The organism is Caldovatus aquaticus (assembly GCF_019458025.1).
Lineage (GTDB): Bacteria > Pseudomonadota > Alphaproteobacteria > Acetobacterales > Acetobacteraceae > Caldovatus > Caldovatus aquaticus.
Map to the genome: position 1 here is coordinate 1 of NZ_JAHZUY010000021.1, position 48,718 is coordinate 48,718.

At 77.0% G+C, this 48,718-nt stretch carries 40 protein-coding genes, 1 tRNA gene and 3 pseudogenes; 15 read left to right on the top strand and 29 right to left on the bottom strand.

Annotated features, from left to right (window positions below; translation table 11 throughout):
• The 3 genes from K1J50_RS09600 to K1J50_RS09610 form a co-directional block, all read right to left on the bottom strand.
• Window positions 1-1,323 (bottom strand): AAA family ATPase (locus K1J50_RS09600; RefSeq protein WP_408869368.1); only part of this gene is annotated, 1,323 nt, incomplete at its 3' end.
• Complete coding sequence (locus K1J50_RS09605; protein ID WP_220117497.1) at window positions 1,320-1,988, bottom strand: DsbA family protein; 669 nt, start codon at window positions 1,986-1,988, stop codon at window positions 1,320-1,322. The genes K1J50_RS09600 and K1J50_RS09605, both read right to left, overlap by 4 nt.
• Complete coding sequence (locus tag K1J50_RS09610; RefSeq protein ID WP_220117498.1) at window positions 1,985-2,590, bottom strand: DUF721 domain-containing protein; 606 nt, start codon at window positions 2,588-2,590, stop codon at window positions 1,985-1,987. Before K1J50_RS09610 ends, K1J50_RS09605 begins: the two co-directional genes overlap by 4 nt.
• A gap of 17 nt (window positions 2,591-2,607) precedes the next feature.
• Here K1J50_RS09610 and K1J50_RS09615 point away from each other — a divergent pair, with 17 nt between their 5' ends.
• Entirely contained in the window at window positions 2,608-3,717 is a 1,110-nt protein-coding gene (locus K1J50_RS09615) for an A/G-specific adenine glycosylase (RefSeq protein WP_220117499.1), read from the top strand.
• Between the two features lie 445 nt (window positions 3,718-4,162).
• Complete coding sequence (locus K1J50_RS09620) at window positions 4,163-6,439, top strand: MASE1 domain-containing protein (protein WP_220117500.1); 2,277 nt, start codon at window positions 4,163-4,165, stop codon at window positions 6,437-6,439.
• 482 nt (window positions 6,440-6,921) lie between these two features.
• Here the strand turns inward: K1J50_RS09620 and K1J50_RS09625 are convergent, their stop codons facing one another.
• Window positions 6,922-8,031 (bottom strand): site-specific DNA-methyltransferase, encoded by a 1,110-nt coding sequence (locus K1J50_RS09625; protein WP_304502908.1) that lies wholly within the window; start codon window positions 8,029-8,031, stop codon window positions 6,922-6,924.
• 38 nt (window positions 8,032-8,069) lie between these two features.
• Window positions 8,070-8,756, bottom strand: coding sequence for a ribonuclease HII (locus tag K1J50_RS09630; RefSeq protein ID WP_220117501.1), 687 nt, complete (start codon window positions 8,754-8,756; stop codon window positions 8,070-8,072).
• A gap of 107 nt (window positions 8,757-8,863) precedes the next feature.
• On the opposite strand from K1J50_RS09630, the gene K1J50_RS09635 reads away from it, so the two are divergent.
• A complete protein-coding gene (locus K1J50_RS09635; protein ID WP_220117502.1) occupies window positions 8,864-9,751 on the top strand; it encodes a LysR family transcriptional regulator in 888 nt (295 codons plus the stop codon).
• Between the two features lie 116 nt (window positions 9,752-9,867).
• The gene (locus K1J50_RS09640) at window positions 9,868-10,992 is read left to right on the top strand and encodes an NAD(P)H-dependent flavin oxidoreductase (protein ID WP_220117503.1); all 1,125 of its coding nucleotides are present in this window, start codon (window positions 9,868-9,870) and stop codon (window positions 10,990-10,992) included.
• A 148-nt stretch (window positions 10,993-11,140) separates the two neighbouring features.
• Here the strand turns inward: K1J50_RS09640 and K1J50_RS09645 are convergent, their stop codons facing one another.
• Window positions 11,141-12,313 carry a PA0069 family radical SAM protein gene (locus tag K1J50_RS09645; protein WP_220117504.1) on the bottom strand — a complete coding sequence of 391 codons (1,173 nt, stop codon included), beginning with the start codon at window positions 12,311-12,313 and terminating at the stop codon, window positions 11,141-11,143.
• Between the two features lie 632 nt (window positions 12,314-12,945).
• On the opposite strand from K1J50_RS09645, the gene K1J50_RS09650 reads away from it, so the two are divergent.
• From K1J50_RS09650 to K1J50_RS09665, 4 genes are all read left to right on the top strand, one after another.
• On the top strand, window positions 12,946-13,602 hold the full coding sequence (locus tag K1J50_RS09650) for a TIGR04283 family arsenosugar biosynthesis glycosyltransferase (RefSeq protein WP_369413566.1): 657 nt from the start codon (window positions 12,946-12,948) through the stop codon (window positions 13,600-13,602).
• A gap of 140 nt (window positions 13,603-13,742) precedes the next feature.
• Window positions 13,743-14,348, top strand: a complete 606-nt coding sequence (locus tag K1J50_RS09655) for a TIGR04282 family arsenosugar biosynthesis glycosyltransferase (protein ID WP_220117505.1) — start codon at window positions 13,743-13,745, stop codon at window positions 14,346-14,348.
• A gap of 360 nt (window positions 14,349-14,708) precedes the next feature.
• Window positions 14,709-15,482 (top strand): hypothetical protein, encoded by a 774-nt coding sequence (locus K1J50_RS09660; RefSeq protein ID WP_220117506.1) that lies wholly within the window; start codon window positions 14,709-14,711, stop codon window positions 15,480-15,482.
• 32 nt (window positions 15,483-15,514) lie between these two features.
• Window positions 15,515-16,510, top strand: a complete 996-nt coding sequence (locus K1J50_RS09665; RefSeq protein WP_369413567.1) for a tripartite tricarboxylate transporter substrate binding protein — start codon at window positions 15,515-15,517, stop codon at window positions 16,508-16,510.
• A gap of 52 nt (window positions 16,511-16,562) precedes the next feature.
• Here K1J50_RS09665 and moaB read toward each other — a convergent pair whose 3' ends face one another.
• Complete coding sequence (gene moaB, locus K1J50_RS19105; RefSeq protein ID WP_255575147.1) at window positions 16,563-17,102, bottom strand: molybdenum cofactor biosynthesis protein B; 540 nt, start codon at window positions 17,100-17,102, stop codon at window positions 16,563-16,565.
• A 282-nt stretch (window positions 17,103-17,384) separates the two neighbouring features.
• Window positions 17,385-18,263 (bottom strand): annotated as a pseudogene (locus K1J50_RS19110) (tyrosine-type recombinase/integrase); the annotation flags it as partial.
• A gap of 729 nt (window positions 18,264-18,992) precedes the next feature.
• On the opposite strand from K1J50_RS19110, the gene ilvD reads away from it, so the two are divergent.
• Entirely contained in the window at window positions 18,993-20,849 is a 1,857-nt protein-coding gene (ilvD, locus tag K1J50_RS09675; RefSeq protein ID WP_220117508.1) for a dihydroxy-acid dehydratase, read from the top strand.
• Between the two features lie 31 nt (window positions 20,850-20,880).
• Here ilvD and cuyA read toward each other — a convergent pair whose 3' ends face one another.
• From cuyA to K1J50_RS09770, 19 genes are all read right to left on the bottom strand, one after another.
• On the bottom strand, window positions 20,881-21,897 hold the full coding sequence (gene cuyA / locus K1J50_RS09680; RefSeq protein ID WP_220117509.1) for a D-cysteate sulfo-lyase: 1,017 nt from the start codon (window positions 21,895-21,897) through the stop codon (window positions 20,881-20,883).
• 233 nt (window positions 21,898-22,130) lie between these two features.
• Window positions 22,131-22,496, bottom strand: a complete 366-nt coding sequence (locus tag K1J50_RS09685) for a VanZ family protein (RefSeq protein ID WP_220117510.1) — start codon at window positions 22,494-22,496, stop codon at window positions 22,131-22,133.
• Window positions 22,497-22,797: 301 nt separating this feature from the next.
• Window positions 22,798-22,874: transfer RNA gene (locus K1J50_RS09690), tRNA-Arg, on the bottom strand.
• 91 nt (window positions 22,875-22,965) lie between these two features.
• The gene (gene leuB, locus K1J50_RS09695; RefSeq protein ID WP_220117511.1) at window positions 22,966-24,078 is read right to left on the bottom strand and encodes a 3-isopropylmalate dehydrogenase; all 1,113 of its coding nucleotides are present in this window, start codon (window positions 24,076-24,078) and stop codon (window positions 22,966-22,968) included.
• A gap of 32 nt (window positions 24,079-24,110) precedes the next feature.
• Window positions 24,111-24,722 (bottom strand): 3-isopropylmalate dehydratase small subunit, encoded by a 612-nt coding sequence (gene leuD / locus K1J50_RS09700; protein WP_220117512.1) that lies wholly within the window; start codon window positions 24,720-24,722, stop codon window positions 24,111-24,113.
• Window positions 24,722-26,152 carry a 3-isopropylmalate dehydratase large subunit gene (gene leuC / locus K1J50_RS09705; protein WP_220117513.1) on the bottom strand — a complete coding sequence of 477 codons (1,431 nt, stop codon included), beginning with the start codon at window positions 26,150-26,152 and terminating at the stop codon, window positions 24,722-24,724. Before leuC ends, leuD begins: the two co-directional genes overlap by 1 nt.
• Window positions 26,153-26,172: 20 nt before the next feature.
• The gene (gene rplS / locus K1J50_RS09710) at window positions 26,173-26,595 is read right to left on the bottom strand and encodes a 50S ribosomal protein L19 (protein ID WP_220117514.1); all 423 of its coding nucleotides are present in this window, start codon (window positions 26,593-26,595) and stop codon (window positions 26,173-26,175) included.
• The gene (trmD, locus tag K1J50_RS09715; RefSeq protein ID WP_220117515.1) at window positions 26,592-27,371 is read right to left on the bottom strand and encodes a tRNA (guanosine(37)-N1)-methyltransferase TrmD; all 780 of its coding nucleotides are present in this window, start codon (window positions 27,369-27,371) and stop codon (window positions 26,592-26,594) included. The genes rplS and trmD overlap by 4 nt, the downstream gene beginning before the upstream one ends.
• Window positions 27,368-27,901 carry a ribosome maturation factor RimM gene (gene rimM / locus K1J50_RS09720; RefSeq protein ID WP_220117516.1) on the bottom strand — a complete coding sequence of 178 codons (534 nt, stop codon included), beginning with the start codon at window positions 27,899-27,901 and terminating at the stop codon, window positions 27,368-27,370. The genes trmD and rimM overlap by 4 nt, the downstream gene beginning before the upstream one ends.
• A 28-nt stretch (window positions 27,902-27,929) precedes the next feature.
• On the bottom strand, window positions 27,930-28,274 hold the full coding sequence (gene rpsP, locus K1J50_RS09725) for a 30S ribosomal protein S16 (RefSeq protein ID WP_220117517.1): 345 nt from the start codon (window positions 28,272-28,274) through the stop codon (window positions 27,930-27,932).
• A 45-nt stretch (window positions 28,275-28,319) separates the two neighbouring features.
• The gene (ffh, locus tag K1J50_RS09730) at window positions 28,320-29,705 is read right to left on the bottom strand and encodes a signal recognition particle protein (protein ID WP_220117518.1); all 1,386 of its coding nucleotides are present in this window, start codon (window positions 29,703-29,705) and stop codon (window positions 28,320-28,322) included.
• Window positions 29,706-30,009: 304 nt separating this feature from the next.
• Window positions 30,010-30,522, bottom strand: a complete 513-nt coding sequence (infC, locus tag K1J50_RS09735; protein WP_220117519.1) for a translation initiation factor IF-3 — start codon at window positions 30,520-30,522, stop codon at window positions 30,010-30,012.
• Window positions 30,523-30,598: 76 nt separating this feature from the next.
• Window positions 30,599-32,542: a threonine--tRNA ligase gene (gene thrS, locus K1J50_RS09740; protein ID WP_220117520.1), complete on the bottom strand. Its 1,944-nt coding sequence runs from the start codon at window positions 32,540-32,542 to the stop codon at window positions 30,599-30,601.
• A gap of 100 nt (window positions 32,543-32,642) precedes the next feature.
• Window positions 32,643-33,638, bottom strand: coding sequence for a glycosyltransferase family 9 protein (locus tag K1J50_RS09745; protein ID WP_220117521.1), 996 nt, complete (start codon window positions 33,636-33,638; stop codon window positions 32,643-32,645).
• Window positions 33,635-34,789: a glycosyltransferase family 4 protein gene (locus K1J50_RS09750; RefSeq protein WP_220117522.1), complete on the bottom strand. Its 1,155-nt coding sequence runs from the start codon at window positions 34,787-34,789 to the stop codon at window positions 33,635-33,637. The genes K1J50_RS09745 and K1J50_RS09750 overlap by 4 nt, the downstream gene beginning before the upstream one ends.
• A gap of 487 nt (window positions 34,790-35,276) precedes the next feature.
• Window positions 35,277-36,332 (bottom strand): Fe(3+) ABC transporter substrate-binding protein, encoded by a 1,056-nt coding sequence (locus tag K1J50_RS09755; RefSeq protein ID WP_220117523.1) that lies wholly within the window; start codon window positions 36,330-36,332, stop codon window positions 35,277-35,279.
• 1,089 nt (window positions 36,333-37,421) lie between these two features.
• A complete protein-coding gene (locus K1J50_RS09760) occupies window positions 37,422-38,204 on the bottom strand; it encodes an HpcH/HpaI aldolase family protein (RefSeq protein ID WP_220117524.1) in 783 nt (260 codons plus the stop codon).
• 59 nt (window positions 38,205-38,263) lie between these two features.
• Complete coding sequence (locus K1J50_RS09765) at window positions 38,264-39,889, bottom strand: cisplatin damage response ATP-dependent DNA ligase (protein WP_220117525.1); 1,626 nt, start codon at window positions 39,887-39,889, stop codon at window positions 38,264-38,266.
• Window positions 39,886-40,932, bottom strand: a complete 1,047-nt coding sequence (locus tag K1J50_RS09770) for a ligase-associated DNA damage response exonuclease (RefSeq protein ID WP_220117526.1) — start codon at window positions 40,930-40,932, stop codon at window positions 39,886-39,888. The genes K1J50_RS09765 and K1J50_RS09770 overlap by 4 nt, the downstream gene beginning before the upstream one ends.
• A gap of 66 nt (window positions 40,933-40,998) precedes the next feature.
• Between K1J50_RS09770 and K1J50_RS09775 the strand changes: the two genes are divergently transcribed.
• Window positions 40,999-43,551 carry a ligase-associated DNA damage response DEXH box helicase gene (locus K1J50_RS09775; protein WP_220117527.1) on the top strand — a complete coding sequence of 851 codons (2,553 nt, stop codon included), beginning with the start codon at window positions 40,999-41,001 and terminating at the stop codon, window positions 43,549-43,551.
• 133 nt (window positions 43,552-43,684) lie between these two features.
• Window positions 43,685-44,392: a ligase-associated DNA damage response endonuclease PdeM gene (pdeM, locus tag K1J50_RS09780; RefSeq protein ID WP_220117528.1), complete on the top strand. Its 708-nt coding sequence runs from the start codon at window positions 43,685-43,687 to the stop codon at window positions 44,390-44,392.
• Here the strand turns inward: pdeM and K1J50_RS19115 are convergent.
• Together K1J50_RS19115 and K1J50_RS19585 are read right to left on the bottom strand one after the other, a co-directional pair.
• Entirely contained in the window at window positions 44,370-44,657 is a 288-nt protein-coding gene (locus tag K1J50_RS19115; protein WP_255575142.1) for a fasciclin domain-containing protein, read from the bottom strand. The two genes, pdeM and K1J50_RS19115, sit on opposite strands and share 23 nt — an antisense overlap.
• 14 nt (window positions 44,658-44,671) lie before the next feature.
• Window positions 44,672-45,124 (bottom strand): annotated as a pseudogene (locus tag K1J50_RS19585) (fasciclin domain-containing protein); the annotation flags it as partial.
• Window positions 45,125-45,147: 23 nt separating this feature from the next.
• Between K1J50_RS19585 and K1J50_RS09790 the strand changes: the two are divergent.
• The 4 genes and pseudogenes from K1J50_RS09790 to K1J50_RS09805 form a co-directional block, all read left to right on the top strand.
• Window positions 45,148-46,620 (top strand): cryptochrome/photolyase family protein, encoded by a 1,473-nt coding sequence (locus tag K1J50_RS09790; protein ID WP_220117530.1) that lies wholly within the window; start codon window positions 45,148-45,150, stop codon window positions 46,618-46,620.
• Window positions 46,617-47,339 carry a metallophosphoesterase gene (locus K1J50_RS09795; RefSeq protein WP_220117531.1) on the top strand — a complete coding sequence of 241 codons (723 nt, stop codon included), beginning with the start codon at window positions 46,617-46,619 and terminating at the stop codon, window positions 47,337-47,339. The genes K1J50_RS09790 and K1J50_RS09795 overlap by 4 nt, the downstream gene beginning before the upstream one ends.
• A 762-nt stretch (window positions 47,340-48,101) precedes the next feature.
• Window positions 48,102-48,266 (top strand): transposase, encoded by a 165-nt coding sequence (locus K1J50_RS09800; RefSeq protein ID WP_220116048.1) that lies wholly within the window; start codon window positions 48,102-48,104, stop codon window positions 48,264-48,266.
• A 126-nt stretch (window positions 48,267-48,392) separates the two neighbouring features.
• A pseudogene (locus tag K1J50_RS09805) lies at window positions 48,393-48,718 on the top strand (hypothetical protein); the annotation flags it as partial.

Below are 48,718 nucleotides of genomic sequence, written 5' to 3' on the forward strand. Positions count from 1 at the left end.
CAGCTCCGCGCGCACGCGATCGGCGCGCGCCGCCGCCTCGGCCGCCTCCTCGGTGGCGCGGTTCGCCGCGCCTTCGGCCTCGCGCGCCGCCGCCGCGGCCGCGGCGAGCGCCGCCTCGGCGGCGGCGAGGCGGGCGGGCAGCGTGCCCTCGATCGCGGCGAGGGCGCGGTCCTCGTCGGCGAGCCGCGCCTCGGCCGCCGCCGCGTCGCCCGCGAGCCGCTCGGCATGGGCGAGATCGCGCCCGATCTGGGCGAGGCGCGCCGCCGCCGCCTCCAGCGCGGCGCGCGCGCGGCGCTCCTCCTGCTCCAGCCCTTCCGCCTCGACGCGGCGGCGCTCCAGGGCGGTGCGCGCCTCCGCCTCGGCGGCGCGCGGCCCCGGCAGGTCGCGCTCCGCCGCGAAGGCGCGCAGCGCCGCCGCTTCCGCTTCGGCCTCGGCGCGCCGCGTCTCCGCCCGCGCCGCGGCGAAGGCGGCGCGCGCCGCCGCGAGCGCCGCCATCGCCCGGGCGCGCAGCAGCGCCAGCCACTCCGCCTCCGCCTGCCGCACCAGGCCGGAGAGGTTGCGGTAGCGGCTCGCCTGGCGCGCCTGCTTCGCCAGCGACTGGCGCTGCGCCTCGAGCTGGCCGAGCAGGTCCTCGGCCCGCGTCAGGTTGGCCTCGGCCTGGCGCAGCTTCAGCTCGGCCTCGTGGCGGCGGGCGCGCAGGCCGGCGATGCCCGCCGCCTCCTCCAGCACCTGGCGCCGCTCCTCGGGCCGCGCGCCGATCAGCGCCGCGACCCGCCCCTGGCTCACCATGCCCGAGGCGCGCGCGCCGGAGCCGAGGTCCATGAACATGGTCTGCACGTCGCGCGCGCGCAGCTCGCGCCCGTTGACGCGGAAGCTCGTCCCCTCGCCGCGGGCGATGCGGCGCGTGATCTCGAGCTCCGGCGCGTCGTGATGCGGCGGGGGGGCGAGGCCCGCGGCCTCCTCGAGCGTCAGCGTCACCTCGGCGATGTTGCGCCCGGGCCGGGTCGCGGTGCCGGCGAAGATGACGTCGTCCATCTCGCCCCCGCGCAGCGCGCGCGCGGAGGTCTCCCCCATCGCCCAGCGCAGCGCCTCGACGACGTTGGACTTGCCGCAGCCGTTCGGGCCGACGATGCCGGTCAGGCCGGGCAGGACCTCGAGCGTGGTCGGCTCGGCGAAGCTCTTGAAGCCGGCGATGCGCAGCCGCGTCAGCACCGCGCGGCGCGCCGCGGCGCGCTGCTCGGCGCTGCGCTCGGGCGAGCCGGCCGGCAGGATCTCCGCCCCCTCGCCGGGCGCGGCGGGCGGAAGGTCCGCCTCCCCGGTCACGATGCCTGGCGGGCCTGCGCCAGCAGCTGGGCGAAGCGCTCGAAGCCGATGTTGCCCGACTGGCGGACCTTGCCGGCCTCGCCGAAGACGAAGGTCGGCGTCGCGCTCACCTGGTGGTCCCGCTCGCCGCGCAGGCGGCTCTCGAGCACGGCGCGCTGCAGGGTCTCGTCGCGGGCCGCGGCCTCGACCTGCTCGCGCGTCATGCCGGCGACGGCCGCGATCTTGGCGATCTCGGCCAGGTGGTCCGCGCCGCGGGCGTAGGCCCAGCGGTCCTGGGCGGCGAACAGCGCCGAGAGGAAGCCCTCGTAGCGGTCGGGCGGCAGGGCGCGGGCCACGCAATGCGCGGCGAGCGCGAGCTGGTCGAGCGGGAAGTCGCGGAACACCAGCCGCATCTGCCCGGTCTCGATCAGCTCCTTCCGCACCCGGGGATAGGTCTCGCGGTGGAAGGCGCCGCAATGGCTGCAGGTGAGCGAGAAGTACTCGATCACCGTCACCGGCGCGTCCGGGCGCCCGACCGAGCGTTCGGCGAGCCGCGGGTCGGCACCGGCGGGCTGCGGCGGCGTTCCGCCCGCGCCCTGGGCGCGCGCCGGCGCGAGAGGGTCGGCGGCGGCAACGGCGCCGAGACCGGCGCCGGCCAGGAGAAGCGTGCGTCGAAGCAGTGTCATGGGGCCTCCCCGGGGACGGCCGGGTCCTCGGAATCGCCGTCCCGCCTGTCCTCGCCACCCCGATAGACCCCTCGTGCCAGCTTTTCCAGCGCCGCCCGCAGCGCCTCGGAGGGGACGCGCGCGAGCGACTGCCTCACCGGCCCCGGCAGCGCCGCCGCGGCGGCGCCCGGCGCGGGGCCGCCCCCGGCGGCGGCGCGGCGGGGCGCGTCCGGCGCGAGCGGCGGCGCGGCCTGGACGAAGCGCAGCCGCTGCACCACCATCCGGCCGCAATGGGCGTTGATCCGGGCGACGAGCTGCGGCGCGAGGTGCGCGAGTTCCAGTGCCACCGGCCCGGCGCAGGCAAGCGTCAGCGTGCCCTGGACGAGCCGGCGCGGCGCGGTGACGGCGGCCAGCGCGGGCCCCACCACCGCCGGCCAGTCCGCCATGATCTGCGCCGCCGCCGGGCTGCGGCGCCGGAAGGCGGGGCGCGTCAGCCGCGGCAGGATGGCGCCGAGCGGACGCGGACCGCCCACGGAGCAGCGCGCCTCGTCCTCCGCCCCGCCGCCGGCGCGGCGGTCGGAGAGGCCGTCGCCGCCCGTCGCCCCGTCGCTTCCTGACGCCATCGCCCCCGCCGCCCGCCGTGACCCCGTCCGCCGCCGCGCTGCTCCGCTGGTACGACCGGCACCGCCGCGACCTTCCCTGGCGCATCCCGCCGGGCCAGGGCGCCGGCGCCCCCGATCCGTACCGCATCTGGCTGTCCGAGGTCATGCTCCAGCAGACCACGGCGGCGGCGGTCGCGCCACGGTTCCGCCGCTTTCTCGAGCGGTTCCCCAGCCTCGAGGCGCTGGCGGCGGCGCCCGAATCGGCGGTGCTGGAGGAGTGGGCCGGCCTCGGCTACTACGCCCGCGCCCGCAACCTGCACGCCTGCGCCCGGCGGGTCGCCGCGGCCGGCGGCTTCCCGCGCGACCCGGCCGGCCTGCGCGCCCTGCCCGGCATCGGCGCCTACACCGCGGCCGCGGTCGCCGCGATCGCCTTCGGCGCGCCGGTGGTCCCGGTGGACGCCAACGTCGAGCGGGTGATGGCGCGGCTGTTCGCGGTGGCGGCGCCGCTGCCGGGGGCGCGGCCGCGGCTTGCCGCGCTCGCCCAGGGCCTGCTGGCGCAAGCCGCGGCCCGCGCCCGGCCGGGGGATTTCGCCCAGGCGCTGTTCGACCTCGGCGCCACGGTCTGCACCCCGCGCCGGCCGGCCTGCGGCGCCTGCCCCTGGCGCGAGGGGTGCGCGGCCGCGGCCCGCGGCGAGGCGGAGGCCCTGCCGCGGCGGGCCGAGAGGCGGGCGCGGCCGCACCGCCACGGCGCGCATTTCCTGCTCGGCGATCCGGCGAGCGGGCGCATCCTGCTGCGGCGCCGGCCGCCCGGAGGCCCGCTCGGCGGCATGCTCGAACTGCCCGGCACCCCCTGGCGCGACGCGCCCTGGAGCCGCGACGAGGCGCTGGCGCACGCGCCCCTCCCCGGCCTGCCCTGGCGCCTGCTGCCCGGCAGCGTGCGGCACGGCTTCACCCATTTCACGCTCGAACTGGCGCTCTATGCCGCCACGCTCCCCGCCGGGGCCGGGACGGAGGCGGGCTGGGACTGGCGGTCGCCGGCGGCCGCGGCGGCGGTGGTGCCGACCGCGATGCGCCGCCTGCTCGCCCTCGCCGCCAGGGGCGCCGCGCTTCCGTCGCAGGCGGCCCCGCAGCGACCCGACGCGGCGTGACCTGCTCCCCCGTCCGCCTGGGCAGCACGGGAGGCGGCCCCGCGGCGGATCGCGCCCGCGCGCCGTCCAGGAATGTCCCGGCGGACCGCCGGCGGCCGGGCCCTCCGGGGCGCCGCGGGGGCACGGGGCGCCGCGCGAGCCGGGCGGAGGCCCGCCCGGCCCGGTGCCTCGTTCGCCGGCAGCGTCAATTTCGCCAACGCGGTCCGGCGCAATTCCGGGTTAGTATCGTTTCCGGGCCGCCGTCCGGCATGCCGCCGCCGACCAGGGGTCCGGCGCCCCCGGCCGACCGGCAGCGCCGCGGCGGACCGACCAGGGTCGCGAGACCGGCAGGCGACAGGTGGAAGGGGCGGGGGCCGCCTTTGGCGGCGAAGCGGAGCGCTGGCAGGCGGATGATGGCGAGGCGGATCGGAACCGGGGCAGCGACGACGAGGGCGCCGGCGGCACGATGCTGACCAGGCCCTCGATCTCCCGCCCGTTCGGCCCGGCCCCGGCGGGGGTGCGTCTGGTAAGGTCCCAACCCCTCGCCGCGACGGCGCCGCCGGCGTCCGGCGCGCCGCGCCGCGACGGCGCCGGCAGCGCGGACCGGCGCGGCACGGCGCCGCCCTGGCCGCACGCGATCGCGGTGCCGGCGCTCGTCCTGCTGGCGCTGTTCCTGCTCGGGTATCTCGCCGGGGTGCTCGCCGACCACGACGCCGCGCGCGGACCGGCGCGGGTCGCCACCTTCTGGCCCGCGGCGGGGCTCTACCTCGCCGCCCTGCTGATCGCTGCGGACCGGCGCCTGTGGCCGCCGGTCATCGCCGCCGCGGCGGCGGCCAACCTGGCCGCCGACGTGCTGCTGCTGGGCCGGGGCGTCCCGGCGACCCTGGGGCTGATCGGCGCCAACGCGCTCGAGGGGGTGCTGGGCGCCATGCTGGTCCAGCACCTCCGCCGCTCGCGCCAGCCGCCGCGCCTCGACCGGCTCGGCGACCTGCTCGCCGTGCTCGCGGCGGCGCTGGCGGCGCCGGCCGTGGGCGCGACCCTCGGCGCGGTGGCGACCGCCGATGTGCTGCCCGGCGCCGCGCTCGACACCTGGAAGGTGTGGTGGGCGTCGGACGCGGTGGGCATCGCGGTCGGCACCCCGGTGATGCTCGGCCTCGCCGCGTGGGGCGACCAGCCGATGCCCGGGCCGGCGGCGCTGCGCCGGCGCGCGGCCGAGGCCGCGGCGGCGCTCGCCCTGGTGGCGCTGATGTCGGCGCTGGTGTTCTGGGACTCCACCGTGCGGGCGCCGGTGTCCTTCCTCGCCCTGCCGCCGCTGCTCTGGCCGGCGCTGCGCTTCGGGCCGGGGGTGGTGGCGCTCGCGGTCGCCGTGCTCACCGCCGTGGCGGTCGCCGGCACCAGCGCGGGCTATGGCCCCTTCGCCAACGAATTCCTGCCCTTCGCGGCGCAGACCGTCCTCCTGCAGATCTTCCTCGTGGTCGCCGCCGGCACCGCGCACGCGCTCGGCGCCGCGGTCGCGGAGCGGCGCGCCGCGATGCGGCGCCTGGCGCAGCTCAATGCCGAGCTCGAGCGGCGGGTGGCGGCGCGTACCGCCGAGCTGGAGGCGGCGAATGCGCGGCTCGCGGAGGGCGAGGCGCGGCTGCGGCTCGCCCTCGAGGGTGCCGGCCTCGGCACCTGGCAGCGCGAGATCGGCGCCGGCGGCGGCGCGAGCTGGGATGCGCGCGCAGCCGAGATCTACGGCGGGCCGCCCGGCAGGGGCGGCGCGGAGGACGGCGAGGCGGGGCTGCGCGCGCGCATCCACCCGGAGGACCTGCCGAAGCGGGACGCCGCCCTGGCCGCCGCCCTCGCCGGCGCCGCGGAGGGCTTCGCCGTCGAGTATCGGGTGCGGCGCGCGAGCCCCGGCGGCGACTGGGCCTGGGTGGCGGACTACGGCGCCGTCGTGGCGCGCGACCCGGAGAGCGGAGCGCCGCTGCGCCTCGCCGGCGTGGTGCAGGACGTGAGCGAGCGCAAGGCGGCCGAGGAGCGCCAGGCGCTGCTCGCGCGCGAGGTGGACCACCGGGCCAAGAACGTGCTCGCGGTGACCAAGGCGCTGCTGCGCCTGTCGCGCCGCGACGATCCGGCGCGCTTCGCGGAGACGGTGGAGGGCCGGATCGACGCGCTGGCGCGCGCGCACAACCTGCTCGCGCAGAACCGCTGGTCGGGGGCCGAGCTGCAGACCCTCGCCGGCGAGGAGCTGGCCGCCTACGCCGGGCGGGCGGCGTTCTCCGGACCACCGGTGCGCCTCGCCCCGGACGCGGCGCAGCCGGTGGCGATGGTGCTGCACGAGCTGGCCACCAACGCGGCCAAGCATGGCGCGCTTTCGGCCGCCGGCGGGCGGGTGGAGGTGAGCTGGACGCCGCTGCCGCCGGAGGCGGGCGGCGGGCTGCGCCTCGTCTGGGCGGAGACGGGCGGTCCCGCGATCCGGCGGGAGACGGCAGCGGCGGCGCCGGTCCCGGCGCGGCCGGGCGGCCTGCCCGCGCCGGCCGCGCGCGGCGGCGGCGTCGGCGCGCGGCTGATCGAGCAGACGGTGCGGCACCAGCTCGGCGGGACGGTCGCGATGGAATGGCTCCCGGCGGGCCTGCGGTGCACGGTGGTCATTCCGGCCCGGCGGCTGCTGCCGAACGCCGCCGCCCCGTCGGCTCCCGCCGCAACCGGGAGCGCCCCTGCCATTCTCTCGCTCCCTGCGGCGGCGCGGCGGCCGGACTGAGGGGGCCGCACGCCGGCGGAGCGGTTGCGGAGGCGAGGCGGGAACCCTGCCCTCTCGCGGCGACGACCCGATGGCCGGCGCGGCCCGCCGCAGGGCGGCCGGACCCTCATGCCGCCGGCCGCAGCGTCGCCGCAGTCTTTCGCGCCGGAGGAGAAAACGGGCGGCGGAGACGGGCCAGCCGCTCCGCCGCCTGCGGCGCCACGCCCCCGCCCCGGACGTCGCCGCCCGGTCGGAGCCGAAATCCGCCGCGAGTTGCACCCAAATCCCAAATACGGAACGCGGCGTGGTCAACCCGGCTGGGCACAGCGCCACGAACGAAAGATAGGATATGCGCCACGAACCGCGCTGTCAGCAAGAGATCGAAGCGTTCCGCGTCAGGAATCGCCGATTCAACCTCGCCTTGCCGAACCGCGGAATCCTCACGACAACGTGATCACTGGGCGGCCGGTCCTGCGCCGCCGCGATTGTTTCTTGGCCGAAATTCAACCGCTGCGCACCGCGGCGCCGGCGTCCTGCGCCATCAGCTCGCCGCGCAGCTCGTCGAGCAGGCGCAGGCGGCCGTCCGGCGCGAGCCAGTGCCAGAACAGCCAGCCGTTGCAGGAGGGCGCCTCCTGCACCGCCGCGCCGACCTGGTGGATCGAGCCCTGGGCGCGGCCGCAGCGGATCGAGCCGTCGGCGCCCACCTCGGCGACGAAGCGGCGGTGGCGGTCGCAGAGCCGCGAGCCGGGCGGCACCAGGCCGCGCTCGACCAGCGCGCCGAACGGGATGCGCGGCTGCTCGCGCTTCGCGGGCAGCGTCAGCGCCGCGCTCTCGGGCAGCGGCTCGACCGCGGCGATGCGCGCCTCGGCCGCCGCCGCATAGCGCGGATCGCGCTCGATGCCGATGAAGCGCCGGCCGAGCCGCCGCGCGACCGCCGCCGTGGTGCCGGAGCCGAGGAAGGGATCGAGCACCACCTCCCCCGGCGCGGTGCAGGCGAGGATCACGCGGTGCAGCAGCGCCTCCGGCTTCTGCGTCGGATGCAGCTTGGCGCCCCGCGCGTCGCGCAGCCGCTCGGCGCCGGTGCAGAGCGGGATGAACCAGTCCGAGCGCATCTGCACGTCGTCGTTGAGCGCCTTCATGGCGGCGTAGTTGAAGCGGTAGCGCGACTCCCGCCCGCGCGCCGCCCAGATCAGCGTCTCGTGCGCGTTGGTGAAGCGCCGGCCGCGGAAGTTCGGCATCGGGTTCGCCTTGCGCCAGATCACGTCGTTCAGGATCCAGAAGCCGAGGTCCTGGAGCGCGGTGCCGAGGCGGAAGATGTTGTGGTAGGCGCCGATCACCCAGATCGTGCCGTCCTTGCGCAGCACGCGGCGCGCCTCCGCGAGCCAGGCGCGGCTGAAGGCGTCGTAGGCGGCGAAGTCGGCGAAGCGGTCCCACTCCTCGTCCACGCCGTCCACGAGCGAGTCGTCGGGCCGGCGCAGCTCGCCGCGGAGCTGCAGGTTGTAGGGCGGATCGGCGAAGATCGCGTGCACCGAGGCCGGCGGCAGCCGGCGCATCAGCTCCACGCAGTCGCCGACCAGGATCCGGTCGAGCGGCAGGTCGAGGCCGGTGCCCAAGGGAGAGCGGTCCTTCCAGGCGGGAGAGCGCTAAGTTCTTAGAATCGCTTGCGCGACTCGGCCGTGTCAACCGCCGCGTGCGGCGGGTCGAGCGCGAGTCGCGCCTGGTCCACCGGCGCGAAGCCGGGGCGGTGGTGCGGCGTCGGGCCGAGCCGCGCCAGCGCCGCGAGATGCGCCGGCGTCGGATAGCCGGCATGGCGGGCGAAGCCGTAGCCCGGCCAGCGCGCATCGAGCCGCCGCATGGCGTGGTCGCGCAGCACCTTGGCCACGATCGAGGCGGCGGCGATGGAGAGGCTGCGCGCATCGCCGCCGACGACGCAGCGCACCGCGCAGCGCGCGCCGGCGGGCAGCGGCGGCGGCCGGTCGCCGTCCACCAGCGCGAGGTCGGGCAGGCCGCCGGGCAGCCGGGCGAGCGCCCGCGCCATGGCGAGATGGGTGGCGCGCAGGATGTTGAGCCGCGCGATCTCGGCCACCGAGGCGGCGCCGATGCCGATCTCGGCCCGCCCTGCGGCCGCGGCCTCGCGCAGCGCGGCGAAGGCGGCCTCGCGCGCGGCCGCCGACAGCCGCTTGCTGTCGTCGAGCAGCGCGGCGAGGCCGCGCGGCGGGCGCCGCGCGAACACCACCGCCGCGGCGAGCACCGGGCCGGCCAGCGGCCCGCGCCCCGCCTCGTCCACCCCGGCGACGCGCACGGCCCCGGCCGCCGCTTCGAGGCTGAAATCCGGCATGGCGCCCAGCCATAGCCCGGCCCGGCGCGATTCGCATCCGCGCGGACGAGGAGGTGCCGGCGCGCGGGCATCGCGCCCGGGCCGCGTCCTGGCGTATCCTCGCGCCCATGGACGCCTCCGCACTCCGCATCTTCGAGGCGGTCGCGCGGCTCGGCGGGATGAGCCGGGCGGCGGCCGAGCTCAACACGGTCCAGTCGAACGTCACCGCCCGCATCCGGCAGCTCGAGGCGCGGCTCGGCGTCGCGCTGTTCGAGCGCCACGCCCGCGGCGTCTCCCTGACCCCGGCCGGGCGGCGCCTGCTGCCCTACGCGGCGCGGCTCGTGCGCCTGCTCGAGGAGGCCTGCCGCGCCGCGCGCGACGACGGCACGCCGCGCGGCCCGCTGCGGGTCGGCGCGCTGGAGACGACGGCCGGGCTGCGGCTGCCGCCCGTGCTCGCCGCCTTCGCCGCCGCGCACCCGGCGGTGGACCTCTCGCTCCGCACCGGCACGACCTGCGAACTGGTGGAGGAGGTGCTCGCCGGGCGGCTGGAGGGCGCCTTCGTCTGCGGCCCGGTGGACCATCCCGACCTGGCGAAGGAGACGGTGTTCGAGGAGGAGCTCGCCGTGCTCACCGCGCCCGGCGTCGCCTCCCTGGACGCGCTGGTGCGGCGCGGCGAGGTGCGCATCGTCGTGCTGCGCGCCGGATGCTCCTACCGCCAGCGGCTGGAGACGATCCTGGCGCGGCGCGGCGTCCCCCGCCCGCGGCTGCTCGAGTTCGGCACGCTGGAGGCGATCCTGGGCTGCGTCGCGGCCGGGCTCGGCGTGACGCTGCTGCCGCGCGCGCTGATCGGCCCCGTCTGGCGCGAGGAGAACCGGGTCGCGGTCCACGCCCTCCCGCCCGCCGAGGCGCGGGTCGAGACGGTGTTCATCCGGCGCCACGACGGCCACCTCTCGAGCGCGCTCGCCGCCTTCCTCGCCTGCGCCCGGCCGCCGGCGACGGCGCAGGCCGCGGCCTGAGCCGGGCGCGCCGCCCGGCAATCATCGCGAACGCAGATCGCACCGATCTGGACAAATCGTTTTTCGCGATAGGATGGCAGGGCTAGCCTGCGGTCCCCAGCCGCCGAGGCGATGCCATGACGGACCCGTCGAGGACCCTCCCCTCCCGCCCCGCCCGGACGAAGACCGCCGCCTCCGCGCGCGCCCGCGCCGCCGCGTTCTGCGCGCGGTTCGGCCTGCGCGTGCCGATCCTCCAGGCGCCGATGGCCGGCGCCTGTCCGCCGGCGCTCGCCGCGGCGGTGGCGAATGCCGGCGGCATGGGCGGGATGGGCGCGCTGATGATGACGCCCGAGGCGATCCTCGCCTGGGCGCGCGATTTCCGCGCGCGGAGCAACGGCAGCGTCCAGATGAACCTCTGGATCCCGGACCCGCCGCCCCGGCGCGACGCCGCGCGCGAGGCGGCGGTGGCCGACTTCCTCGCGCGCTTCGGCCCGCGCCCGGCGCCGCCCGGCGAGGGTCCGCTGCTGCCCGAGTTCGACGCCCAGTGCGCGGCGATGCTCGCGGCGCAGCCGGCGGTGCTCTCCTCGATCATGGGCGTGTTCCCGGAGCGCGTCGTCGCGGCGATGAAGGCGCGCGGGATCGCCTGGTTCGCCTGCGCGACCACGCTGGCCGAGGCGCGCGCCGCCGTGGCGGCCGGCGCGGACGCGATCGTGGCCCAGGGCGCCGAGGCCGGCGGGCATCGCGGCGCCTTCGAGGCCGCCGCGGCCGAGGCGCAGCTCACCGGCCTCTTCGCCCTGGTGCCGCGCCTTGCCGACGCGCTGGACGTGCCGGTGATCGCCGCGGGCGGGATCGCCGACGCGCGCGGCGTGGCGGCGGCGCTGACGCTCGGCGCCAGCGCAGTGCAGATCGGCACGGGCTTCCTGCGCTGCCCCGAGGCCGGGATCCACCCCGCCTGGGCCGAGGCGCTCGGCCGCGCGGAGCCCGAGGGAACGATGCTGACGCGCGCCTTCAGCGGCCGGCTCGGCCGCGCCCTCGCCACCGGCTACGTGCGGGCGGCGGCCGCCCCGGACGCGCCGCCGCCCGCGCCCTACCCCGTGCAGCGCGTGCTGACGACGCCGATGCGCGAGGCGGCGCAGGCGGCGGGCGAGCTGGATCGCATGCAGGCCTGGGCCGGCCAGGCGGCGGCGCTGGCCCGCGCGGAGCCGGCGGCGGAGCTGGTGCGCCGGTTGTGGGAGGAGGCGCAGGCGCTGCTGCCGGCCTGACGGGGCGCGGATCGCGCCGCTCCGGCGCGCCCGGCCGAGCTGCCCGATCCGCCCTCCGCCGGGGCCGCTTCCGCCCGGCTGCGCGCGGCGACGGCTCCGGCGCGTCGTCGCTCGGGCGGATTCGCGCTCCCGGTCGCCCGCGATCCGATCAGAGCAGGGCCAGCTGCCCCTCCGGCACCGCCGCGGACCTGTTGGCGGATCCCGGGGCGAGCGGCGCCTTGTCGTCGGGCACCCGGAACCGCGTGCAGTCGAGCCCCGGCCCGCGTTCCCCCCGGTCGAGGCCGAACCGCTTCAGCGCGACGCGGAAGCGCTGCGCGATCATCGCTGCATAGGCGCCGGTCCCGGTCTGGCGGAGCCGGAAGCGGCCGTCGTAGAGCGCGCCGCCGCGCGTCTCGCGCACCAGCGCCAGCACGCGCGCGGCGCGGTCGGGGAAGTGCGCGTGCAGCCACTCCTCGAAGAGCTGCCCGATCTCGTGCGGCAGGCGCAGCAGCACGTAGCCCGCGCCGAGCGCGCCGTGCGCCGCGCACGCCTCCAGCACCCGCTCGATCTCGGCGTCGTTGAGGCCGGGGATGATCGGCGCCATCAGCGCGCCGGCCGGCACCCCGGCGCGGCGCAGCTCGGCGAGCGCGGCGAGACGCCGCGCCGGCGCCGCCGCGCGCGGCTCCATCCGCCGCGCCAGCGCATTGTCGAGCGTCGTCACCGAGAGGCAGACATGCACCAGGTCGCGCGCCGCCAGGCGCTGCAGGAGGTCGAGGTCGCGCAGCACGCCGGCCGACTTGGTGACGATCGTCACCGGATGGCCGAAGCGCTCCAGCACCTCGAGCACGCCGCGCGTGATCCGCAGCGTGCGCTCGACCGGCTGGTAGGGATCGGTGTTGGCGCCGAGCGCGACCGGCCGCGGCACGTAGCCGGGCCGCCGCAGCTCCTTCTCGAGCAGCGCCGGCAGCTCGGGCTTGAACACGAGGCGGGTCTCGAAGTCGAGGCCCGGCGAATAGCCGAGATAGGCGTGCGAGGGCCGCGCGTAGCAGTAGATGCAGCCGTGCTCGCAGCCGCGGTAGGGGTTGAGCGAGCGGTCGAAGCCGATGTCCGGGCTGTCGTTCCAGGCCATGGCCGAGCGCGTCCGGTCGCGGATCAGCGTCGTCGGCAGCGGGGGAAGGTCGGCGAGCTCGGCGGCGAGCGTGCCCCAGCCGTCGTCGAAAGGCTCGGCGAGGGTGCGCTCGAAGCGGGGGGAGAGGGCGTTGGTCAGGGCGCCGCGGCCCTTGCGGGCGAGCGGGGGCGTCCCGGCGGCGGGACGCGACGGGGCGGCGGAGCCGTCGGGCATGGCGCGCGTTCCTCTTCCGTTCCGTGTCAGCCTGCCAGACCGGACTCGCCGACGTCAAGAACAGAATAAGAACTGCGCGGCGCGCCGGCCGGCCTCTTGCCACGGCGCGGCCCGGAATTTTCAATCGTGGCGTGCCGCACCGGCAGGGCCGGCCCGTGGAGGATGGGATTGCCGAACCCCGGAAGCCGATACGAGGCCCGCAGCCGCTCCCTGCGGGGTCGTGGCCCGCGCCGGGTCGTGCCGGGCAGGCTCCCCCCTGCCGCGGCGACAGGCGCCGCGGGGCGGGACGACGGCCGTTCCGGCGGCGCCGCGCGGGCGCCGGCCGGCGTGCGGGGGGCGCGGCCGTGCGGCGGCGCCCCCGGCGCGCGACCGGCACGCCGCGCCGCCCGCCAGGCAGGAACGACGGCGGCCGGGATTCCGCCCTCGCCGGGCGCCGGCGCCGCGCCGCCCACGGCCCGCCTGGCGCGCGGGCACGGCGCCCGGCGGGCTGTTCCGGGGCGGCGCCGGCGGCGGCCGGCCGGCAGCGTCCCGGCAGGGAACGCAAGGGCCGCGCCGTCCCGCCGCGCGGCGGGCGCGAGTCGCGGAGGCCAGCCGGGAGAGGAGCCCCGGCCAGCGGCGCCCTGAGCGTGGTCGTGCCGACCCTGAACGCCGCCGGCACGCTGCCGGCGACGCTCGCGGCGCTCGGCGGCGCGGCGCAGGAGGTCGTCGTCGCCGATGGCGGCAGCAGCGACGGAACGCCGACGGTCGCGGCCGCGCTCGGCGCGCGCGTCCTCGCCGCGCCGCGCGGGCGCGGCGCGCAGCTCGCGGCCGGGGCGCAGGTGGCGCGCGGCGACTGGCTGCTGTTCCTGCACGCCGACACGGTGCTCGCCCCGGGCTGGGCGCGCGCGGCGGCGGGCTTCGCGGCCGATCCCGCGAATGCCGGGCGCGCCGCGTATTTCCGCTTCGCCCTCGACGATCCCGCGCCCCAGGCGCGCCGGCTCGAGCGCCTGGTCGCCTGGCGCTGTCGGTGGCTCGCCCTCCCCTATGGCGACCAGGGGCTGCTGATCGCGCGCCGCCTCTACGAGTCGCTCGGCGGCTTCCGGCCCGAGCTGCCGCTGATGGAGGACGTGGACCTGGTTCGCCGCCTCGGCCGGCGGCGGCTGGTGGCGCTCGACGTGCCGGCGGTGACCTCGGCGGCGCGCTGGCGGGCGCAGGGGTGGAAGCGCCGCTCGGCGCGCAACCTCGCCTGCCTCGCCCTGTGGTGCCTCGGCGTGCCGGCGCGCCGCCTCGCTCCGCTCTACGGGCGATGAGGCGCCCGGCGACGGGCGCACACCGGAGCGCGGCCGGGAGCGCGGCCACGGTCCCGCCGGCTCCCGGCCGGGACGCGTCGCTCCGCGCCGCCGGCGCGGGAGGGGCGCCGGGGCCGGCGGGCGGCCGCGATCGCCGCCCGGTGCTGATCGTCTTCGCCCGCGCCCCCCGGCTCGGCGCGGTGAAGCGGCGGCTGGCACGCGGCGTCGGCGCGCTCGCGGCGCTGCGCTTCCATCGCGCCATGCTCGCGGCGACGCTGCGCCGGCTCGGCCGCGACCGGCGCTGGCGCTGCCTGGTGGCGCTCACCCCGGACGGCGCGGCGCGGCGCTGGGGGCCGCTCGCGCCAGGGCTCGCGCGGCGCCGCGAGCCGCCGCGCGTGCCGCAGGGCGGCGGCGACCTCGGCGCGCGGATGGCGCGGGCGATGCGGCCGCACCGGCCGCGCGTGGCGCTGGTCGGCTGCGACATCCCGGGCCTCGCGGCGGCCGACGTGGCGGCCGCCTTCCGCGCCCTCGCCGGCGGCGCCGGCGCGGTGTTCGGTCCGGCCGAGGACGGCGGCTACTGGCTGGTCGGCCTCGGCGCGCGGCGTCCGGCCCATCCCTTCGCCCGCGTGCGCTGGTCGGGGCCGAACGCGCTCGCCGACACGCTCGCGAATTGCGGGGGGCGGCGCGTCGTGCTGCTGCGCCGGCTGCGCGACGTGGACACCGCCGAGGCGCTGCGCGCCCTGCAGACCGCCGGCGGCCGCCCGTGACGCCGCCGCGCCGTCCCGTCCACCCGCTCGCGGCGGCGATGCCGCCGCGGCCCTGCCGCGCCCTGCCGCGCCGCACCGGTCCCCCCCCTCGGCGGCCGCCCGCGCGGCGCCGCCGGCGGACCGTCCGGCCGCGACCGCGCCCGGCCTCGCCCGCCGCATCGCCCCGGTCCGGCCGGGCGGCGCGGCGGGCCATCCGCGGCGCCGCCGCCGGCGCCCGCCCGATCGCGGTCTTCGCCGGACGGGCCGGCCCGGAGCGCCCTGCGCGCGCCGCCGCGATGCGGTCGCGCTGACGCGACTTGCCGGAGCGCCGCGCGGCGCCGACTCTGCCGTCCGGCGCAGCGCGAGGAAGGAGACGGACGGGTGCGGACTTCCCCCGAGCGCACGCGGCGGCCCGCGACAGGCCCGGCAGCCGCGACGCTGCTCCCCCTGCTGCTCGCCACGGCGTGCACAGGCGCCCCGGAGACGCAGCCGGATCCGGGGCCGGGGGACGGGCAGCTCGCCACCGCCGCCATGGCGCTGCGCCTGCCGGCCGAGCTCCTCGGCCTGCGCCGGGGCGCCGTCGAGAGCGTCGTCCTGCCGCGGCTCGGCTCCGGCCTCGCCGTCCGCTACGCGCCGGACGAAGGCGGCGCGCTGGCCTCGGTCGTGCTCGTCGCGCGCGACGAGGCGGCGGACGTCGCCGGCGAGGATCCGCGCGCGCCCGCGGCCACGGCCGAGTTCGAGCGCATGCTGGCTGCGGAGATGATCGGCCTCCCCGATGCCGGACCGCCGCGCCGCCCGGCGGAGCCGGAGGAGCAATTCCTCGTCGCGCTGCGCGGCCAGCCCCTGGTGCGCTGCGCCACCCTGACCGAGGCGGCGGCGGACGGGCGCCGGCTGAACGGGCTGCGCTGCCTCGGCGTGGCGCGGACGCGCTTCGTGCGGGTGTTCCTGACCGCCACGCCCGGCGCGATGGAGCTGCGCCGGGCCGCCGGCTTCGCGGCTCTCGTCACCGCGCTGCTGCAGGACGGCGCCGCCCAGGCGGGCGGCGGGCCGCCGGAGGAGGGCGGTGCCGCGCCGCCGGCGCCGCGCCTTCCCTTCGGCCTCGAGGAACGCCCGCCGCCATTGCCCGGGGGCCGCGGCCCGGTCTATCGCCTCTGAGCCAGGAGCGAATCCGCGGAGGGCGCCCGACCGTGACCCTGCGAACCCCCCTGCCGAGGCGGCGCCTCGCCGCCGCCGGCCTTCTCGGCGGCGCCGCCGGCGCGGCCGCGGCGCCGGCCGCGCCCGCCGCGCGCTATCCGGAGCGCCCGGTGCGCCTGATCGTGCCCTGGGCGCCCGGGGGCTCGACCGACATCCTCGCCCGCGTGGTCGCCGAGCGCCTCGGCCCTGCCCTCGGCCAGCCGGTGGTGGTGGAGAACCGGTCCGGCGCCTCGGGCAACCTCGGCTCGGACATCGTCGCCAAGGCGGCGCCGGACGGCCACACGATCCTGTTCGGCTCGATGAGCACGCACGCCATGAACCCGGCGCTGATGCCGAACATGCCCTTCGACGGCGTCGAGGACTTCACGCCGGTAGCGCTGCTCGCCTACGTGCTCAACACGATGGTCGTGCATCCCGCGGTGCCGGCACGCACCGTCGCCGAGTTCGTCGCCCACGCGAAGGCGAACCCGGAGCGGATCGCCTACGCCTCGGCCGGGCCGGGCTCGACCAACCACCTCTGCGCGGCGCTGTTCGAGCGCATGGCCGGGGTGCGCATGCTGCACGTGCCCTATCGCGGCGGCGCGCCGGCAGTGCTCGACACGGTGGCGGGCCAGGCGCAGCTCCTCTTCAGCGCCGGCACGCAGACCCTGCCGCATGTGCGCGCGGAGCGGCTGCGGCTGCTCGCGGTGACCGAGGGACGGCGCTCCGCCCTGCTGCCGGAGGTGCCGACGGTCGGCGAGACGCTGCCCGGCTACGAGATGGCGGTGTGGTACGGCTGCTTCGGCCCGCGCGGCATGGACCCGGCGCTCGTCGCGCGGCTCAACGCCGAGATCAACCGCGTCCTCGCCCTGCCCGAGGTGACGCGGCGCATGGCCGAGATCGGCGTCGAGGTGCAGAACGAGCCGCCCGAGGCGCTGGGGGCGCTGCTGCGCCGGGACGCGGCGAAGTGGGGCGGCCTGATCCGCGAACTCGGCATCCGCGCGGAGTGAGCGGGGCGCCGCGCGGGCGGGCCGTGCCCGGGCGCGCGCCCCGCGCCCCCGCTCAGCCCGCCTTCAGGTGCTCCCTGAGCCGCGGCATCAGCTCCACCAGGTTGCAGGGCCGGTGCCGCGAATCGAGCTGGAACACCAGGATGTCGTCCCAGGCGTCCTTGCACGCGCCGGTGCTGCCGGGCAGCGCGAACAGGTAGGTCCCGCCGGCGACGCCGCCGAGCGCGCGCGACTGGATCGTGCTGGTGCCGATCTTGCGGTAGCTCAGCATCCGGAACAGCTCGCCGAAGCCCTCGATCTCCTTCTCGAGCACGCGCCGGAACGCCTCGGGCGTGACGTCGCGCCCGGTGATGCCGGTGCCGCCCGTGGTGATGCCGCAGTCCACCTTCGGGTCGGCGATCCAGCGGCGCAGCACCGCCTCGATCGCGTCCGCCTCGTCCCTGACGATCTCGCGCGAGACGCAGCGGTGGCCGGCGGCCTCGATCCGCTCCTGCAGCGCCTGGCCGGAGCGGTCGGTGCTCATGTCGCGGGTGTCGCTCACCGTCAGCACGGCGATGTTGACGGGGAGGAAGGGCAGGCTCTCGTCGATGGGCATGTCTGCGGCGTCTCCCGCGCGGCGCGCTGCGGGCGGCGGCCGGGCCCGGCCCCGCCCCGGCGCTGATCTAGGGCGGATGCGGCGCGGGCGCCATCCTGCGGCGCGACCCCGGACCGGGCGCCGCCGCTGCGGCGCGAGGCCATCGCGGCGCATGGCGAAGCCGCTCGGCAGGGCGGGCGCGTCGGCGCTGCGGGTGGCCTCGGTTGCCTCGGCGTCCGCCGTCTCGAGCGCGGCGGGGAAGGCGTCCGGCCCCGCCGCCAGCGGGCGCACCGCTTCCAGCACCGCGAGCGCCGCCGTGGACAACGGCACCCGATGCGCCCGTCCGGCCTTCATCCGCGCCGCCGGCACGGTCCACACCCGCGCCGCAAGGTCCACCTCGCGCCAGGTCATGCCGCGCACCTCGCCGGTGCGCGCGGCCGTCAGGATCGCGAAGCGCAGCGCCAGCGCCGCCACCCCCTCGCGTTCGGCCAGCGCCGCCAGGAAGGCCGGCATCTGCGGCCAGGGCAGCGCCGGATGGTGGCGCACCGGCTGCACCTTGCGCGGCGGCGGCAACAGCGCATCGAGATGCCCCTTCCAGCGCGCCGGGTTCGGCCCCGCGCGCCAACCCTTCACCGTCGCCGCATCCAGCACCGCCTCGATGCGCTGGCGCAGCCGCGAGGCCGTCTCCGGCGCCCGCTGCCACAAGGGGCGCAGCACCCGCAGCACCGCCTCGGTATCCACCTCGGCCACCGCGAGGTCGCCGAGCACGGGATAGGCGTAGGCGGCGAGCGTCGCCTGCCATTGCGCGGCGTGCTTGGCGTTGCGCCAGCCCGGGCGCTTCGCCGCGATCAGCGCCTCGGCGGCGGCGCGGAAGGTCTGCCGCGCCGGCGCCTCGGCCTCGGCCCGCGCCCGCCGCTCGGCCGCGCGCGCGGCCAGCGGATCGCGCCCGGCCATCCGCGCCGCCTGCGCCCGTGCCCGCGCCTCGGCGAGCGGCACCCCGGGGAAGGTCCCAAGCCCCATGTCGCGCCGCCGCCCGTCCGGGGCGCGGTAGCGCAGCACCCATTGCGCCCGGCCCGGGCCGCGCACCCAGAGATGCAGCCCGTCCCCGACCGAGAAGCGGCACGGCGCGCCGCGCTGGAACACCGCCCGCACCTCGGTTGCCGTCGCCTGCCGTCGCCGCATCGCGCCCTCCGCTCCGCCAGGTGGGATCGGGACCAACCCCGGCTTGCGCCTGGCGCCCGCCCCGCTGCGGTGGGATCGCCCGCCGCGCCCTTCTCCGCCGCAGGGGGGATCAGCGCCCCCTCACCCGGGCCGATCCCACCATTGATCCCACCATAGGCGTTGCGCTGGCGTGACACAACGGGCGACAACATGCGCCAGGGATCGCCGGGAAAGCCTTGGAAAAGGCCGGGTTCGCCCGGTCGGCCGGAAACGTCCCGCACCCGCCCGAGACGTCCTCTTGGCGGACACCCTCTCCGCCACTCCCCTGCCTCCCCGTTCGGGCCGCACGGGGCGCGGAAGGGCGCCGTCGCGGACTCGCCCGTGAGACGACGATCGCGGGAGCGGCGATCGCAGCGGCGCATCCCCGCCGCGCCGCGCCTGCGGCCGGCGCTCGCGGCCCCGGCCGGGCAGGGCGAGCGTGCGTGCAACAGGGCGCGCGCCGGCGGCAGACGCCACCCTAGGGCGGATCGCGGCGGGCAGGAAACAGCCGGGGCGCGCGCCTGTTCGCCGCACCGTCAGCCGGAGCCGTCGCCGCGCAGCGCCGAGCGGAAACGGCTCCTACGGGTTTGCCCGGGTGGCCTTGTCGCAGCCGGGCGGCTAGCATCCGCCGCCCTGCCCCCGGCCGGGCGCCCTCGGGCACGGCGCGCCCGGCACCGGCCCGGCCTCAGACCTCCGTTCCAGGGATCCCCCATGCCCAGCTACCGCTCGCGCACCACCACCCACGGCCGCAACATGGCGGGCGCCCGCGGCCTCTGGCGCGCCACCGGCATGAAGGACGCCGACTTCGGCAAGCCGATCATCGCCGTGGTCAACAGCTTCACCCAGTTCGTCCCCGGCCACGTCCACCTCCGCGACCTCGGCCGGCTGGTCGCGCGCGAGATCGAGGCCGCGGGCGGCGTGGCCAGGGAGTTCAACACGATCGCCGTGGACGACGGCATCGCCATGGGCCACGACGGCATGCTCTACAGCCTGCCCTCGCGCGAGCTGATCGCCGACAGCGTGGAGTACATGGTCAACGCGCACTGCGCCGACGCCATGGTCTGCATCTCCAACTGCGACAAGATCACGCCGGGGATGCTGATGGCCGCCCTCCGCCTCAACATCCCGGCGATCTTCGTCTCCGGCGGGCCGATGGAGGCCGGCAAGGTGGTGCACCGCGGGCAGCGGCGCGCGGTGGACCTGATCGACGCCATGGTCGCCGCCGCCGACGCCACGGTGACGGACGCCGAGGTGCAGGCGATCGAGCGCGCGGCCTGCCCGACCTGCGGGTCCTGCTCCGGCATGTTCACCGCCAACTCGATGAACTGCCTGACCGAGGCGCTGGGCCTCGCGCTGCCCGGCAACGGCACCCTGGTCGCCACCCACGCCGACCGCCGCCGGCTGTTCGTCGAGGCCGGGCGCCGCATCGTCGAGATCACCCGCGCCTACTACGAGACCGACGACGCCTCCGTGCTGCCGCGCAGCATCGCCACCTTCGCCGCGTTCGAGAATGCGATGACGCTCGACATCGCCATGGGCGGCTCGACCAACACCGTGCTGCACCTGCTGGCCGCCGCGCACGAGGCCGGCGTGGACTTCACCATGCGCGACATCGACCGCCTGTCGCGCCGGGTGCCGGTGCTGTGCAAGGTGGCGCCCTCGGTCGCCGACGTGCACGTCGAGGACGTGCACCGCGCCGGCGGCATCATGGGCATCCTGGGCGAGCTCGACCGCGCCGGGCTGCTCGACACCTCGGTCGGCCGGGTGGACGCCCCGACCCTGGCCGAGGCGCTCGAGCGCTGGGACGTTCGGCGCACCGCGGACGAGGCGGTGCGCGTCTTCTACCGCGCCGCGCCGGGCGGCGTGCCGACCACCGAGGCGTTCAGCCAGAGCGCGCGCTGGGACGCGCTCGACCTCGACCGCGCGCGCGGCGCGATCCGCGACGTGGCGCACGCCTTCTCGGCCGACGGCGGGCTCGCCGTGCTCTACGGCAACCTCGCCGAGGACGGCTGCATCGTGAAGACCGCGGGGGTGGACGAGAGCATCCTCCGCTTCGCCGGCCCGGCGCGGATCTTCGAGAGCCAGGAGGCGGCGGTGGCGGGCATCCTCGGCGGCGCGGTCCGGCCCGGCGACGTGGTGATCGTGCGCTACGAGGGACCGCGCGGCGGGCCGGGGATGCAGGAGATGCTCTATCCGACCAGCTATCTGAAGTCGAAGGGCCTCGGGAAGCTCTGCGCCCTGGTGACGGACGGGCGCTTCTCCGGCGGCTCCTCGGGGCTCTCGATCGGCCACGTCTCGCCCGAGGCGGCGGAGGGCGGGCTGATCGGACTGGTCGAGGACGGCGACCGGATCGAGATCGACATCCCCGCCCGGCGCATCCACCTCGCGGTGCCGGAGGCGGAAATCGCCCGCCGCCGCGCGGCGATGGAGGCCAGGGGGGAGGCCGCCTGGCAGCCGGCCGCGCCGCGCCCGCGCCAGGTCTCGGCGGCGCTGCGCGCCTACGCGGCGATGGCCACCAGCGCGGCGCGCGGCGCGGTGCGCGACGTCGCGGCGCTGCGCCGGCGCTGACCGCACCGGCACGGCGGGCCGCGCGGGCGGCCTACGGCGAATCGGCGGGCAGGCCGAAGGCGTCCGGATAGCCGAAGAGGCCCACCGCGCCGCCGGTGTGGAGAAAGACCACGTTCTCCTCCGGCCGGAAGTAGCCCTTGCCGATCAGGTCGATCAGGCCGGCCATCGCCTTCCCCGTATAGACGGGGTCGAGGAGGATGCCCTCCTTCTCCGCCACCAGCTTCACGGCTTCCACCATGGCCTCGGTCGGGATGCCGTAGCCCTGGCCGACATAGTCGCAATTCGCCCGGACATGCTCGGCGCGCACCGTGCCGGCGGGCAGGCCGAGATGCTCGGCGGTGCGCTGCGCCAGCGCCAGCACGTTGGCCTCCTGCCGCTCGCGCGGCGCGCGTACGCCGATGCCGAGCACGGGGATGCCGCTGTTCAGCGCGACCAGGCCCGCGACCAGCCCGGCCTGGGTGCCGGCGCTGCCGGTGGCGTGGACCACGTGGTCGATCCGCAGGTCCATGGCGGCGGCCTGGGCCACGAGTTCGAGCGCCGCGCCGACATAGCCGAGGGCGCCGACGGGGTTGGAGCCGCCGCCGGGGATGACGTAGGGGCGCCTGCCGGCCCTGCGCAGCTCCTCGGCCAGCGCCTCCATCTCCGCCTGCATGTCCGCACCACCCGGGCGGCGCGAGACGACGGCGCCGTGCAGCTTGTCCAGCAGGACATTGCCGGAGCGGGTGTAGGCGGGATCGGTGTAGCCGGTCCGGTCCTCGAGCAGGATGTGGCAGGCGAAGCCCAGCTTCGCCGCGGCGGCCGCGGTCTGGCGGGCGTGGTTGGACTGGGTGGCGCCCTGGGTGATGACCGTGTCGGCGCCCTGCGCGCGCGCCTCGGCCATCAGGTATTCCAGCTTGCGGGTCTTATTGCCGCCGGTGGACAGCCCCGTGCAGTCGTCCCGCTTGATCCAGAGCCTGGGGCCGCCGAGGTGCTTCGAAAGGGTCTCCAGGGGCTCCAGCGGCGTCGGGAGGTGGCCCAGGCGGATGCGGGGAAAGCGCGCGAGATTCATCGTCCGTGATCTTCCGTGACCTTGCGGGGACAGCGGGCGGTGGTTGCCATGGTGCGCTCGAACCGGCCGGAGCGGAAGCCGTCCACGATCGCAAGCGAAGTCCCGGGCGCGGCGCGGCGGTCCGACGGCGGGCTGCGGCGCCGTGCGCTGTCGCTTTTCGGCAGCCCCGCCCGGGCCGGCAGCGCGCCGCGGCCCTGGCGCGGGCGCCGGCGGCACCTGGGCCCGGCTGCCGCCTATCCCGCCCCCGGCGCCTGCCGCCTTGCCCGGACGGCCGGCCACAGCGCGGCGGCCAGGCATGCCGCCCCGACGCCGGCGAGGCTGCCCGCGGCGCCGGCCAGCCAGTCGGCAAGGGCGGGATGCCGGCCGGGCGAAAGGCCCTGCAGGAGCTCCAGCACCGCCGCGTAGGCGACCAGGGCGATGGCGATCCGCACCGGCCCGCGGTAGGCGAGGCCGAGGAGCAGGGCCGTGCCGGCATAGGCCGTCGCGTGCTCGATGTCCCCTCCGGCGCCGGTGCGGACCATCTCCTCGGCCGGCAGCAGGGACAGCAGCGCCAGGAGCGCGACACAGGCCCATCCGGCGGCACGGATCGCGTGCCTCACCGCCTCCGCTCCTTCCCGCTCCTTCCCGCCCGCGCGCGGTTTCGCTCCGGCGCTCGCCGCCCCGCGCGCCGAGCGACGCTGGCATGCCGGCCGCCGCCTGCCCAGAATTATCGCGACAGGGTCCCGTCGCGGCGCGCGCGGTCCGGGCGAAGGGGCGGGGCGTGACCGCGGCCGATTCCCGGAACAGGACGCCGCCGCCGCGCCTGCCGCGAACGGCCTGCCCGGCGCGGCGCCGCGGCACTCCGCGCCCTTCCGCGGCTGCGGAGCGCGAACGCCCTCGTTCGACTGCGGCTGCGGAAACTGGCGCGCCCGAGAGGATTCGAACCCCTAACCCTCAGATCCGTAGTCTGATGCTCTATCCAGTTGAGCTACGGGCGCCCCGCGGCCGGCATCGCTGCCGGCGTCGAGCGGGCGGGGAGATAGCGGAGCCGACCGCGCTCCGCAACCCCCGTCGCCGTCCGCGGCCGCCTCAGGCGGCAAGCTTGTCGAGCTCGCGCACCACCGCCTCGCCCATCACCGAGGTGCCGACGCGCGCCATCCCCGGTTGCATGATGTCGGCGGTGCGCAGGCCCCCGGCGAGCACCCGCTCCACCGCGCGCTCGATCAGCCGGGCCTCCTCCTCCATGCCGAACGACCAGCGCAGCAGCATCGCGAAGGAGAGGATCTGCGCGCAGGGGTTGGCGATGCCCTTGCCGGCGATGTCGGGCGCCGAGCCGTGCACCGGCTCGTAGAGCGCATGGCGCCGGCCCGAGGAATCCGGTGCGCCGAGGGTCGCCGAGGGCAGCATGCCGAGCGAGCCGGTCAGCGCCGCGGCGAGGTCGGAGAGCAGGTCGCCGAACAGGTTGGAGGCGACGATCACGTCGAACTGCTTCGGCCGCGAGGCGATCTGCATCGCGCAGTTGTCGGCGTACATGTGGGTCAGCTCGACGTCGGGGAACTCGCTCCGCCCGACCTCGCCGACCACGGCGCGCCAGAGGCGGCCCGACTGCATCACGTTCGCCTTGTCCACCGAGCAGAGCCGGCCGCGCCGCTTGCGCGCCAGCTCGAAGGCGACGCGGGCGACGCGGGCGATCTCGTCCTCGGTGTAGACCTCGGTGTCCACGCCGCGCCGCCGGCCGTCGGGCAGGGTCTCGATGCCGCGCGGCTCGCCGAAGTAGATGCCGCCCGTGCTCTCGCGCACGATCATGAGGTCGAGGCCCTGGACCAGCTCCTTCTTGAGCGAGGAGGCGTCGGCGAGCGCGTCGAGCACGATCGCCGGGCGCAGGTTGGCGAACAGGCCGAGCTCCTTGCGCAGCCGGAGGATGCCGAGCTCGGGGCGCTTCTCGAACGGCAGCCCGTCCCATTTCGGTCCGCCGACGCTGCCGAACAGCACGGCGTCGGCGGCCTTGGCCCTGGTGATCGTGGCCTCCGAGATCGGCGCGCCCTCGATGTCGATCGCGGCGCCGCCGACCAGGCCCTCCTCCAGGTCGAAGCTGACCTTGCGGCGGCGGTCGAGCCAGTCGATGACGCGCAGCACCTCGCGCATCACCTCGGGCCCGATGCCGTCGCCGGGCAGGACCAGGAGCTTCTTGTTGGCGGCCATCGCGCTCCCCTCGGGACGTTCGCTGGTTCGGGTCAGGCGTAGAGCCAGGGCTGCTGCGCGCGCTGGCGCGCCTCGAAGGCGTCGATCGCCGCCGCGTGCTGCAGCGTCTGGCCGATGTCGTCGAGGCCGTTGAGCAGCAGGTGGCGGCGCAGCGGGTCCACCTCGAACGGGATCTCCTCGCCGTTCGGCCGCACCACCACCTGGCGCTCGAGGTCCACGGTGAGGCGGGCGTTGCCGCCCATCCGCGCGTCCTCCATCAGCTTCTCGCACACCTCGCGCGGCAGCCGCACCGGCAGGATGCCGTTCTTGAAGCAGTTGTTGTGGAAGATGTCGGCGAAGGAGGGCGCGATGACGCAGCGGATGCCGAAGTCGAGCAGCGCCCAGGGCGCGTGCTCGCGGCTCGAGCCGCAACCGAAATTCTCGAAGGCGATCAGGATCTCGGCCCGCCGGTAGGGCTCCTGGTTGAGGACGAAGTCGGGGTTCTCCGACCCGTCCTCGCGGTAGCGGAAATTGGCGAACAGGTGCCGCCCGAAGCCCTGGCGCGTGATCGCCTTGAGGAAGCGGGCCGGGATGATCTGGTCGGTGTCCACGTTCGCCCGCGGCAGCGGCGCGGCGATCCCCGTGAGCTTGGTGAAGGGCTGCATCAGAGCGCCTCCCTCGGCTGGTAGTCGCGCACGTCCACGAAGCGCCCGGCGATCGCCGCCGCCGCCGCCATCGCCGGCGAGACGAGATGGGTCCGCCCGCCCGGCCCCTGCCGCCCCTCGAAGTTGCGGTTCGAGGTCGAGGCGCAGCGCTGCCCCGGCTTCAGCTTGTCCGGGTTCATGCCGAGGCACATCGAGCAGCCGGGCTCGCGCCACTCGAAGCCGGCCTCGCGCAGGATGCGGTCGAGCCCCTCGGCCTCCGCCTGCTTCTTCACCAGGCCGGAGCCGGGGACGACCATCGCCCGCACGCCCTCGGCCACCTTGCGGCCCCTGGCGATGGCGGCGGCGGCGCGGATGTCCTCGATGCGGCTGTTGGTGCAGGAGCCGATGAAGACCACGTCCACCTTGAGGTCGGTAAGCCGCTGCCCCGGGGTCAGGCCCATGTAGTCCAGCATGCGGCGCATCTGCGCGCGCTTCGCCTCGTCCGGCTCGTCCTCCGGGTCCGGCACCGTGCCGGTGATCGGCACCACCGCCTCCGGGTTGGTGCCCCAGGTGATCTGCGGCGCGATCTCGTGCGCGGCGAGGCGCACCTCCTTGTCGAACCGCGCGCCGGGGTCGGAGGGGAGGGTGCGCCACCAGGCGAGGGCGCGCTCGAGCTGCTCGCCCTTCGGGCCGAAGGGCGTGCGCCGGATGTATTCGAAGGTGGTCTCGTCCGGGGCGATCATGCCGGCGCGGGCGCCGGCCTCGATGGACATGTTGCACACCGTCATGCGCCCGGCCATGTCGAGGGCGCGGATGGCGTCGCCCGCGTACTCGATCACGTGCCCGGTCCCGCCCGCGGTGCCGATCCGGCCGATGATGGCGAGGATGATGTCCTTCGCCGTGCAGCCGAAGGCGAGGTTGCCCTCGACCAGAACGCGCATGTTCCTGGCCGGCTTCTGCAGCAGCGTCTGGGTCGCCAGCACGTGCTCGACCTCGCTCGTACCGATGCCGAAGGCGAGCGCGCCGAGGGCGCCGTGCGTCGAGGTGTGGCTGTCGCCGCAGACGATGGTCATGCCGGGCAGCGAGCGGCCGAGCTCGGGGCCGATGACGTGGACGATGCCCTGGCGCTCGTCGAGCAGCGGGATGTAGGGGACGCCGAATTCGCGCACGTTGCGCTCCAGCGTCTCGACCTGCAGCCGGCTCTCGGGGTCGGTGATGCCGGTGCGGCGCGACTCGTCGGTGGCGATGTTGTGGTCCACCACCGCGAGCGTCGCCTCGGGGCGGCGCACCTTGCGCCCCGCCGCGCGCAGGCCGTCGAAGGCCTGCGGCGTCGTCACCTCGTGCGTGAGGTGGAGGTCGATGTAGAGCAGCGCCGTGCCGTCCGGCAGCGTCTCGACGACGTGCGCGTCCCAGATCTTGTCGAACAGCGTGCGCGGCTTCCGCTCCGACATCGCACCCACCCCTCGCCCGCTCAGTCCTGCTGCCCGGAGGGCTGCTCGCCCGCCGCGGCGGCGCCCTTGGCGGCGAGCGCGGCGCCGCCCAGGCGCTCCTGGATGCGGGCCGACTTGCCGGTGCGTCCGCGCAGGTAGTAGAGCTTCGCGCGCCGCACGCGGCCGCGCCGCACCACCTGGATCTCGGCGATGTTCGGGCTGTAGAGCGGGAAGACGCGCTCCACCCCCTCGCCGTAGCTGATCTTGCGCACGGTGAAGTTGCTGTTCAGGCCGCGGTTGGAGCGGGCGATCACCACGCCCTCGTAGGCCTGGGTGCGGGTGCGCTCGCCCTCGATCACCTTCACCATCACGCGCACCGTGTCGCCGGGGCCGAACTCGGGCACCGGGCGGGCGGCGGCGAGGCGGGCCATCTGCTCCGCCTCGAATTGCTGCAGCAGGTTCATCGCTCGTGGTCCTTCCTCGCGTCTCGTTTAGGCGGCTCCGCCCGCCCGTGGCAATCGGGCGCGGCGGTCGCGCCGCCGCCCGCCGCGCGCTTCGCCCACAGGTCGGGGCGCCGCTCGCGGGTGATCCGTTCCGCCTCCGCCCGCCGCCAGCGCGCGACCTCGGCGTGGTGGCCGGAGAGCAGCACCTCCGGCACGCGCCGGCCCTGCCATTCCGCCGGGCGGGTGTAGTGCGGGTATTCGAGCAGGCCCGCGGCGTGGCTCTCCTCCTCGGCGCTCGCCGCCTCGCCCATCACCCCCGGCAGCAGGCGCACGCAGGCATCGAGCAGCGCCAGCGCCGCCGGCTCGCCGCCGGAGAGCACGTAGTCGCCGATCGAGACCTCGCGCATGCCGCGCGCCTCGATCACGCGCTGGTCCACGCCCTCGTAGCGGCCGCAGAGCAGGATGCAGCCCGGGCCGGCGGCGAGCTCGCGCACCATCGCCTGGTCGAGCAGCGCCCCGCGCGGCGTCAGGTAGATCAGCGGCCGCGCCGGGTCGCCGCCCGCCAGCGCCGCCGCGACCGCCGCGTCCACCACGTCCGGGCGCAGCACCATCCCCGCGCCGCCGCCGAAGGGCGCGTCGTCCACGCTGCGGTGGCGGTCGGTGGCGAAGGCGCGGATGTCGATCGCCTCCAGCCGCCAGCGCCCCTCGCGCAGCGCCCTGCCGGCGAGCGAGAAGCCGAGCGGGCCCGGGAACATCTCCGGGAACAGGGTGAGGACGGAGGCGTGCCAGGCCGTCATGCCGCGTCCTCCCGCGCCGCCTCCGGCCGCACCTCGATCTCGGCCGGCGGCGCGACGACGATCCGCCCGGCGGCGAGGTCCACCACCGGCACCGCCGCCCTGGTGAAGGGCACCAGCCGCTCCCGCCCGTCCGGCCCGCCCGCGATCACCAGGAAGGGACCGGCGCCGTAATCCTCCACCGCGCGCACGCGCCCGAGCGGCTCGCCCGCCTCCGTCACGGCGGGGAGGCCGACCAGATCGGCGAGGTAGAACTCCTCCGGGTCCTCCGGCGGCGGCAGGCGGTCGCGCTCGACATAGAGGCGGGTGCCGGTGAGGCGCGCCGCCGCGTCGCGGTCGGCGACCCCCTCGATCTGCGCCAGCCCCTCGCCCTTCAGGGTGAGCACGAAGCGCCGCGTCCCGGTCTCGTCGGTGAGCGGGCCGTAGGCGGCGATGGCGGCGGGGTCGGCGGTGAAGCTGCGCAGCCGCACCAGGCCGCGCACGCCGTGCGGCCGGCCGATCTCGCCCACCAGGATGCGCCGCCCGCCCGCCATCGCCCGTGGCCCGTCCGCCGCGGCGTCCTCAGCCGGCCGCGGCCGCCGCCTTCGCCGCCGCCCGCTCCTGCGCCTTCTTCTTCGGCAGGGAGCGCTTCGGCTGCGGGCGGATCTCCGGCATCGGCGCGAGGCCGGCCTTGCCGAGGAACTTCGCGACGCGCTCCGTCGGCTGCGCGCCCTGGCTCTTCCAGTGCAGGATGCGCTCGGCGAAGAGGCGCACGCGCTCCGGATGGTCCGAGGGCAGCATCGGGTTGTAGGTGCCGACCTTCTCGACGAAGCGGCCGTCGCGCGGCGCGCGGCTGTCGGCCACCACGATGTGGTAGTAGGGGCGCTTCTTCGCGCCGGCGCGGGCGAGGCGGATCTTGAGGCCCATCGGTTTCCTCGGTGCTCCTGGTCCTGTCGCTGGGAAGGGTCGTGCTCAGTAGGGTCGCTGGCGGCCGCCGCCGGGGAGCAGCGCGGCGAGCCCCCCGCGCATCAGCCCCTTCGGGCCGAGCCTGCTCATGCGCTTCATCATCGCCGACATCTCGTCGAACTGCTTGAGCAGCCGGTTCACCTCCTGCACGGAGGTGCCGGAGCCGGCGGCGATGCGGCGCTTGCGGCTGGCCTTGATGATCTCCGGCCGGCGCCGCTCCTGCGGCGTCATCGAGCTGATGATCGCGGCCTGGCGCTTGAGGACGGTCTGGTCGAGATTGGCCTGCTCGATCTGCTCCTTGAAGCGGCCGAGGCCGGGCAGCATGCCGAGGATGCCGGAGAGCGAGCCCATCTTGCCGATCTGCTTGAGCTGGGCGGCGTAGTCCTCGAGGTCGAACTGGCCCTTCTGCATCCTGGCCGCGAGCTTCTCGGCCTGGTCGCGGTCGATGGTCTCGGCGGCCTTCTCGACCAGCGAGACGATGTCGCCCATGCCGAGGATGCGCGAGGCGATGCGGTCGGGGTGGAAGTCCTCGAGCGCGTCGATCTTCTCGCCGCTGCCGAGCAGCTTGATCGGCGCGCCGGTGACCGCACGCATGGAGAGCGCGGCGCCGCCGCGGGCGTCGCCGTCCACGCGCGTCATGACGATGCCGCTGACGCCGACCTTCTCCTGGAAGGCCTTGGCGGTGTTGACCGCGTCCTGGCCGGTCATGGCGTCCACGACCAGCAGCGTCTCGTGCGGCCGCGTCGCCGCCTTCACCGCCGCGGCCTCGGCCATCAGCGCCTCGTCGATGGCGAGGCGGCCGGCGGTGTCGAGGATCACCACGTCGTAGAGCTCGCGCCGCGCGACGTCCATCGCGCGCGCGGCGATCTCGAGCGGCCCCTGTCCCGGCACGATCGGCAGGCTCGTCACCCCCGCGCGCTCGGCGAGCTGGGCGAGCTGGAGCTGCGCCGCCGGGCGCTGCACGTCGAGGCTCGCGAGCAGCACCTTCTTCCGCTCGCGGGTCCTGAGCCGGAGCGCGATCTTGGCCGCGGTGGTGGTCTTGCCCGAGCCCTGCAGGCCGACCATCAGGATCGGCACCGGCGCCGGCGCGTTGAGGTCGAGGCCGCGCCTGCCGTCGTCGTGCGCGCCGCCGCCGAGCGCCTCGACCAGCGCGTCGTGGACGATCTTCACCACCTGCTGCGCGGGCGAGACGGAGCGGATCACCTCCTGCCCCACCGCGCGCTCGCGCACCCTGGCGATCAGGTCCTTGACGACGGGCAGGGCGACGTCGGCCTCGAGCAGCGCGACGCGGACCTCGCGCAGCGCGTCGTTGACGTCGGACTCCGAGAGCGCGCCGCGGCGGCGCAGCTTGTCGAAGACCCCGGTCAGCCGGCTGGACAGCGCCTCGAACATCGGCGGTCCGTTTGCTCCTGCATCGTTGCGGGCGCCCCAAAGCCGAACGCGCCGCTGCGCGAGCCTTCGCGGAGCGGCGGAGCCCCCCGCCCGGCGGGGGACTTGAGGGTTCGGGGTCGGCCCGAGAAGGGTGGCTTGCTACGCCCTCGGCCGAGGCCGGTCAAGCGCGGGCAGGCCCGGCGCGGCGGCCGCCGCGCCCGCGCCTCCCGCGGTCCGGCCCGGGCGGCACGGCCCGCCGGCCGGCCGCGGGGCCGCCGCAGACGGGCGCCCGCGGGCGATCCCGCCCGGCCCCCGGCGCCGGCGCCTATTTCGGCGCCAGCACCATCACCATCTGCCGGTTCTCGAGGCGCGGGAACTGCTCGACCTTGATCATGTCGCCGAGGTCGTTGCGGATGCGCTCCAGCACCTTGGCGCCGAGGTCCTGGTGCGCCATCTCGCGGCCGCGGAAGCGGAGCGTCACCTTGACCTTGTCGCCTTCCTCGAGGAAGGAGCGCATCGCCCGCATCTTCACCGCGTAGTCGTGGTCGTCGATGTTCGGGCGGACCTTGATCTCCTTGATCTCGACGACCTTCTGCTTCTTGCGGGCCTCGCTGGCCTTCTTCTGCTGCTCGTACTTGAACTTGCCGTAGTCCAGGATCTTGACCACGGGCGGGGTGGCGTTGGGGCTGATCTCGACCAGGTCGAGGCCGGCGTCGTAGGCGCGCTGCAGCGCCTCGCGCGTGCTCACCACCCCGATCATCTGACCGTTCTGGTCGATGAGGCGCACCTGCGGGACGCGGATCTCCTCGTTCACCCGCGGGCCCTCGCGGGTCGGCATCTGGGCGGGCAAGGGTGCTCTGGCTATGGGTCGACTCCTTCGGCTATGGAAACGATCGTATAATATGGACGGGCCGTCAGCCCGCCGCAACCTTGAGATCAGGCGGCGTGGCCTCCGCCGCAAGGCGCGCGACGGCGGCCGCGAGCGCGAGCGTCTCCTGCTCGCGCCCCGGCAGGCGGCGCAGCACCAGGCTCCGCTCCTCCGCCTCCCGCCGCCCGACCACGGCGAGCACCGGCACGCGCTGCGCGATGTGGTCCACCACCTTGCGGTTGATCTTCTCGTTGCGCAGGTCGAGCTCGACCCGCAGCCCGGCCGCGCGCAGCGCCTCCGCCGCCTCGCGCGCGAAGGGCGCGGCGTCGTCCACGATGCTCGCCACCGCCACCTGCACCGGGGCGAGCCAGAGCGGGAAGCGCCCGGCGTGCTGCTCGATCAGGATGCCGAGGAAGCGCTCGAAGCTGCCGAGGATGGCACGGTGCAGCATGACCGGGCGCCGGCGCGTGCCGTCCTCGGCGACGTACTCGGCCCCGAGCCGCTCGGGCAGCACGAAGTCCACCTGCAGCGTGCCGCACTGCCACTCGCGCCCGATCGCGTCGCGCAGCACGAACTCCAGCTTCGGGCCGTAGAACGCGCCCTCCCCCGGGTTCAGCGCGTAGGCGACGCCGGCGATCCGGCAGGCCTCCTTGAGCGCCGCCTCCGCCCGGTCCCAGGTGGCGTCGTCGCCGGCCCGCACCGGCGGGCGGTCGGAGAACTTCACCGTGAAGCGGTCGAAGCCGAGGTCGCGGTAGATCGAGGCCAGCAGGTCCACGAACCGCGCCGTCTCCTCCGCGATCTGGTGCTCCTCGCAGAAGATGTGCGCGTCGTCCTGGGTGAAGGCGCGCACGCGCATGATCCCGTGCAGCGCGCCGGAGGGCTCGTAGCGGTGGCAGGAGCCGAACTCCGCCATGCGCAGCGGCAGCTCGCGGTAGGAGCGGACGCGCTGGTTGAAGATCTGCACGTGGCAGGGGCAGTTCATCGGCTTCAGCGCCAGCGCGCGGTCCTTCTCGTCCTCGTCCTCGACGGTGGCGAGGAACATGTGCTCGCGGAACTTCTCCCAGTGGCCGGAGGCTTCCCAGAGCCTGCGATCCACGAGCTGCGGGGTCTTCACCTCCTGGTAGCCGGCGGCGTCGAGGCGCCGGCGCATGTAGCCCTCCACCGTGCGGTAGAGGCGCCAGCCCTTCGGGTGCCAGAAGACGCTGCCGACCGCCTCCTCCTGCAGGTGGAACAGCTCCATCTCCCTGCCGATCCGGCGGTGGTCGCGCCGCTCCGCCTCCTCGAGCTGGTGCAGATAGGCCTCGAGCTCCTTCTGGTCGCGCCAGGCGGTGCCGTAGATGCGCCAGAGCATCGGGTTGCGGTGGTCGCCCCGCCAGTAGGCGCCGGCCACCTTCATCAGCTTGAAGGCGGTGCCGACATCGCCCGTCGTGCGCATGTGCGGGCCGCGGCAGAGGTCGAGCCACTCGCCCTGGCGGTAGATCGAGATCACCTCGTCGGGCGGCAGGTCGCGGATGATCTCGGCCTTGTAGCGCTCGCCCCTGGCCTCGAAGTAGCGGATCGCCTCCTCGCGCGGCCATTCCTCGCGCACGAAGGGCGCGTTGCGCGCGACGATCTCGCGCATCTTCGCCTCAATCGCGGGGAAGTCCTCCGGCGTGAACGGCTCGTCGCGGGCGAAGTCGTAGTAGAAGCCGTTCTCGATCGTCGGGCCGATCGTCACCTGGGTGCCCGGGAACAGCGTCTGCACCGCCTCGGCCAGCACGTGGGCGGCGTCGTGGCGGATCAGCTCCAGCGCCTCCGGGTCCTTGCGGGTGATGAAGCGGACCGCGGCGTCGCGGTCGAGCGTGGCGGAGAGGTCCCTCAGCTTGCCGTCCACGCTCATCGCCAGCGCCGCCCTGGCGAGGCCGGGCCCGATCGCGGCGGCGACCTCGGCGCCCGTGACCGGCCCGTCGAAGCGGCGCACGGATCCGTCGGGCAGGATGATCGCGGGCATCGGGCGGGAATTCCTCAAGGTCCGGACAGGGTGGGCGGCGCCCGCGGGCCGGGCGGGACGGCCGCGGGCGGCCGGACCATGGGCACCCGGCCCCGCCCGGTCAAGGCACCGGGGGCGTCCCGCCCGCCGCGGCCTCCTCGCCGCGCGCCCCCGCCGCCAGCCCGGCCAGGGCCGCCGCCACCTGCCGCGGCTCGAGCGCCGCCAGCGGCACGTGCCGCAGCACCTCCACGTGCGGGCCGCAGGGGGCGCAGAGCGCGGGGTCGCTGTCCTCGCCGAACAGCGCGAGCGTCGGGCAGCCGCACATCGCCACCAGGTGCGTCGGCCCGGTGTCGTTGCCGACCGCGAGCGCCGCCCGCCGCGCCAGCGCCCCGAGATCGGCGAAGCCGGTGCGGCCCGTCAGGTCCACCGTCCCCGGCGCGCGCGCCCGGATCGCCGCGGCGAGCGGCGCCTCCGCCGGCCCGCCGACGACGACGGCGGGCAGGTCGAGCAGCGCCGCCAGCGCGCCGTAGCGTTCCGCCGGCCAGCGCTTGGCCGGCCGGCCGGGCGAGGCGCCGGGGATCAGCAGCGCGAAGCGCGGCGGCAGCGGGCCGAGGCGCGCGAGGTCGGCGTCGAGCCACGACAGGTCCGGGGGGGGAAACTCCGCGATCCCCGCCATCTCCAGCTGCTCGCGCTGGCGCTCCAGCGTGTGCATGGCGTCGCGCCGGGGATTGGCGTGGGGGTGGGAGCAGCCGCGCGCGATCCCGGACCAGCCCGCCGCCCGCCCGACGAACCAGCGGTAGCGCGAGGAGCGCGCCGAGGTCTGCAGGTCATAGACGAAGTCGAAGCGCGCCGCGCGCAGCCGCCGCGCCAGGCGCCACAGCCCGGCGAGGTCGCCCCAGGCCGGACGCCCGTCGGTCCAGACCTCGTCGAACCAGGGGCTGCGGCGCGCCAGCTCGGCGTAGGGCGGCGTGGTCAGCAGGGTGATGCGCGCCGCCCGGTGGCGGGCGCGGATCGCGGCGAAGGGACCGAAGGCCTGGGCGAAGTCGCCGAGCGCGGCGAGCTTGATGACCAGGACGCGCCGGGCCTCGGCGGGCGCGGGGGGAAGAGGCGGGCTCACAGCAGCTCGCGATAGACGGCGAGGGTGGCGCGCTGCATCGCCTCGGTGGTGTAGCCGCCCTCCACCACCGCCCGGCGCGCCCGCGCCCCCATCGCCGCCCGCGCCTCGGGCGGCAGGGCGAGGGCGCGGGCGAGCGCCGCCGCCAGCGCCGCCGCATCGCCGGGCGGGACGCGCCAGCCGGTCTCGCCCTCGGCCACCGTCTCGCGCGCCGCGCCATGGTCGGTGGCGATCACCGGCCGGCCCATCGCCTGGGCCTCGATCACGGTGCGGCCGAAGGCCTCGGGGTCGGTCGAGGCGTTCACCGCCACGTCGCAGAGCAGCAGCGCCGCGGCCATGTCCTCGCAGGGGCCCACCAGGCGCACCCGCCGGCCGAGGCCGCGCGCCGCGATCAGCGATTCGAGCTCGGCGCGGAAGCCGGAACGGCCCTCCGCCCCGCCGACGAGGAGGGCGATCGCCTCCCCGGGCAGCCGGGCCATCGCCTCGACCAGCACCGCCTGGCCCTTCCAGCGCGTGATCCGGCCAGGGAGCATCACCACCGGCGGGGCGCCGGCGCCGGGGCCCGGCAGGCCCCAGGCGGCGCGCAGCGCGGCGAGGCGCTGCGGCGCCACCGCCGCCGGATCGAAGGCGCGCAGGTCCACGCCGCGCGGGATCACCCGGATGCGCGCCGGATCGGTGCGGTGGCGCTCGGCGATCAGCCCGGCGATGAAGCGGCTGATCGCGATCACCCGCTCGCCGCGCGCCATGACGGAGTTGTAGAACCGCTTGCCGGGGAAGCCCTCGTTGTAGGCGCCGTGATAGGTGGTGACGAGGCGCGCCCCGCTGCGCCGCGCGGCGAGCAGCGCCGACCAGGCGGGGGCGCGGGAGCGGGCGTGGATCACCGCCACCCCTTCGCGGCGCGCGAGGTCCGCGAGGGCCTTCGCGTTGCGCCACAGCGCCGGCGGCGTGCGGCGGTCGAGCGGCAGCGGGAAATGCCGGGCGCCGAGGCGTTCCAGCGCCGCGACCAGCGGCCCGCCGGCGGAGGCGACCAGGGCGCGGAATCCGGCGCCGACCAGCGCCTCGGCGATCTCGAGCGTGCCGCGCTCGACCCCCCCGGAGACCAGGGCGGGCAGGACCTGCAGCACGGCGGGGGCAGGCGCGCGATCCGGGGACACCGGCGCGGTGGTTAGCGGCGGCGGGAAACCCGGTCCAGGGGCCGGCGCCCCGCGGCGGCGCGCCAGACACGACGCCCGACGCCGGTCCGGCGGACCGGAGCGAACGGGCGGCCGAGGAAGGCCCCGTCCCCTCCTCGTCGCGGGGGACGCGCCGCAGCGGAACGCGGACGGCCGGGGATCGGCCCGACAGACCGCGAGCCGGGGCCGCCGCGGCGGGCGCGGCCCGGCCCGCGAGCGCGGCTCCAGCCGCGGCCGGACGCGCCTGCGCGAACCAGGCGCCGCCGGGCGGGCACGCCTGGCGCGCCGCGGCCTCGCGGATCGCGGCGCGGATGGCGCGCGCGCAGCCGCCGCAGCGGGCGCGGATCGCGGCAGGCGTCGTGGACCGCCTTCGGGCGGCGGGCGCCCTCCGCGATCGCCGCGGCGATCCGCCGCTCGGTCAGGCCGTGGCAGAGGCAGACCTCCCTCGCGCCGCCCCCCGGCCCTTGCCTCAGCGCCAGCCCGCGCGCTGGATGATCTGCAGCGCCTCGGCCGCCCGTGCGGCGCCGCCCGCGGCGTCGAGCGGCTCGGCGCGGAAGCGGCCCATCGCGGCGAGGGCGGGGTGCAGGGGGGCGTCCGCGACCGCCGGGTACTCCATGTTGCCGAGGGCGAACAGCTCCTGCGCCCTGGGGCCGGTGAGGTATTCGAGGAAGCGCACCGCCTCCGCGCGATGCGGCGCGGTGCGCACCAGCGCAGCGCCGGAGATGTTCACGTGCGTCCCGCGGTCGCCCGGCGCCTGGTTGGGGAAGATCACGCCGATGCGGCGGAACAGCGCCTGGTCCTCGGGCTTCTCCGACCGGCCGTACTGGCCGAGGTAGTAGGTGTTGGCGATGGCGATCCGGCACTGGCCCGCGGGGATGGCGCGGAACTGGTCGCGGTCGCCGCCCTGCGGCGGGCGCGCCATGTTGGCGACGAGCCCGCGCGCCCATTCCTCGGTCCGCTCCGGCCCGTTCGCGGCGAGGATCGAGGCGACGAGGCCGACGTTGTAGGGGTGGCTGCCCGAGCGGACGCAGATCTGGCCGCGGAAGCGCGGATCGGCGAGGTCCTCGTAGCGCGCGAGCCCCTCCGGGGCGCCGCGCTCGCGGTCGTACATGATCGCCCGGGCGCGCTGCGAGACGGCGAACCAGTGCCCGTCCGGGTCGCGCAGCGCGGCCGGCACGCGCTCGGCGATCAGGGCGGAGCCGTGCGGGGCGGTGAGGCCGGCCTCCTTGGCGCGGGCGAGACGGGCGGCGTCCACCGTGATCAGCACGTCGGCCGGGCTGTTGCGGCCCTCGGACCGGATGCGGGCGATGAGCTGGTCGGCGTCGCCCTCGATCAGCCGGACGCGGATGCCGGTCTCGCGGGTGAAGGCCTCGTAGAGCTGGCGGTCGGTGTCGTAGTGGCGGGCGGAATAGACGGCGACCTCGCCGCCGCCCCCCTGCTGCGCGCGCCCTGCGGCGGCCGGCACCAGCGCCGCCGTGGCGCCGATCGCGGCAAGCAGAACCAGGCGGCGGCGGTCGAGGCGCATCGCGGAACCCCCTTTGTTGCGATTGATTCGCAAATACCCTAACCGAGTTGCGAGCCGTTCGCAACTGCGTCCCGCGCCACCCCGCCCCGCGCCCGGGACAGGGCCGGGCCGGACCGCGCTCCGCCCGGCGGCGGGCGCCGCCGCGTCCGCGCGGGGCGCCGCCGGTCAGCGCAGCGCGGAGGGAACGGAACCGCCCCGCGGCGCGCGGCACGCGCCGAGACGCGCCCGTCACCGCCCGACCGCGCGGAAACCCGCCCCCAGGCACCAGCGGAACAGGCCGGCGCCTGCCGCGCCGGCAGCAGGAAGGCGGGCGACTCGCCGCGCGCCGCGCCGGGCGGCAGCGCACGCACCGTCTCCCCGGCCTCCGCGACGCCGGGATCGGCGAGCCGGGACCGCGGCGCGGCCCGGCGGGCGCGCACCCGGCCCGCGCGCGACGCCACGACCGGCGTCCCGGCCGCCAGCGCCCCGCGCGGCGCAGCAGGCGGGGGTGGCCGCGCCCCGGGCGAGGCAGCGCCGCGCACACCGCGCAGTCCGCCGCGGCCGGCGGTCCTGTGTCCCGGCCCGGCGGCGCGCCCGCCGGCCGCCCAGGACGACATCGGCCCCCGCCCCGCGACGCCGGGCGCCGCGTGGGGCGCGAGGACGTGCAGGGGAAACCGCCTCGCGGCAGCCGGACGCCGCGCGCCCGGTCGCGCACCGCCCGAATCGGCCGCCGCCCGATGCCGCGGCCCCACGCCGCCGGCCGGCGGCGGTCGGGCCAACGGCGCGGATCGGATCGCGCTCGCCGAGGACATCGAAGCCGCGGATCCGGCCCGTGCCGGCCGCCTCGGCGACCGCGCCGAACGCCGCGGGATGGCGGAGGACGCCGCCGAGGCGGCGCAGCCTCGGTCGCCGGGAAGACCGGCGCGACGCCATGGCGTTCGCTGGTCTCCCGGAACGCCTCGCCGCGGAGGCGGCCGCCCTTCTCCGCCTCCGCCTCCGGCGCCGGCCGGATCGCGACCTCCCTCGCCGTCGCCTTCCGCTCCGGACATCCCCGCCGGTCCGGCCGCCGCGCGCCACGGAATTCCCCCGGTCGGCCGGGGGCGACGGCTCCTACTCCAGCCCGCGCAGGAATTTCGCCCGCGCCGTCGCGCCCGCCATCAGGAAGGCATGGTCGTTGCCCGAGAGGACGAAGCGCGCGCCGAGGCCGATGTAGTCCCGCGCCGTCGTCTCGTCGTACACGCCGCCCATGCCGAGCGTCTTGCCGTGCTTCGCACAGGCCGCCGCCACCCGCTCGTACGCCCGCCGCACGTCCGGGTGCGCGATCTGGCCGGAGATGCCCATCGTCGCGGTGAGGTCGGAGGTGCCGATCAGCAGCACGTCCACCCCCGGCACGGCGGCGATCGCCTCGGCGTTCTCCACCGCCCGCGGCGTCTCGATCATCACCGCGACCAGCACCGCCTCGTTCAGCTCCCGCTGCGCCTCGGCGTTGCCCGGCGCGAGGTAGCCGTACTGCGCCGGCGCCCCGCCCCAGGAGCGGTGGCCGATGGGCGGGTAGCGGTAGGCGTCGGCGACCGCCTGCGCCTCCGCCGCCGTGTCCACATGCGGCACGACCACGCCCAGCGCGCCGTTGTCGAGGCAGCGCGTGCCCTCGAACAGCGCGTCCTTGCAGACCCGCACGATCGGCGTCACGCCCTGGCCGAGCGCGGCGATCGCGATGCGCGTGGCGTCGTCCACGCTCATCGCGCCGTGCTCCATGTCGATGAACAGCCAGTCGTAGCCGGCGGCGGCGGCGATCATGCCGGTGGCGGGGCCGCGCAGGTGGTTCACCCCGAAGCCGAGGGCGAGCTCGTTCCGGGCGAGCTTCTGCTTGGCGCGGTTGGGGACGAGCGGCATGGCGGGCGCCTCCTCCGGGATCGCTGGGCGCGCCAGCGCACCATGCGCGCCGCCCGGGGTCAATCCGCCGCCGTCCCCGCCGGCGCCGCGCCATCCCCGGCGAGCGCCAGCAGCGCCTCCAGCCGGTCCGCCTCCTCCGCCGGCTTGTCGCGGCGGACGCGCAGGATGCGGGGGGCGCGCAGCACCACGCCCGCCTTGTGCCGCGCCGAGCGCTGCACGGCGTCGAAGGCCACCTCCAGCACCAGCGCCTTCTCCACCTCCCGCACCGGGCCGAAGCGCGCCACGGTGTGGGCGCGGATCCAGCGCTCGAGCCACAGCCGCTCCTCGTCCGTGCCGCCGGGATGCGCCTTGCCCACCGGCACCAGCTCCTCGCCGCCGCGCCCGTCCGGGCGCCACAGGCCGAAGGTGCAGTCGCCGAAGCCGCCCGGCGCCCCCGCGCCGCCGCGCCCGGCGTACATCAGCACGGCGTCCACCGCGCGCGGCGCGCGCTTCCACTTCCACCACAGCCCCTTCACCCGCCCCGCCACATAGGGGCTGTCGGCGCGCTTCAGCATCAGCCCCTCGATCGCGGGGTCCCGCGCCCCCGCGCGCAGCGCCGCGAGCTGCGCGACCGAGGCGAAGGCGATCTGCGGCGAGAGGTCCATCCGCGCCGGCCGCACGCGCGCGATCCAGGCCTCGAGCCGCGCGCGGCGCGCATCGAAGGGCAGCGCGCGCAGGTCCTGCGCGCCGTCGAACAGCAGGTCGTAGAGCCGCACCCCCACCGGGCAGTCGCGCCGCAGCTTCGGCCCGGCGGTCCTGCGGTTCAGCCGCCGCTGCAGGTCGGCGAAGGGCGCGGCCTCGCCGCCGTCGCGGAGCGCCAGCAGCTCGCCGTCGAGCGTGGCGTGGAAGTCCATCGCCGCCACGATCTCCGGGAAGGCGGCGGAGATGTCCTCGCCGTCGCGGCGCCAGATCCGCCGTCCGCCGGGGCCGGCGCAGAGCTGGACGCGGAGGCCGTCCCACTTCCACTCGGCGCGCCACTCCTCCGGCCGCAGCGCGGCGAGGTCGCCCTCCGCCAGCGGATGGGCGAGCATCAGCGGACGGAACACCGGCGCCTCGCCCGGATCGGGCCGCTCGCCCCCGCCCTCCAGCCAGCGGAACAGCGGCCGGTAGGGGGGCGCGACGCCGTGCCAGACCTCCTCGATCGCCTCGACCGGCCTGCCCGACCACGCGGCGAGGGCGAGACGCGCGAGCCGGCCGGAGACGCCGGCGCGCAGGCCGCCGGCGACCAGCCCGAGCAGCGCAAGGCGCCCCTCGGCGTCGAGCGCATCGAGCCAGCCCGCGACCAGCGCCGGCAGCTCCGCCCCCGGCGTGCGCGCAAGCCCCTCCGCCACCGCGGAGAGGGCGGGCGGCGGGGCGTCGCCCCCGGCGCGCCGCGGCCAGGCCAGGGCGACGGTCTCGGCGAGGTCGCCGACGTAGTCGCGGCAGAGCGCCAGCAGCACCGGGTCGAGCCGCGCGGCGGCGAGCTCGTGCAGCAGCGCGGGCCGCGCGGGGGCGAAGGGGAGCGCCCCGGTCAGCGCGGCGAGGCCGAGGCCGCGCTCGGGGTCCGGCTGCTCCGCGAACCAGCGCCCGAGCAGGGCGATCCTGCCGTCGCGGCCCGGCGTGAACGCCAGGCGCTCGAGCAGCGCCGCGAAGGCCGGAAGGCTCACGCCGCGGCGTCCTCCGCCGGCCCGGGCGCCGCGTCCGCCTCCCCCGCGCCGCGCCCCACGCGGTGCAGCGCGCGCCCGCGGATGCCGCGCCGGCCGAGCGCGTGCGCCAGCGCGTCGTCGCGGCCATGCATGATCCACACCTCCGGCGCGCCGGTCTCGTCAATGGTGGCGTTCAGCTCGTCCCAGTCGGCGTGGTCGGAGACCACGAGGGGCAGCTCGACGCCGCGCGCCCGGGCGTGGTGGCGCACGCGCATCCAGCCGGAGGCGAGGGCGATCACCGGATCGGAGAGCCGCTCCGCCCAGCGCTCCGCCGCCGCGCCGGGCGGCGCCAGCACGATCGCCCCGCGCAGCGCCGCGCGCCGCGCCGCCGTCACCGGCCGGAGGTCGCCGAGCGGCACGCCGAGCGCCTCGTAGGTCCGGCACGCCGCCAGCAGCGTCTCGTGCAGCCAGATCGGCGCCTGCCAGCCGGCGCGGCGCAGCAGCGCGATCAGCCGCTGGCACTTGCCGAGCGCGTAGCAGCCGACGAGGTGCGTCCGCTCCGGGAACAGGGCGACGGAGGCGAGCAGCCGCGCGATCTCCCGCTCCGGCTCCGGGTGGCGGAACACCGGCAGGCCGAAGGTCGCCTCGGTGACGAAGACGTCGCAGCGCTCGGCCTCGAAGGGCGCGCAGGTCGGGTCGGGCGCGCGCTTGTAGTCGCCGGAGACCACCACCCGGCTGCCCCGCCACTCCAGGCAGACCTGCGCGCTCCCCAGCACGTGCCCGGCCGGGCGCAGCCAGAGGCGCACGCCGTTCTGCACCACCACCTCGCCGGGCCGGAGCGGCTGCTGCCGCCGCCCGGCGCGCCCTTCGCCGAGCCGCGCCCGCATCAGGGCGAGCGTCTCGGCGGTGGCGAGCACCGCCTCATGCCCGGGCCGCGCGTGGTCGGCATGGGCGTGGGTGATCACCGCCCGCGCCACCGCGCGCGTCGGGTCCACGAAGAAATCGCCGGGCTCGCACCAGAGGCCGGCGGGGGTGACGCGCAGCCAGGTCTCGGGATGGGGCATCGCTTGCGTTCGGGCGGCGGCCCGGCCCTTCCCGCCGCGGCCGCCGCCCGCCATAGTGCCCCGCCGATGGGAACATTGCCAGAACCCTTCGCCGGCTGGTTCGCCGCCCGCGGCTGGACCCCACGCCCGCACCAGCTCGCCCTGCTCGCCGCGGCGGAGGCGGGCGAATCGGCGCTGCTCGTCGCCCCCACCGGCGGCGGCAAGACCCTTGCCGGCTTCCTGCCCAGCCTGATCGACCTGCACCGCGCCCCGCGCCCCGGCCTGCACACCCTCTACGTCTCGCCGCTCAAGGCGCTGGCCGTGGACATCGCGCGCAACCTCACCGCGCCGGTCGCCGGGATGGGCCTCCCCGTCCGCATCGAGACCCGCACCGGCGACACGCCCCCGAACCGCCGCGCCCGCCAGCGCGCCGACCCGCCGCACCTCCTGCTGACCACGCCGGAGAGCCTGACCCTGCTCCTCACCCTGCCGGAGGCGCGCGCGCTGTTCGGCGGCCTCGCCGCCGTGGCGGTGGACGAGGTGCACGCGCTCGCCGGCACCAAGCGCGGCGACCAGCTCGCCCTCTGCCTCTCGCGCCTCGGCACCCTCGCGCCGCAGGCGCGCCGCATCGGCCTCTCGGCCACCGTCGCCCACCCCGAGCCGCTGCGCGCCTTCCTCTCCCCCACCGGCCGCGCCGCGGAGGTTCGGCTGATCGAGGCCCGCGGCGGCGCCGCGCCGGAGATTTCGCTCCTGCTCCCCGAGGGCGAGCTGCCCTGGGGCGGCCACATGGGCCTCGCCAGCGCGCCGGAGATCTACCGCCGCATCCGCGCGGCCCGCGTCACCATCGTCTTCGTCAACACCCGCGCCCAGGCGGAGCTGATCTTCCAGGCGCTCTGGCGCCTCAACGACGAGACCCTGCCGATCGCCCTGCACCACGGCAGCCTCACCGTCGAGCAGCGGCGCAAGGTGGAGGCGGCGATGGCGGCGGGGAAGCTGCGCGCCGTCGTCGCCACCTCGAGCCTCGACCTCGGCATCGACTGGGGCGCGGTGGACCAGGTGATCCAGGTCGGCGCGCCGAAGGGGGTGGCGCGCCTGCTGCAGCGCGTCGGCCGCGCCAACCACCGCATGGAGGAGCCCTCGCGCGCCGTCCTCGTCCCCGCCAGCCGCTTCGAGGTGATCGAGTGCGTCGCGGCGCTCCGCGCCATCGCCGCCGGCGAGCTGGACGGCGACCCGCCGCGGCCGGGCGGCCTCGACGTGCTCGCCCAGCACGTCCTGGCGATGGCCTGCCACGGCCCCTTCCACCCGGACGAGCTCTACGCCGAGGTCACCCGCGCCGCCCCCTACGCCGGCCTCTCGCGCCGCGACTTCGACGACGTGCTGCGCTTCGTCGAGGACGGCGGCTACGCGCTGCGCGCCTACGAGCGCTTCCGCCGCCTGTTCCGCGACGCCGAGGGCCGGATCCACCTGCGCAGCCAGCGCGCCGCGCGCCAGCTGCGCATGAACCTCGGCACCATCGTCGAGGCGCCGGTGCTCAAGGTGCGGCTGCGCGGCGGCCCGGTGCTCGGCGAGGTCGAGGAGTGGTTCGTCTCCACCCTCTCCCCCGGCGACGGCTTCCTGTTCGCCGGCCAGGCGCTGCGCTTCGAGGGGCTGGAGGGGCTCACCTGCCTGGTCTCGCGCGGCGCCGGCGGCGAGCCGCGCGTGCCCGTCTATGCCGGCGCGCGCATGCCGCTCTCCACCCGCCTCGCGGCGCGGGTGCGCGAGATCATCCACGACCCGCGCCGCTGGAGGGCGCTGCCCGCCGCGGTGCGCGAGTGGCTCGCCCTGCAGCGGCGCTGTTCCGCGCTGCCCGAGCCCGACGGGCTGCTGGTCGAGACCTTCCCGCGCGGCGGGCGGTGGTTCCTCGTCGCCTACTGCTTCGAGGGGCGGCTCGCCCACCAGACGCTCGGCATGCTGCTGACCCGGCGCATGGAGCGGATGGGCTACGGCCCGCTCGGCTATCTCGCCACCGACTACGTCCTCGCCGCCTGGTCGGCCTTCGAGCCCGAGGCGGTCGAGGCGCTGTTCGAGGAGGACCTGCTCGGCGAGGACCTCGAGGAGTGGATGGCGGAAAGCTCCATGCTCCGCCGCACCTTCCGCAACATCGCCACCATCGCCGGCCTGATCGACAAGCGCCACCCCGGCGCCGAGAGGTCCGGGCGGCAGATGAGCATGAGCGCCGACCTGATCTACGACGTGCTGCGCCGGCACGAGCCCGACCACGTGCTGCTGCGCGCCACGCGGCAGGAGGCGGCGGCGGGCCTCACCGACGTCGCCCGCATCGCCCGGCTGCTCGCCCGCGCGCGCGGGCGCATCCGGCACCTGCGGCTCGATCGCGTCTCGCCGCTGGCCGTGCCGGCGCTGATCGAGCACGGCCAGGAATGGGTCGCGGGCGGCGCCGAGGACGCGCTGCTCGCCGAGGCCGCGGCGCTGGTCGCCGAGGCGACGGAGGGCGCGGAGCTCTTCGCCGGCACGCTCGCCGCCGTCACCGGGAGGGTGCGCCTGCGCCCCGGCGTGGTGGACCGCCCGCGCCGGCCGCGCGCGGAGCAGGCCGGGGGCGCGCGCCTCCTCCGCCCGGCCCCGCGCCGCATCGGCCGCTCGTAGGGGTAGGGCCGGTCGTGGACGGGGGGCGGGCGCCGGGCGCGCGGACCGGCTCTGCAGGCAGCGCGCGGAAGCCGTCGCAGCGAGCCCGGCCGGGCGCGGGCGGCTCCGGCCATCCGCCATGCGAGGAGTCCCGATGAGTGCCGCACCCCTCCACCTCGCCGGCGAGCGGCTGATGCTCGACCCCTCCGGCGCGCTGTTCTGGCCCGCGCGCCGGCTGCTCGCCGTCGCCGACCTGCACCTCGAGAAGGGCAGCCACTTCGCGGCGCGCGGCGGCCGCTTCGTGCCGCCTTACGACACGCGCGAGACGCTCGCCCGCCTCGCGCCGCTGCTGCGCCGCTACCGCCCGGCCCGCCTCGTCGCGCTCGGCGACAGCTTCCACGACGCCGAGGGCCATGCCCGCCTCGCCCCCGCCGATGCGGCGCTGCTGCGGCGCCTGCTCGAGGGGGTGGAGGTGGTGTGGGTGCTCGGCAACCACGACCCGGCCGCGCCCGGGGACCTGCCCGGCCGGGCGGCGGCGGAATGGCAGGAGGGGCCGGTCGCCTTCCGCCACATCGGCGGCGGCGCGACGCCCGAGGTGTCGGGCCATTTCCACCCCCGGGCGACGGCGCCGACGCGCTGCGGCGGCGTCACCCGCCCCTGCTTCGTCGCCGACGCGCGGCGCGTGCTGCTGCCCGCCTTCGGCGCTTATGCCGGCGGCCTCGATGTCGGCGATCCGGCGATCGCCGCGCTCTTTCCGCGCGGCGCCCGGCTGTTCCTGCTCGGGCGCGAGCGGCTCTACAGCCTGCCTGCGCCCGCCCCCCGGCGCGCCGCCGCGGGCGCTACGGGAACAGCACCCCGGTGATCGGCCAGATCACGCCGTTGCTCGCCACGACCGGCGGCCCCGCCAGGTGCGCCGGCGGCATCACGTTCTGGCCCGCCGCGCCGAAGCCGCCCGATTGCAGCCCGGGCGCCGGATTGGTGATCGCGACGTCCGGGCCCCCGCCCGCCTCGATGCGCAGGTCGTTGCCGTTCGTGGTGCGGATCCGGCGGTCGCCCGCCGCGGGGAGGGCCGTGCCGTAGGGCAGGCCGGGAACGAGATGGTACTGCGCCAGGGCGCGCAGCCGCACCGGGTCGCGGTCGCCGCCGGCGCGCCCTGGAAGGCCGCATCGGCCGGCGCGAGGACAGTGAAGGGCCCGGCGCCGCGCAGCGCGTCCACCAGGCCGGCCTGGCTCAGCAGCTCGAGGAACCGCCCGAACCGGCCATCGGCCGCCAGGGTGTCCGCGAGGTTGCGGCCGGCGGCCGGCGGCGGCGTGATCACCACGGTCGAGCCGGGGGGCGCGACCACCGTCTGCGCCCGTGCGGCGCGGCCCTGGCCAAGCAGCAGCGCCGCGGCGCCGAGCCCGGCGGCGTCCGCCGCGAAGAGTCCGCGCCGGTGCCAGAGTGTCATCGGGACCGCTCCTTCCGTTACGCGCGGCCGGGACCGGCCCGCCGCGCGTCCCGCCCGGGCAACGCTCCCGCGCCGGACCGGTTCGCCGGCTCGCCACGGCCCGGGGTTGCGGCGCGCCGCTTCCCGGTCGCGCCGGCCCTCCCACATCCTTGCCGATGCCGCACGCCCCGATGCCTCGCCCGACCTCGCCCGCGCCGGTGCTGATCTGGTTCCGCCAGGATCTCCGCCTCGCCGACAACCCCGCCCTCGCCGCCGCCGGGGACCGCCCCGTGCTGCCCGTCTTCGTGCGCGACGAGGCGGCCGCCGGGCGCTGGGCGCCGGGCGGGGCGGCGCGCTGGTGGCTGCATCACAGCCTCGCCGCGCTCGCGGCGGCGCTACGGGCGAAAGGGGCTGGGCTGCATCTGGCGCGCGGGCGCGCGGAAGACGTCCTGCCCGCGCTCGCCCGCGCGGTCGGTGCCGACGCGGTGTTGGCGAACCGCCTCTGCGCGCCCTGGGCGCGGGAGCAGGAACGGCGGGTCGCGACGGCGCTGGCCGGGCAGGGGGTGCGGCTCGTCCTGCACGAACTGCCGCTGCTGCACGATCCGGAGGCGCTGCGCGCCGGCTCGGGCCGGGCCTACGAAGCGTTCACGCCCTTCGCCCGCGCCGTGCGGCCTCGGCTCGAGCACCTGGCGCCGCCGCTGCCCGCCCCGGCTCGGCTGCGCGCGGCGGACGGCGCCCCCGCGGGCGAGGCGCTGGAGAGCTGGCGCCTCACGCCGCGGCCCCCCGACTGGGCGGCGGCGTTCCCCGCCCTGTGGCAGCCGGGCGAGGCCGGGGCCGAGGCCCGGCTCGCACGCTTCCTCAGTGCCGGCCGGCTGCACGGCTACGCCGCGGCGCGCGACCGGCCAAGCGAGGCCGACGGCACCTCCGGCCTCTCGCCGCACCTGCACTGGGGCGAGATCTCGCCGCGGCGGGTCTGGCACGCGGTCCGCGCCGCGGCGGAGGAGGGCGACCGTGCCGCGGCCGAGCCCTTCCTGCGCGAGCTGCTGTGGCGCGAGTTCTGCCACCACCTGCTGTGGCACCGCCCGGAGCTGCCGGAGCGCCCGCTGCGCGCGGCCTTCGCCGGCTTTCCCTGGGCGCCCGACGCGCGCCTGCTGCGCGCCTGGCAGCGCGGCGAGACCGGCTTTCCCATCGTGGATGCCGGGATGCGCCAGCTCTGGCGCCATGGCTGGATGCACAACCGGGTACGGATGATCGCCGCATCGGTGCTGGTCAAGCATCTGCTGCAGCCCTGGCATGACGGCGCCGCTTGGTTCTGGGACACGCTGGTGGACGCCGATCTCGCCAACAACAGCGCCAATTGGCAGTGGGTGGCGGGCTGCGGCGCCGATGCCGCGCCCTATTTCCGCATCTTCAACCCGGTGCGGCAGGGCGAGCGCTTCGATCCCGAGGGCCGCTATGTGCGGCGCTTCGTCCCCGAACTCGCCCGCCTACCCGACCGCTTCCTGCACCGGCCGTGGGAGGCGCCGGAGGCGGTGCGGCGCGCCGCAGGCGTCGTGCTCGGGCGCGACTATCCGCGCCCGCTGGTGGACCCGGCCGCGGGGCGCGCCCGCGCGCTCGCCGCCTTCGCCGCCATGCGCCGCCGCCCCGAGGCGGCGCCGGCATGATCGAGCCGCCCTGGCGGCGCGGCTTCGCCGGGCTGCGCGTCGTCGCCGACGTGCACGGCGAGGCCGAAGTCTTCGCCCATGCCGTCGAGGGCGCGCGCGCCGCGCGGCTGTTCGTGCTGCAGCTCGGCGACCTCACGGACTTCGGCCCCGATTCGCCCGGCGTGCTGCGGCGCATGTTCGCGCTGCTGGACGAGCGCCGCGGCCTGTTCCTGCTCGGCAACCACGACCACAAGCTGCGCCGGGCGCTGCGCGGCGAGCCGGTGCGGGTGGCGGAGGACGGGCTCGGCGCGACGCTCGAGCAGCTCGCGCGCGCGCCGGACGGGGCGGTGCTCATGGCCCGCGCGGTGGCGGAGATCGCCCGCGCCCCGGCCTGGCTGCGCGACGGCGACCGGTTCTTCGTCCACGCCGCCTTCCACGACGCGATGCTGCTGCGGCCGCCGCCGGCCGATGCCGGCACGCGCCGGCCGGAGGGCCTCGTCAGCCGCGCCCTGTTCGGCCAGGTGACCGGCCGGATGCGGCCGGACGGCTACCCCGAGCGCGTGCACCGCTGGGTGGACCGCATCCCGCCCGGCCTCACCGTCTATTGCGGACACGACCGGCGCTCCACCGACGGGCGGCCCTACGAGCAGGTCGGCGCGCTCGGCGGGCGGGCGGTGTTCCTCGATCTCGGCGCCGGCAAGGGCGGCCCGCTGGCCTGGGTGGACCTGCCCGCGGCGTGAGATGTCGCGCGCGGCGCCGCTGCCGCCCAGCCGCGCGCGCGAAAGGCTCCGGCGCGTGGTCTGCCGGCCGGATCCGCCGTCCCGCCCGTCTCCAGTCCTCCGCACTCGGCTCCGGCGCGAGAGACGGCCCCGGCGCGGCCCCGGGTGCGCCCGGTCCTGGTCGCCGAGACCCGGGCCGGCATGGTCACGGTCCGCCGCGGGGGCGTGGCGCGCGCAGCGCGCGCGTGATCGCCGCCGTCCCGCACGCCCCCGAGGCGCGCGACCTGCGCCGCCAGCTTCCGCGCCGCGGGCATCGGCGCGCCGGTCGTGCGCGGCGGCGCGGTTTACGGCGCGGGTCTCCGCGCCCCCCTGTCGCGTCTCAGCGCCCCGCTCGCGCAAAGCCTCCCCGCCCCGCGTCGCCCGCGCCCCCGCAATGCAGAGGATGCAGGCATCCCGGACGGCCGCACGGCGCAAGGCGTGCGCGAGGCGATCGCGACCACCGGCCCGCGCCGGCTCTCCCTGCCGCCCGCAGTCCGGCGCGCCCCCAATCGCGCGGTTCTTCGCCGAGCGGCACGTCCGGCCTCGCCCCCCGTACGCCGCGCCGTCAGCGACCGCGGCGACACCATCGACGGCACGTTCGGCGTCCTCGGCGCGAACGGACGCCGCGCCCCCCTCGCCGACGGCGGCCGTTCCGATCCGAGGGAGACCCGCCCCAGGGTCTGCGCCCAATTGCCGTGGGAACGGTGCGATGATTCGCCCTGCCCAACGGCGGGGGGATGGACCGTGTTGCGCCTGTTCGGGCTGAGCGACGTGCCGTGGGCGGCGAGCGAGCCGCATCCGGCGATGGTCCACACCGGGCCGCGGCGCGTGGACGACCGGCGGGGGATCGGCGGCATCGTGCACCGTTTCCGCGAAGGCTGCCGCTGGCGTGCCCTGCCGCCGGAATAGGGGCCATACGCCACCGTCTTCAACCGTTGGAACCGCTGGAGCCAACGCGGGCTCTGGCAGCGCATCCTCGCCGCCCTCGTCGCCTGCGCCGACCCGCCGCGGGGCGCGCCGATCGGCAGTGCCGCCGTGAAGGCGCACCGCTCGGCGGCCGGCGCGAAAGGGGGGGAAGGCGATGCCAGCCACCAGGCGATCGGCCGCTCGCGCGGTGGGCGCCCCGCCAGGGGCCACGCGCTCTGCGACGAGCAAGGCCGCCCGCACGCGATCCTGCCGACCGGCGGCAACGGCGCCGCCGTCACCGCCGCCGCCACGCCGGTCTCGGCTGTCGCCCCGCCCCGCGAACTCGTCGCCGACAAGGGCTGCGACGCCAACCGCCGGCGCCGCCGCGGCCATCCCCGGCACCTCGTCGCGCAAGGTTGCCTTCCCGCGCGACGCCGAACGCTACAGGCCCCGCA

Coding starts and splice junctions, on each gene's coding strand:
- K1J50_RS09605 (WP_220117497.1), bottom strand. CDS start 1,988: ATGACACTGCTTCGACGCACGCTTCTCCTGGCCGGCGCCGGTCTCGGC.
- K1J50_RS09610 (WP_220117498.1), bottom strand. CDS start 2,590: ATGGCGTCAGGAAGCGACGGGGCGACGGGCGGCGACGGCCTCTCCGAC.
- K1J50_RS09620 (WP_220117500.1), top strand. CDS start 4,163: ATGCTGACCAGGCCCTCGATCTCCCGCCCGTTCGGCCCGGCCCCGGCG.
- K1J50_RS09630 (WP_220117501.1), bottom strand. CDS start 8,756: ATGCCGGATTTCAGCCTCGAAGCGGCGGCCGGGGCCGTGCGCGTCGCC.
- K1J50_RS09635 (WP_220117502.1), top strand. CDS start 8,864: ATGGACGCCTCCGCACTCCGCATCTTCGAGGCGGTCGCGCGGCTCGGC.
- K1J50_RS09640 (WP_220117503.1), top strand. CDS start 9,868: ATGACGGACCCGTCGAGGACCCTCCCCTCCCGCCCCGCCCGGACGAAG.
- K1J50_RS09645 (WP_220117504.1), bottom strand. CDS start 12,313: ATGCCCGACGGCTCCGCCGCCCCGTCGCGTCCCGCCGCCGGGACGCCC.
- moaB (WP_255575147.1), bottom strand. CDS start 17,102: ATGCCCATCGACGAGAGCCTGCCCTTCCTCCCCGTCAACATCGCCGTG.
- ilvD (WP_220117508.1), top strand. CDS start 18,993: ATGCCCAGCTACCGCTCGCGCACCACCACCCACGGCCGCAACATGGCG.
- cuyA (WP_220117509.1), bottom strand. CDS start 21,897: ATGAATCTCGCGCGCTTTCCCCGCATCCGCCTGGGCCACCTCCCGACG.
- leuB (WP_220117511.1), bottom strand. CDS start 24,078: ATGGCCGCCAACAAGAAGCTCCTGGTCCTGCCCGGCGACGGCATCGGG.
- leuD (WP_220117512.1), bottom strand. CDS start 24,722: ATGCAGCCCTTCACCAAGCTCACGGGGATCGCCGCGCCGCTGCCGCGG.
- leuC (WP_220117513.1), bottom strand. CDS start 26,152: ATGTCGGAGCGGAAGCCGCGCACGCTGTTCGACAAGATCTGGGACGCG.
- rplS (WP_220117514.1), bottom strand. CDS start 26,595: ATGAACCTGCTGCAGCAATTCGAGGCGGAGCAGATGGCCCGCCTCGCC.
- trmD (WP_220117515.1), bottom strand. CDS start 27,371: ATGACGGCCTGGCACGCCTCCGTCCTCACCCTGTTCCCGGAGATGTTC.
- rimM (WP_220117516.1), bottom strand. CDS start 27,901: ATGGCGGGCGGGCGGCGCATCCTGGTGGGCGAGATCGGCCGGCCGCAC.
- rpsP (WP_220117517.1), bottom strand. CDS start 28,274: ATGGGCCTCAAGATCCGCCTCGCCCGCGCCGGCGCGAAGAAGCGCCCC.
- ffh (WP_220117518.1), bottom strand. CDS start 29,705: ATGTTCGAGGCGCTGTCCAGCCGGCTGACCGGGGTCTTCGACAAGCTG.
- infC (WP_220117519.1), bottom strand. CDS start 30,522: ATGCCGACCCGCGAGGGCCCGCGGGTGAACGAGGAGATCCGCGTCCCG.
- thrS (WP_220117520.1), bottom strand. CDS start 32,542: ATGCCCGCGATCATCCTGCCCGACGGATCCGTGCGCCGCTTCGACGGG.
- K1J50_RS09755 (WP_220117523.1), bottom strand. CDS start 36,332: ATGCGCCTCGACCGCCGCCGCCTGGTTCTGCTTGCCGCGATCGGCGCC.
- K1J50_RS09760 (WP_220117524.1), bottom strand. CDS start 38,204: ATGCCGCTCGTCCCCAACCGCGCCAAGCAGAAGCTCGCCCGGAACGAG.
- K1J50_RS09770 (WP_220117526.1), bottom strand. CDS start 40,932: ATGCCCCATCCCGAGACCTGGCTGCGCGTCACCCCCGCCGGCCTCTGG.
- K1J50_RS09775 (WP_220117527.1), top strand. CDS start 40,999: ATGGGAACATTGCCAGAACCCTTCGCCGGCTGGTTCGCCGCCCGCGGC.
- pdeM (WP_220117528.1), top strand. CDS start 43,685: ATGAGTGCCGCACCCCTCCACCTCGCCGGCGAGCGGCTGATGCTCGAC.
- K1J50_RS09790 (WP_220117530.1), top strand. CDS start 45,148: ATGCCTCGCCCGACCTCGCCCGCGCCGGTGCTGATCTGGTTCCGCCAG.
- K1J50_RS09795 (WP_220117531.1), top strand. CDS start 46,617: ATGATCGAGCCGCCCTGGCGGCGCGGCTTCGCCGGGCTGCGCGTCGTC.